General features: G+C 66.3%; 52 protein-coding genes and 3 tRNA genes (2 of these 55 running past the window's edge). 11 read left to right on the plus strand and 44 right to left on the minus strand.

All coding sequences use genetic code 11. The annotated features are described in order from the left end of the window. The 8 genes from C8J25_RS13860 to C8J25_RS13895 form a co-directional block, all read right to left on the minus strand. On the minus strand, positions 1–622 hold the 5' portion of the coding sequence (locus C8J25_RS13860; protein WP_244187101.1) for an XrtA system polysaccharide deacetylase. The gene continues 224 nt to the left of window position 1, outside the view; 622 of the gene's 846 nt are visible here — the first part of the coding sequence; the start codon lies at positions 620–622; its stop codon lies off the left edge, out of view. A 1-nt stretch (position 623) separates the two neighbouring features. After that, entirely contained in the window at positions 624–1697 is a 1074-nt protein-coding gene (locus C8J25_RS13865) for an ExeA family protein (RefSeq protein ID WP_107954928.1), read from the minus strand. Positions 1698–1710: 13 nt separating this feature from the next. Continuing rightward, a complete protein-coding gene (locus C8J25_RS13870; protein WP_107954929.1) occupies positions 1711–3363 on the minus strand; it encodes a TonB-dependent receptor in 1653 nt (550 codons plus the stop codon). A 23-nt stretch (positions 3364–3386) separates the two neighbouring features. Continuing rightward, entirely contained in the window at positions 3387–4481 is a 1095-nt protein-coding gene (locus C8J25_RS13875) for an AAA family ATPase (RefSeq protein ID WP_107954930.1), read from the minus strand. A gap of 4 nt (positions 4482–4485) precedes the next feature. Beyond that, positions 4486–6009 carry an XrtA system polysaccharide chain length determinant gene (locus C8J25_RS13880; RefSeq protein WP_056058096.1) on the minus strand — a complete coding sequence of 508 codons (1524 nt, stop codon included), beginning with the start codon at positions 6007–6009 and terminating at the stop codon, positions 4486–4488. 10 nt (positions 6010–6019) lie between these two features. Then, complete coding sequence (locus tag C8J25_RS13885; RefSeq protein WP_056058093.1) at positions 6020–6664, minus strand: XrtA/PEP-CTERM system exopolysaccharide export protein; 645 nt, start codon at positions 6662–6664, stop codon at positions 6020–6022. Between the two features lie 140 nt (positions 6665–6804). After that, positions 6805–8031, minus strand: a complete 1227-nt coding sequence (locus C8J25_RS13890; protein WP_107954931.1) for a pyridoxal-dependent decarboxylase, exosortase A system-associated — start codon at positions 8029–8031, stop codon at positions 6805–6807. Next, positions 8028–9668 (minus strand): acyl-CoA ligase (AMP-forming), exosortase A system-associated, encoded by a 1641-nt coding sequence (locus C8J25_RS13895; protein WP_208622607.1) that lies wholly within the window; start codon positions 9666–9668, stop codon positions 8028–8030. Before C8J25_RS13895 ends, C8J25_RS13890 begins: the two co-directional genes overlap by 4 nt. Before the next feature lie 77 nt (positions 9669–9745). Here C8J25_RS13895 and C8J25_RS13900 point away from each other — a divergent pair, with 77 nt between their 5' ends. From C8J25_RS13900 to C8J25_RS13910, 3 genes are read left to right on the plus strand one after another with little or no spacing between them, the layout of a single operon-like run. Then, a complete protein-coding gene (locus C8J25_RS13900; protein WP_093397165.1) occupies positions 9746–10024 on the plus strand; it encodes an acyl carrier protein in 279 nt (92 codons plus the stop codon). A 29-nt stretch (positions 10025–10053) separates the two neighbouring features. Continuing rightward, positions 10054–10731 (plus strand): alpha/beta hydrolase family protein, encoded by a 678-nt coding sequence (locus tag C8J25_RS13905; RefSeq protein WP_107954932.1) that lies wholly within the window; start codon positions 10054–10056, stop codon positions 10729–10731. Next, positions 10719–11495, plus strand: coding sequence for a hydrolase 1, exosortase A system-associated (locus tag C8J25_RS13910; protein WP_107954933.1), 777 nt, complete (start codon positions 10719–10721; stop codon positions 11493–11495). The genes C8J25_RS13905 and C8J25_RS13910 overlap by 13 nt, the downstream gene beginning before the upstream one ends. Before the next feature lie 106 nt (positions 11496–11601). Here C8J25_RS13910 and trxB read toward each other — a convergent pair whose 3' ends face one another. Further along, positions 11602–12570, minus strand: a complete 969-nt coding sequence (gene trxB / locus C8J25_RS13915) for a thioredoxin-disulfide reductase (protein WP_107954934.1) — start codon at positions 12568–12570, stop codon at positions 11602–11604. 126 nt (positions 12571–12696) lie between these two features. On the opposite strand from trxB, the gene C8J25_RS13920 reads away from it, so the two are divergent. The 3 genes from C8J25_RS13920 to fdhD are packed head-to-tail and all read left to right on the plus strand — an operon-like array spanning position 12697 to position 16285. Beyond that, on the plus strand, positions 12697–14985 hold the full coding sequence (locus C8J25_RS13920; RefSeq protein WP_107955042.1) for an FdhF/YdeP family oxidoreductase: 2289 nt from the start codon (positions 12697–12699) through the stop codon (positions 14983–14985). Positions 14986–15011: 26 nt separating this feature from the next. Then, complete coding sequence (gene mobA / locus C8J25_RS13925) at positions 15012–15497, plus strand: molybdenum cofactor guanylyltransferase (RefSeq protein WP_279628763.1); 486 nt, start codon at positions 15012–15014, stop codon at positions 15495–15497. Further along, positions 15494–16285: a formate dehydrogenase accessory sulfurtransferase FdhD gene (gene fdhD / locus C8J25_RS13930; protein ID WP_107954935.1), complete on the plus strand. Its 792-nt coding sequence runs from the start codon at positions 15494–15496 to the stop codon at positions 16283–16285. The genes mobA and fdhD overlap by 4 nt, the downstream gene beginning before the upstream one ends. 33 nt (positions 16286–16318) lie before the next feature. Here the strand turns inward: fdhD and C8J25_RS13935 are convergent, their stop codons facing one another. From C8J25_RS13935 to C8J25_RS13960, 6 genes are all read right to left on the minus strand, one after another. After that, entirely contained in the window at positions 16319–17107 is a 789-nt protein-coding gene (locus C8J25_RS13935; RefSeq protein ID WP_107954936.1) for a formate/nitrite transporter family protein, read from the minus strand. Further along, positions 17104–19473, minus strand: a complete 2370-nt coding sequence (locus tag C8J25_RS13940) for an FdhF/YdeP family oxidoreductase (protein ID WP_107954937.1) — start codon at positions 19471–19473, stop codon at positions 17104–17106. Before C8J25_RS13940 ends, C8J25_RS13935 begins: the two co-directional genes overlap by 4 nt. Positions 19474–19653: 180 nt before the next feature. Beyond that, positions 19654–19730: transfer RNA gene (locus C8J25_RS13945), tRNA-Met, on the minus strand. A 66-nt stretch (positions 19731–19796) separates the two neighbouring features. Continuing rightward, positions 19797–20315: a 2'-5' RNA ligase family protein gene (locus C8J25_RS13950; protein WP_107954938.1), complete on the minus strand. Its 519-nt coding sequence runs from the start codon at positions 20313–20315 to the stop codon at positions 19797–19799. Further along, positions 20315–22213, minus strand: a complete 1899-nt coding sequence (locus tag C8J25_RS13955; protein ID WP_425275467.1) for a potassium transporter Kup — start codon at positions 22211–22213, stop codon at positions 20315–20317. Before C8J25_RS13955 ends, C8J25_RS13950 begins: the two co-directional genes overlap by 1 nt. Positions 22214–22500: 287 nt before the next feature. Beyond that, on the minus strand, positions 22501–22941 hold the full coding sequence (locus C8J25_RS13960; RefSeq protein WP_060524452.1) for an Lrp/AsnC family transcriptional regulator: 441 nt from the start codon (positions 22939–22941) through the stop codon (positions 22501–22503). 127 nt (positions 22942–23068) lie between these two features. Between C8J25_RS13960 and ald the strand changes: the two genes are divergently transcribed. Both ald and C8J25_RS13970 read left to right on the plus strand, forming a co-directional pair. Continuing rightward, positions 23069–24175 carry an alanine dehydrogenase gene (ald, locus tag C8J25_RS13965; protein WP_060524450.1) on the plus strand — a complete coding sequence of 369 codons (1107 nt, stop codon included), beginning with the start codon at positions 23069–23071 and terminating at the stop codon, positions 24173–24175. Positions 24176–24226: 51 nt separating this feature from the next. Beyond that, entirely contained in the window at positions 24227–24445 is a 219-nt protein-coding gene (locus C8J25_RS13970) for a DUF3072 domain-containing protein (protein WP_056058060.1), read from the plus strand. 44 nt (positions 24446–24489) lie between these two features. Here the strand turns inward: C8J25_RS13970 and C8J25_RS13975 are convergent, their stop codons facing one another. The 20 genes from C8J25_RS13975 to C8J25_RS14070 all read right to left on the minus strand — a co-directional run bounded on the left by C8J25_RS13975 (position 24490) and on the right by C8J25_RS14070 (position 42165). After that, entirely contained in the window at positions 24490–25218 is a 729-nt protein-coding gene (locus tag C8J25_RS13975; RefSeq protein ID WP_244187104.1) for a tetratricopeptide repeat protein, read from the minus strand. Further along, a complete protein-coding gene (locus C8J25_RS13980; RefSeq protein ID WP_425275466.1) occupies positions 25134–25514 on the minus strand; it encodes a cytochrome c-type biogenesis protein in 381 nt (126 codons plus the stop codon). Before C8J25_RS13980 ends, C8J25_RS13975 begins: the two co-directional genes overlap by 85 nt. Positions 25515–25651: 137 nt before the next feature. Then, positions 25652–26179 (minus strand): DsbE family thiol:disulfide interchange protein, encoded by a 528-nt coding sequence (locus C8J25_RS13985; protein ID WP_107955050.1) that lies wholly within the window; start codon positions 26177–26179, stop codon positions 25652–25654. Further along, complete coding sequence (locus tag C8J25_RS13990) at positions 26176–28089, minus strand: heme lyase CcmF/NrfE family subunit (protein WP_107954940.1); 1914 nt, start codon at positions 28087–28089, stop codon at positions 26176–26178. The genes C8J25_RS13985 and C8J25_RS13990 overlap by 4 nt, the downstream gene beginning before the upstream one ends. Then, positions 28086–28532, minus strand: coding sequence for a cytochrome c maturation protein CcmE (gene ccmE / locus C8J25_RS13995; RefSeq protein WP_107954941.1), 447 nt, complete (start codon positions 28530–28532; stop codon positions 28086–28088). Before ccmE ends, C8J25_RS13990 begins: the two co-directional genes overlap by 4 nt. Positions 28533–28629: 97 nt before the next feature. After that, positions 28630–29355: a heme ABC transporter permease CcmC gene (gene ccmC, locus C8J25_RS14000; RefSeq protein ID WP_107954942.1), complete on the minus strand. Its 726-nt coding sequence runs from the start codon at positions 29353–29355 to the stop codon at positions 28630–28632. Positions 29356–29543: 188 nt separating this feature from the next. Beyond that, the gene (locus C8J25_RS14005) at positions 29544–30593 is read right to left on the minus strand and encodes a Leu/Phe/Val dehydrogenase (RefSeq protein ID WP_107954943.1); all 1050 of its coding nucleotides are present in this window, start codon (positions 30591–30593) and stop codon (positions 29544–29546) included. Positions 30594–30704: 111 nt separating this feature from the next. Then, a tRNA-His gene (locus tag C8J25_RS14010) sits at positions 30705–30781 on the minus strand. 66 nt (positions 30782–30847) lie between these two features. Beyond that, positions 30848–31573 carry a type II secretion system protein N gene (gspN, locus tag C8J25_RS14015; protein WP_107954944.1) on the minus strand — a complete coding sequence of 242 codons (726 nt, stop codon included), beginning with the start codon at positions 31571–31573 and terminating at the stop codon, positions 30848–30850. Continuing rightward, complete coding sequence (gspM, locus tag C8J25_RS14020; protein WP_107954945.1) at positions 31570–32046, minus strand: type II secretion system protein GspM; 477 nt, start codon at positions 32044–32046, stop codon at positions 31570–31572. Before gspM ends, gspN begins: the two co-directional genes overlap by 4 nt. Then, the gene (gene gspL / locus C8J25_RS14025) at positions 32043–33128 is read right to left on the minus strand and encodes a type II secretion system protein GspL (protein WP_107954946.1); all 1086 of its coding nucleotides are present in this window, start codon (positions 33126–33128) and stop codon (positions 32043–32045) included. The genes gspM and gspL overlap by 4 nt, the downstream gene beginning before the upstream one ends. After that, complete coding sequence (gspK, locus tag C8J25_RS14030; protein WP_244187106.1) at positions 33125–34123, minus strand: type II secretion system minor pseudopilin GspK; 999 nt, start codon at positions 34121–34123, stop codon at positions 33125–33127. The genes gspL and gspK overlap by 4 nt, the downstream gene beginning before the upstream one ends. Continuing rightward, entirely contained in the window at positions 34110–34796 is a 687-nt protein-coding gene (gene gspJ / locus C8J25_RS14035) for a type II secretion system minor pseudopilin GspJ (RefSeq protein WP_244187108.1), read from the minus strand. Before gspJ ends, gspK begins: the two co-directional genes overlap by 14 nt. After that, the gene (gene gspI / locus C8J25_RS14040) at positions 34793–35197 is read right to left on the minus strand and encodes a type II secretion system minor pseudopilin GspI (protein WP_107954948.1); all 405 of its coding nucleotides are present in this window, start codon (positions 35195–35197) and stop codon (positions 34793–34795) included. Before gspI ends, gspJ begins: the two co-directional genes overlap by 4 nt. Beyond that, complete coding sequence (locus tag C8J25_RS14045; protein WP_279628762.1) at positions 35187–35672, minus strand: GspH/FimT family pseudopilin; 486 nt, start codon at positions 35670–35672, stop codon at positions 35187–35189. Before C8J25_RS14045 ends, gspI begins: the two co-directional genes overlap by 11 nt. Before the next feature lie 4 nt (positions 35673–35676). Further along, positions 35677–36117, minus strand: coding sequence for a type II secretion system major pseudopilin GspG (gspG, locus tag C8J25_RS14050; RefSeq protein WP_082444053.1), 441 nt, complete (start codon positions 36115–36117; stop codon positions 35677–35679). Positions 36118–36125: 8 nt separating this feature from the next. Continuing rightward, positions 36126–37352: a type II secretion system inner membrane protein GspF gene (gspF, locus tag C8J25_RS14055; RefSeq protein ID WP_107955053.1), complete on the minus strand. Its 1227-nt coding sequence runs from the start codon at positions 37350–37352 to the stop codon at positions 36126–36128. A 171-nt stretch (positions 37353–37523) separates the two neighbouring features. Next, the gene (locus tag C8J25_RS14060) at positions 37524–39065 is read right to left on the minus strand and encodes a GspE/PulE family protein (protein ID WP_483009882.1); all 1542 of its coding nucleotides are present in this window, start codon (positions 39063–39065) and stop codon (positions 37524–37526) included. A 107-nt stretch (positions 39066–39172) separates the two neighbouring features. Further along, complete coding sequence (gspD, locus tag C8J25_RS14065) at positions 39173–41386, minus strand: type II secretion system secretin GspD (RefSeq protein WP_107954951.1); 2214 nt, start codon at positions 41384–41386, stop codon at positions 39173–39175. After that, positions 41383–42165, minus strand: coding sequence for a type II secretion system protein N (locus tag C8J25_RS14070; RefSeq protein ID WP_341871538.1), 783 nt, complete (start codon positions 42163–42165; stop codon positions 41383–41385). The genes gspD and C8J25_RS14070 overlap by 4 nt, the downstream gene beginning before the upstream one ends. 182 nt (positions 42166–42347) lie before the next feature. Here C8J25_RS14070 and C8J25_RS14075 point away from each other — a divergent pair, with 182 nt between their 5' ends. Beyond that, on the plus strand, positions 42348–43004 hold the full coding sequence (locus C8J25_RS14075; protein WP_107955055.1) for a prolyl hydroxylase family protein: 657 nt from the start codon (positions 42348–42350) through the stop codon (positions 43002–43004). Positions 43005–43272: 268 nt separating this feature from the next. On the opposite strand, the gene C8J25_RS14080 is transcribed toward C8J25_RS14075, so the two are convergent. Next, on the minus strand, positions 43273–46065 hold the full coding sequence (locus tag C8J25_RS14080) for a TonB-dependent receptor domain-containing protein (RefSeq protein ID WP_107954953.1): 2793 nt from the start codon (positions 46063–46065) through the stop codon (positions 43273–43275). A 108-nt stretch (positions 46066–46173) separates the two neighbouring features. Next, positions 46174–47802, minus strand: coding sequence for a hypothetical protein (locus tag C8J25_RS14085; RefSeq protein ID WP_107954954.1), 1629 nt, complete (start codon positions 47800–47802; stop codon positions 46174–46176). Positions 47803–48111: 309 nt separating this feature from the next. Between C8J25_RS14085 and C8J25_RS14090 the strand changes: the two genes are divergently transcribed. Further along, positions 48112–48447, plus strand: coding sequence for a DUF6481 family protein (locus C8J25_RS14090; RefSeq protein ID WP_056058003.1), 336 nt, complete (start codon positions 48112–48114; stop codon positions 48445–48447). 306 nt (positions 48448–48753) lie between these two features. Here C8J25_RS14090 and C8J25_RS14095 read toward each other — a convergent pair whose 3' ends face one another. The 7 genes from C8J25_RS14095 to lon form a co-directional block, all read right to left on the minus strand. Then, positions 48754–50217, minus strand: coding sequence for an efflux transporter outer membrane subunit (locus C8J25_RS14095; RefSeq protein ID WP_107954955.1), 1464 nt, complete (start codon positions 50215–50217; stop codon positions 48754–48756). Continuing rightward, positions 50217–51833, minus strand: a complete 1617-nt coding sequence (locus C8J25_RS14100) for a DHA2 family efflux MFS transporter permease subunit (protein ID WP_107954956.1) — start codon at positions 51831–51833, stop codon at positions 50217–50219. Before C8J25_RS14100 ends, C8J25_RS14095 begins: the two co-directional genes overlap by 1 nt. A gap of 1 nt (position 51834) precedes the next feature. Beyond that, complete coding sequence (locus tag C8J25_RS14105) at positions 51835–53013, minus strand: HlyD family secretion protein (protein ID WP_107954957.1); 1179 nt, start codon at positions 53011–53013, stop codon at positions 51835–51837. An 8-nt stretch (positions 53014–53021) separates the two neighbouring features. Next, positions 53022–53645 carry a CerR family C-terminal domain-containing protein gene (locus tag C8J25_RS14110; RefSeq protein WP_107954958.1) on the minus strand — a complete coding sequence of 208 codons (624 nt, stop codon included), beginning with the start codon at positions 53643–53645 and terminating at the stop codon, positions 53022–53024. A gap of 262 nt (positions 53646–53907) precedes the next feature. After that, positions 53908–53982 (minus strand) — tRNA-Val (locus C8J25_RS14115). Between the two features lie 67 nt (positions 53983–54049). Beyond that, complete coding sequence (locus C8J25_RS14120) at positions 54050–54322, minus strand: HU family DNA-binding protein (protein ID WP_056048186.1); 273 nt, start codon at positions 54320–54322, stop codon at positions 54050–54052. Positions 54323–54449: 127 nt separating this feature from the next. Then, entirely contained in the window at positions 54450–56843 is a 2394-nt protein-coding gene (gene lon, locus C8J25_RS14125; RefSeq protein ID WP_107955057.1) for an endopeptidase La, read from the minus strand. 250 nt (positions 56844–57093) lie between these two features. Between lon and C8J25_RS14130 the strand changes: the two genes are divergently transcribed. Beyond that, positions 57094–57671: the 5' portion of a M1 family metallopeptidase gene (locus C8J25_RS14130; RefSeq protein ID WP_107954959.1), read on the plus strand. The gene runs 1147 nt beyond the window's last position; only the first 578 of its 1725 coding nucleotides appear in the window; its start codon is at positions 57094–57096; the stop codon falls past the right edge of the window.

Here is a 57671-nt window from a genome sequence, read left to right on the forward strand (position 1 = left end):
CGAGATCGGTGATCGCCGCCGGGAGCAGCCGGAAGAACCCCCCGCCGGTCGCCAGCTTGCGCTCGCCGAACTTGGCCACCGTCACCGGGACTTCGATCAGCGCGCTGTCGGGCAGCGGCTTGAACCCGTAGCGTGGCGCATCAAGCCAGCCGTAATGATCGTGCTTCACCGGCGCAACGCTGGAGGAATAGGCATAGCCCGACTCGGCCAGTTCGACATGCGCCCAAGGCGTACGCTGGTCGATCGAGAAGCTCGGCGCGCGATACCCGGTAACCTTCGTCCCCGCCGCATCCTCGATCGCCGTCCGAGCGCGCAAAAGATCGGCGCGGAAAAACTCGGGCGTCATCGTGAAGACGCGTTGGTGGTCCCAGCCGTGACTGGCAACCTCATGTCCGGCGTTGACGATGCGGCGGATCAGGGCGGGGTAGCGGTGGGCTACCCAGCCTAAAGTGAAGAAGGTTGCCTTCGTGTCGCGCTCGGCGAACAGGGCCATGACCGCGTCGGTGTTGGCCTCGACGCGCGGCTGGAGCGAGTCCCAGTCGGCCTTGTCGATCACCTTCTCGAACGCGCCGACCTGGAACCAGTCCTCAACATCGACCGACATGCCATTGAGAACAGGCATTTCAGGCAGCATCGTGCCAGGCGGCCACACCGCGGATGGGTGCGTATTCCGGCTTGGTATCGTCGCCCTCGACCCAGTCGACCAGCAGCGTCAGCACGCGACGTAACGCCTTGTCCTGCATGTCCACCCGCGCCTCTAGTTCAGCGAGCCGCTCCTCGACCGCAGGATCGGTGATCGGCGTGTCGACACGCGGCGTGGACACGGGTTCGCGCGGTTCGTACGCGTTATGCGCACCTTTTCCGCGATCCTGCGCAATCATTGGCAGGTCGCCCTCAAGGTCACGTTGCACCGCCCGTACCGTATCGCCGTCGATCACCGTGAGGTCGTCGATCGCCGCGTGCAGCATCACCCGCCCGGCAAGCTGGTTCAGACGACGCGGCACGCCAGCCGACCCGGTGAAGAACGCCGCGAACGCATCCTCGGTAAAATCGGGGTTACCCGTCCAGCCGACCACCGTCAGGCGGTGCGCGAGATAATCCGAGACCTCATGCTCCTCCATCGGATCGAGATGGTGGATCGCGATCACGCGCTGGCGGAGCTGTTCGAGACGCTCCGAGCCGTGGAGCCGGTCGCGGAACTCGGGCTGTCCGAGCAGGACGATCTGCAGCAGAGCATGGCCGCCAGCCTGGAAGTTCGACAGCATCCGCAGTTCTTCGAGTGCATCGACGGGCAAGGCCTGCGCCTCATCGACGATCAGCAGCGTCCGCTTGCCGGTGCGCGCGACCGCGTGCAGCCCGCGCTCGATCGCGGTGAGAAGCTCGGCCTTGCTCAGCCCGGCGGGATCGACCTGCAGATCGGTAGCGACGATCCGGAGCAGGTCGTCAGCCTCAATCGCAGTCGAGACGAGCTTGATCGCGTTCAGGCGCTGCAGGTCGATCGTGTCCATCAGGTGACCGACCAGCGTCGTCTTGCCCGCGCCGATATCGCCGGTGATGACGATGAAGCCCTCGCCCTGCGCCAGACCATAGCCGAGATACGCCATCGCCTTGCGGTGGGTGGCGGTCTCGAACCAGAATTTGGGATCGGGGGTGAGCTGGAAAGGCCGACCCGTCAGTCCATAATGTTGATCGTACATAAGCTGCTCGCCTTCAGAACTGGTACCGCGCACCGATCAGCGCCTGCGCCGACCAGTCGCTGTCGAGGTCGCCGACCTTGAAGCTGTAAAGCCCGAGCGACGCGGTGGTGCCGAGACGCCCGAAATTGTGAAAATATGTCCCCGTCCCGCCGTAAGACCACACGCCGGTATCGCCGGTGATGTCGTCGACGCCGCTGTCGTAATAATTGACGAACAGGTCGGCGTTGACGCCGGAAACCGGGGTCAGCCTGCGCGTGTAGAAGAGCTGGCCGTAATAGCTTTCGTCATCGAGACCCGCGACGACCAAGCCGGGCGCGAGCCGCGGCGCGTAAAGCTTGCGATTGGCATAGCCGATGCCCGCGCCCCAGGTGGAGCGCCCGCGCGTCGCCGAGATCACGCCGTCGATCCCGCGTGCACGGTAGCTGGCGGTCGAGATCGACTGGAACACGTCGTTGAGGCAACCGCCGGGTTGCGCACCGGTGGAGCCGAACACGCAGCCGTTGAACTGCTGGCCGAAACCCTGCTGGTTGCCGCTCAGGAAGCTGGTCGGCAAATTGCCGATACCGGTCCTGAGCTGACGGCCGAAGGTCTGCACGCCGTCATACACGTTGACCGCGAGGCCGACGGAGTCCGATGCCTGATAGGTCGCGGTGCCGGTGTAGCTGAGCGATCCGTAGCGGCGCCCGACATGCCCCTCCACCGAGGTCCGGCGATTGGGCCGCCAGACGACGCCGGCGTCGTAATAGATGCCGTCGGTGCGATAGGCGACGCGGCGCGGCGATGCCTCGTTGGTGACGAAGCGACCGTCGCGATCGAGCACGGGCGTGCCGGTCGCGTCGACGACCGGATCCTTCTGGCTCGTCTCGATCTTCTCGTAACCGACGCCGGCGGTGAGCGCGACATAGGGCGAGATCGGCTGGAGTATGTCGCCGCGACCGTAATAGCCCTCGTAACGCTGCTTCAACTGGCTGGCGGTCTCGCGGTCGTAAGCGCCGCTGACCGTGAGCCCGAACGGAGCGATCGCACCGGGGCGCACCGAGGCGCTAGCGGTCACGGTGTTGCCGATCGAATCGTCGTAGTAGTCGAGCCGTTGTCCACCCAGGCCCGCATCGCCGAACGTCGGCGTATCGACCTTGGTATACCCGAGCCGGTAGTTCGCGATCAGCGCCACCGGGCCGGCGTTGCTGGTGAAGCTGGGGCCGGCATAGACCGAATAGATCTGGCTGACGTTGCTGACATTGCCGACGAGAACGCCCGGCGCCGCGCCGCGGATATCGGAACGCGACCGGGTGGCGATACCGGCGGCCTCCAGCGTGAGGTTCGGCGTGACGCGCGCATCGACGCGCGCGAGGCCCGAATGGATATCGTCGTCGCCGAGACGATCGCCCCAGCCGAAACGATGCTCGTACCGATAGCTGACTTGGCCCGAGATACGCTGGGTCTGGACCGCCGCGTCGACGCCGGCGGCGAGGCTGGTATAGGTCAGCACGTCGCCGCCGTTGAGATCGGCGGACAACGTCTGGTTTGCCTCGACATACGGATTGATCGTGATGCGGCGCGACGATTGCGCGGGTTGCGTCGGCAGATCGGTCTGCGCGACGACCGGCGTGGCAGGCAGTGCCGCGAGCACGCAACCGCCGGCAATCGACGCCAGCTTCCGGGCCATACGCCTAGTGTGCAGCGTCCGCATCACGACGCGTGCCCGTAATAGCTGCCGAACCGCGCACCGCCCTGGACGAACGACACCGCATTCAGCACGAGCTGGATATGCTCGCATCCGTCGAGCAGGTTCACCGCGGCCCGCAGTTCGTTCTCGGGGGTGTGGTCGGCGCGGACGACGAGCATCACCTGCCCTACCCGCATCGCCAGCACCGATGCCGGCGACGCCGCGAGCGCAGGGGGTGAATCGAAGATCACGACGCGGCGCGGATTGGCCTCAAGCAGGCGCGCGATCACCGACTTGGTCCGCGCGCTGGCGAGGAGTTCGGTATCCATGCTGGTCTTGGACCCGGCAGGCAGGATCGAGAGATGCGGCACGTCGGTCTGGATGACGAGATCCTCGACGTCGATCCGGGTATCGCCCAGCGCATCGAGCAGTCCGGGGCCATCGGTGAGGCCGAGCTGCGCGACGACGTCGGGCTTGGCGACGTCGGCATCGACCAGCAGCACTTCGGTGTCACGCTCGGCGGCGATCGAGAGCGCGAGGTTGATCGCGCAGAACGTCTTGCCGTCGCCGGGGCGCGCCGAGCAGACCAGGATCATGCGCGCCTTGTCGGCGCTGCCGCTCTCCGCGATCCGCGCGCCGGTGATCAGCAACTGCCGCTTGATCAGGCGGAACTCCTCGGCAAGCGGGCCGACCGGCGCACCGGGGACGATCATGCCGTTCGCGGCCAGCATCCCGCGATCGATCCGCACGGTGTCGGATGCTTCGTCGGGCAGGTAGAATTCGTCGGGAAGCTCGTCGCCGACCGGTGCGCGCAGTTCTTCCGGGATCGCTAGGAAGGTGGGGTCGACGAATTCGTGCGACGGCTCGGCCTCGGATACCGGCGCAGACGTCGCAGCAGGCGTCTCTTCGACCGGCGTTTCGAGCTTCGGCGACTCTGTCTCCCGCACCTCGACGACGGGCGGGACCACGCGCGCGACCGCGGGCGCAACCAAGGGCGTCTCAACCTGCGGCGGAGTCGGCACGACGGTACCGCGCAGCCGGGCGTGCGCGTTGAAATCATACACCTTGGCCGCTCGTTCGAGCAGCGAGGGTTCGCGATCAGGCTTCGTCACGGTCATCCCCCTATGCCGCCAGCCCGCGCTGGAGGATCTCTACCCCCAGCAACAGGACATAGGCGACGCCCAGTGCGGCCGTACCGCCCAGGAACATCTTCAACTTGTGCCGACGCTGGCCGGATTGCACGCGCGTCACCACTTCGCCAATCGACCCGATCACCGGCATGCCTGCCGCCTTTTCGAGCCGCGCGGTCGTCGCGAACGTGGATCGCAGCTGCCCCATCGCGAAGGCCGCGCCGATTCCCGCCGCGAGTCCCGCGATCAGAACCCCCGTGAGTAGCAGCAATCTGTTCGGCGCGCTCGGCTTGCTCGGCATCGTCGGGGGATCGATCACGCTGAACTTCACGTGATCGCTCTGCGATTGCGCCTGGCCGACGATCGCGGTCTGTTCGCGCTGTTTGAGCAGCGCGTCGTACTGGTCTTTCAGCACCTGATAATCGCGATCGATCGAGCCCTGTTCGGCGGCGACTTCCGGATCGCCCGACAGCTTCGAATTGAGCAGGTCGAGGTCGCCCTGCAACTGGCTGCGCCGCATCCGCAGCGAGGCGACCGTGGCGGTGCGATCCGCGACCATCGACTGGAGCGACGCGTAGAGCGGGTTCTGCGCGCTGCCCCCTGCACTGCCGCCCGCCAGCGGCTCGCTGCGCGCGGCCGCAGTGGCCGATGCGAGCTGGCTTTTCAGCGCGATCACGTCGGGATGGTTCTCGGTATAGCCGCGCGCGCGGGCATCGGCGAGCTGACCCTGGATCGCCTGGAGCCGTGCGCGCGCCGGCCCGGCCGCGCCTGCGACGCCGCCCGTCCCCGCGACCGTCGCCGGCGTCCCGGCCATCTGGCCCTGGACCGCGGCAAGGCTCGACTGCGCGGCGGCGAGATCGCCGTCGACCTGCGACATCTGCGACCGCGCGGCGCTGATCCGGTCGCTGACCGAACCCGTGCCGGGGAGAGCGCCAAGATAGCGATTCTGGAAGTCGGCGCGCTTGGCCTCGGCGTCGGCGAGCTGCTTCTGGCGCGAGGCGAGCTGCTGGTCGAGGAAGGTCAGGCTCTGCGTCGTCTTCGAGCGATCGCCGGCGAGGTTCTGCTCGACGAACAGGTCGATCAACTTTTGCGTGATCTGGCGTGCGAGCTTCGGGGTCGCGGCGCTCGTCGTGATCTGGAACAGATTATCCTGTTGCGACACGATCTTGATGTTCGGGGCCAGCGCCGCGACGCGGTCGGCGACGTCGCGGTCGCTCGACACGGTGTTCGCGAGATCGGTGCCGCGCACGACCTTTTCGAGGTTCACCGCCGAGATGAGCGTCGTGCGGATCGTGTCGACCGTCATCGGCGCGACCTGTGGCACGCCGTCCATGCCCGAGGGCAGGATCGTCTGCATCTGCACGAACACGCGCGCGGTCGAATCGTAGCGGCTCGGGATCTGCGACACGACCAGCCAGCCGAGCACGCACACGCCCCATGCCACCGCCAGCGCGAGCCAGCGCCGCGTCCAGATCGCATGGAGCGCGATCCGTACCTCGTCGTAGATCCCGTTCATCCCGATCGCCTCAGAACATCGATTCGGGGATGATGATCACGTCGCCCGGCGCGAGCCGGACGTTGGCCGACGAATCGCCCTTCTTCAGCAGGTTGTTGATCTGCAACCCGAACTCGGTCTGCTTGCCGGTCGCGCGATCGTAGCGCACCAGCCGCGCCTTGTTGCCCGCCGCATACTGGCTGAGCCCACCGACCGCGATCATCGCATCGAGCAAGGTCATGTTGGCGCGGTACGGGATCGACGCGGGCTTCTCGGTCGCGCCGACGATGCGGACCTGCTGGCTGTAGGTGCCGCTGAAATTCTCGACGATCACCGAGACGATCGGGTCCTTGATATAGGCCCCCAGCGCCTTCTTGATGTCGTCGCTGAGCATCGCGGGCGTCTTGCCGACCGCAGGCAGGTCGTTGATCAGCGGCGTGGTGATCCGGCCGTCGGGACGCACCTGGACCTTCGACGACAGCTCTGGATTGCGCCAGACGAAGATGTTGAGCTGATCGAGCGGGCCGATGACATATTCCTCGCCCGGCAATTCCTGCTTCGCGACGAACGAGGCGGGCGGCAGTGCGGGCGGCGTGCTGCCGGTCGTGCACGCGCCGAGCGTGGTCGCGGCGAGGCCTAGGGTCAGCAGGGATTTCGATACAGATCCGGAACGCATGGGTAACTTTCTCCTGGCGCCGCACCGTCCATCGGTTGCCCGACGGGCGGCTAACTCAGCCTTCGCTATGCAAGTAACAGGTGAAGATAGCGTTAGGAGCGCCCCGTAACCATGCCCCGCCAAGGCACTGCAACTGCGCCTTATATACCAGTAACGATCTCGGACGCCGGTGGATGCCCGAGAAACGCGGTCGGGCTGGCGCTCGCCCCGTAGGCGCCCGCGATGAAGATCGCGATCAGGTCGCCGACGTGGACGGGGGGAAGCGCGACCTTGTCGCCGAGCCGGTCGAGCGGGGTGCAGAGCGGACCGACGACGGAGACGGTTTCGATCGGCGCGTGGCCCATCCGCGCGGCGACCGCGATCGGGTAGTTGCGGCGAACGACGGTGCCGAAATTGCCGCTGGCGGCGAGCTGGTGGTTGAGGCCGCCGTCGACGACGACGAAGGTCTCGCCCTGGCTTTGCTTTATGTCGATGACGCGGGTGAGGTAGACGCCTGCTTCGGCCACGAGCCAGCGGCCGAGTTCGATCGCGAATCGGGTTTCGGCGAGGATCGCGGGGCGGGATGCGAGCGCTTCGGCCAGCGCCTCGCCGACGCGTTCGACGTCGAGCGGCATGTCGCCCGCGAAATACGGGACGCCGAAGCCGCCGCCGAGGTTGACGAGCGGGGGGGCGACGCTCGCCTCCTCTGCCAATCGCGCCGCGAGTGCGATCGTCGCGGCCTGCGTCTCGATGATCGCTCCGGCATCGAGCGCTTGGCTGCCGGCGTAGATATGGAACCCGCGCCAGTCCGCGCCCGCTGCGACGATCGCTTTCACGAGCGCGGCCGCCCGCATTGCATCGACCCCGAAGGGCGACGCGCGACCGCCCATTCGCATGCCCGAGCCGCGGAGCTCGATGTCGGGGTTTACGCGGACCGCCATGCGCGGTGTGTGGCCGAGCCGCTCGCCGATCGCGAACGCCCGCGCCGCCTCGCCTTCCGATTCGACGTTGAGCGTGGCGCCGGCGGTGATCGCGGCGGCGAGTTCGTCGTCGCGCTTGCCTGGCCCGGCGAAACTGATCGACGCGGCCGGTTTCACGACGAGTGCCTTCGCGAGTTCACCCGACGAGGCGACGTCGAGCCCGTCTACCAGCGGCGCGATCGCGGCCAGCAGGCCGGCGTGTGGATTGGCCTTGATGGCGTAATGAAGGTCGATCGCCGGCATTGCCGCACGAAACCGCCCGATGCGGGCGGCGACGATCTCCATATCGTAGACGAACAGCGGTGTGTCGCCGGCCTCTACCGCCCAACCATCGGCAGTCCGTCCGCCGATCTCCAGCGGACCATCCTGCTGTGCGAACTCGGGAGGAAGGGCACCCATCGGTTTCATGACGCGCTCCCGTCCGTGTTCCCCCGCGAAGGCGGGGGCCCAGTCTGGACCCCCGCCTCCGCGGGGGAACAAGCTCTTACCTCTATCGCAATCGCAGACCTATCCAGCTTCCCGTTGGCATTACGCGGCAATTCGTCCCGCCAGAGATACGCACCCGGCTGCATGAAGCTCGGCAGAGCAGTCCGCAATCGCGCCCGCAACGCCACCTCCCCGTCCGCATCCCCGGCCAGCATCACAATAATCGCCTGCCCCAACCGTTCGTCCGGCACCCCCACCGCGACCGCCTCGCGCGCCTCCCCACCCGCCAGCACGGCCTCCTCGACCTCGAGCGGACTGATCCGGTTGCCTGCGCTCTTGATCATCTCGTCATCGCGCCCGACGAATCGGAGCAAGCCGTCCTTGCCCTCGACGACGGTATCCCCCGACCAGACCGCCGTGCCGTTGCCACCGGGGGCCGGGCGGAACCGCTGCGCCGTCCGCGCTTCGTCCTGCCAATAGCCTTGGGCGACGAGCGGGCCGGCATGCACGAGCTCCCCCGCCGCCCCCGGCGCAGCGCGCGTGCCATCGGGCTTCACCACTGAGACCTCGGCAAACGGAATAGCCCGCCCCATCGCATCGGGGTGCGTATCGATCAGTGCCGGGTCGAGATAGGTCGACCGGAACGCCTCGGTCAGCCCGTACATGGCGTACACTTCCGCCGCCGGGAACCGATGGCGCAGGCCCCGCACGAGTCGTGGCGTCAGTGCGCCGCCCGAGTTGGTCAGGCGTTTCAGCCGCGCGGCGGTTTCCACCGGCCACTCCGCTTCCAGTAGCTGAACCCACAAGGGCGGCACACCTGCCAGCGTCGTGGCTTCGACCCGCTCGACAGCCTTCACCACGTCGCGGGCGACGAGGTAGTCGAGCGGCGCTACCGACGCGCCGGCTGCCCAGGTGGAGAACAGCTGATTCTGGCCGTAGTCGAACGACAAGGGCAGGACGCCGAGCACGCGGTCTTCAGGCTTCAGCTTCAGATAGTGCGCGACGGAGATCGCTCCGAGCCACAGGTTTGCGTGGCTCAGCATCACGCCTTTCGGCCGGCCGGTGGAGCCGGACGTGTAGAGGATTGCGGCCAGGGTATCGGGGTCGGCGTCGGAGGGACCCATCATTCCGCTCCCCTGCGGAGGCGAGGGGGTGGGAATAACGGGCGTTGCGCTTTGCAATCCTGGCCCCCCGCGTTCGCGAGGGAACAGAGAAAGAAGATCGGCCTCGTCCACGGTCGCGCAGCCATCCGGTACGTCGCCATCGTCTAGCGTGCCGGCTCGCGCACTCTGAGTCACCAGCAACCGAGCGCCGCTATCTGAGAGAATATGCGCCACCTGCGCTCGGCGGAGCAGTGGGTTGACCGGGACATGCGCCAGCCCCGCTCGCGCCACCGCGAGCGGCATCAGGCAGGCGACGCGCGTCTTCGGCAGCCACGTCGCGACGCGGTCGCCGGCCGAAAGCCCCCGGTCAGCGAGCCACCACGCCAACGCACCGACCCCTGCCTCGAGCTCGGTAAACGTCATCGCGCCCGCTTTGTCGACCAGCGCAACGGCATCTAGCGCACTACGCAGCGCGATGTGGTCGATGGGGTACGGAACAGGGTCGAGCGCGATCATGCGACCCTAATAGCGCCAAGCCGTTGCCGAATTCACCCCCACACGCTAGCGGGGCCGGGTTCGTAACCGTTCAGGCGATGCTCGTGATCTTCGAAGGCACTTCCCAAGTCGAAACGACGGTACGCGCCGTCCTCGCCGATATCCTGGGTCTTAGCGCGGACCGCGTCGCTGCGTTCACCGCCGACACACCGCTGTTCGGCGCGCTGCCCGAACTCGATTCGATGGCGGTGGCAAGCGTGCTGACCGAACTCGAAGACCGGCTCGGCATCCTGATCGAGGACGACGAGATCGACGGCGAGATGCTCGAGACGTTCGGCGCACTCGTACAGTTTGCCGCGAGCAAGGCACTGGTCTAGCCTTAACGGGCGGTCTAGCCTCACCCGGGATGACCGCCCTGCGCTTCGATACCTATGACTGGAGCGGCGGCCGCGAAGCGATGCTGCGGTTCGGCCGCGATGCCGGCCCGATCGTCATCGCCGCCCTCCCGCTGTTCGCAGAAGCGAACCGGACGCGCCAGTTCCTCGTCACGATTTTACGCGAACTTGCGGATCATGGGATTGGCAGCGTGCTCCCCGATCTCCCTGGCACCGGCGAGAGCATCGTCGTCACCGGCGAAACGCGACTCCGCGACCAGCGGACAGCCTATACCGAGCTGGCTCAGCAACTTGGCCGGAACATTTACGGCCTTTCGATAAGAAGCGGCGCGCTTTTCGATACCGACGCCGCCCTCGCCGGCCGGTGGCAGCTATCCGCGCAAACCGGCGAAGACGTGTTGCGTGAGTTGGACCGCGCGCGAGTGGCGTCCCGCTCCGCTCGAGCTAGCGACACCGACTATGCGGGCAACACGCTGTCCCGCGAAATGCTGGCCGACCTCCGCCACGCCACACCCTATGCGGGAACGGGCCCTTTGCGAGGTGCTAGGCTCGAATCCGATCCGCGCGACGCAGACGTGAAATATGCTGCCTCACCGCTGTGGCGTCGGTCAGAGCCGGACAATGATACTGTTCTAGCTCAGATACTTGCCAATGACGTCTCACACTGGATTGCATCGTGCGAAAGCTGATCGCGTTCGCTTGCGAAGGCGAAAGCCTTGCCGCGACGCTGGATGAGGCAGACGGGTCTATAGGACTGCTCATCGTGTCCGGCGGCAATGAAATCCGCAGCGGCGCACATCGCGGCATGGCGATGCTGGCGCATCGACTGGCCGCCGCTGGCATACCCGTGTTCCGTTACGACCGCCGCGGCGTGGGCGACTCGACGGGCGACAATAAGGGCTTCCTCAGCGCCGAACCTGACCTGATCGCAGCCGTCGCCGCGTTCCGCCGCGCGGCACCGGGGGTCAGCCGGTTGGTCGGTTTCGGCAATTGCGACGCCGCCAGCACGCTCGCGCTGTTCGGACGATCGGCGGGGATCGACCGGATCATCGTCGCGAATCCCTGGGTCGTTCAACCGGTCGACGACCTCCCCCCTGCCGCCGCGATCCGGGCTCGCTATCACAGCGCGCTACGCGACCCCGCAACCTGGCGACGCGCGCTGACGGGACGGGTCAGTATTGCCAAGCTTCTCAGAGGCTTGAAAAGAGTTGTGACCGCCAAGACTGAAGAGCGTGCTTCACTAGCGACCAACGTCTTGACCGCACTTGACGGCTGGCACAACGACGCCGCCATCGTCCTTGCGACGGGCGACGCGACCGCGATGGCCTTTGCGGCACGGTATCGCGGTGGCGCGAAGGTGAAGCGGTTCGATACGGCGTCCCATAGCTTTGCCGGGGCGGAGAACGCCGCCGCGCTCCACGCCGCGATCGTCGACGGGATGGCGCAGGAGTAGCTGCCCGTCATCCTGACAAACGGGAGCGCCAAGGCCATGAACGCTATCGTTTGGAACCCTGGGTCCCGACTTTCGTCAGGATGACGATGGACGAAGGCCGCGAGCGTTATTCCGCGGCTTCGGCCAGTTCCGCAAACTCGGCCGCCGCGAGGAACCGCTCGGCGTCCAGCGCCGCCATGCAGCCCGTCCCCGCCGCCGTCACCGCCTGCCGGTACACCTTGTCCGCGACATCGCCGCACGCGAACACGCCCTCGACGCTAGTCCGGGTCGACCCGGTCTCGACCGAGATGTACCCGTCCGAATCGAGATCGATATGGCCGCGGAACAGCTCCGTCGCCGGATGATGCCCGATCGCCACGAACCCGCCATCGACCGCAAGCCGCGAGCGCTCGCCGGTGACCGTGTCCTCGAGCTCCAGCGCGACCAGCCCTGCATTGCCGCCGCCATCGACGAACTCGCGCACCTCCTTGTTCCAGAGCACCGTCACGCCCTTGTGCGCGAACAGGCGTTCCTGGAGTATCTTCTCCGAGCGCAGCGAATCGCGGCGGTGGATCAGCGTCACGTCGGGCGAATGGTTGGTGAGGTACAGCGCCTCCTCGACCGCGGTGTTGCCGCCGCCGATGACGGCGACCTTCTTGCCGCGGTAGAAGAACCCGTCGCAGGTCGCGCAGGCGCTGACGCCCTTGCCCTTCATCGGCTCCTCGCTGTCGATGCCGAGCCATTTCGCCTGCGCGCCGGTCGCGATCACCAGCGTATCGCCCTCGTACACGTCGCCGCTATCGCCGATCAGGCGGAACGGGCGGCTGGTCAGGTCGACCTGGACGATCGTGTCCCACATCATCCGCGTACCGACATGCTCGGCCTGTCCTTGCATCTGCTCCATCAGCCACGGGCCCTGGATCACGTCCTTGAAGCCGGGATAGTTCTCGACGTCGGTGGTCGTGGTCAGCTGGCCGCCGGGCTGGATGCCCTGCACGACGATCGGCGCCATCCCGGCACGCGCGCCATAGATCGCGGCGGAGAGCCCGGCGGGGCCCGAGCCGAGGATAAGCATGCGGGTCGTGTGCGTCGTCATCGGAGTTCCTTGGAGATTCGAGATCTCATCTAGGGGATGCGCGCCAGGATTTGAACCGCCGGTAAATCTGTCGCGCCTGCATCGAAAGCTTTGCCGCTTCGTTGAAGGGCAAAAGCGGAGATGAGCATGAGCGACGACCGGACCGTAGAGATCGAGGACTACACGGCACCAGCAGGCGGCTGGGGCTCGATGAAGTCCCTCGTCGAGATTTCCGCACGGGAAAAGGTCGGGCCTGAGATCGTCCGCGAACTGGCGCGCCAGAACAAGCCGGATGGCTTTGCATGCGTCAGCTGCGCCTGGGGCAAGCCGGCGCATCCGCACGTCGCGGAATTCTGCGAGAACGGGGCGAAGGCGACCGCGTGGGAGCTGACTTCGTTCCGCGTGACGCCGGCATTCTTTGAGCAGCATACGGTCAGCGAGTTGATCGGCTGGAAGGACTACGATCTCGAACAGGCCGGGCGGCTTACGCACCCACTGAAGTATGATGCCGCGACCGACAAGTATGCCGCGTGCAGCTGGGACGAGGCGTTCGCGGGCATAGGCGCCAAGCTGAAGACCTATGACCCGACCAAAGTCATCTTCTACGCCTCGGGCCGCGCCAGCCTCGAGACTTCGTACATGTATAGCTTGCTCGCGCGGATGTATGGCAGCCAGAACCTGCCCGACAGCTCGAATATGTGCCACGAGACGACCTCGGTCGGGCTGAAGTCGGCGATCGGTTCGGCGGTTGGCACGATCCACCTGTCGGACTATGAAAAATGCGACGCGATCTTCTACTTCGGGCAGAACCCAGGTGTGAACAGCCCGCGGTTCCTGCATCCGCTGCGGGATTGTGCAAAGCGCGGCGTCGAGATCGTCGTGTTCAACCCGCTCAAGGAGCGCGGGCTGGAGAAATTCCAGGACCCACAGAACCCGATCGAGATGGTGACGGGCAAGTCGACGCCGATCGCCTCGCAATATCATCAGCTGAAGACCGGCGGCGACGTCGGCGCGATCATGGGGATGTGCAAATACCTGATCGAGGCCGACGACAACGCCAAGCGGATCAACGGCCTGCCCGTACTCGATCACGCTTTCCTCGCTGAACACACGACCGGGTTCGAGGCGTTCGCCGATGTCGCACGCGCGACCGAATGGGCGACGATCGAGCATGAGAGCGGCCTGCCCCGGACCGAGATCGAGGCGGCGGCGAAGGTCTATGCCAAGTCGAAGGCCGTCATCGCGGTCTACGGCATGGGGCTGACGCAGCATGTCGGCGGGATCGACAATGTCCACATGGTCGTCAATTTGATGCTGCTCCGTGGCAACATCGGCAAGCCCGGTGCGGGCATGGGTCCGGTTCGTGGTCACTCGAACGTGCAGGGCCAGCGCACCGTCGGGATCACCGAGAAGCCCGAACTCGCCCCGCTCGACAAGCTCGCCGAGCAATATGGCTTCGAGCCGCCGCGCGAGAAGGGTTGGGATACGGTCGAGGCGTGCGAGGCGGTGCTCGATGGCAGCGCGCAGGCGTTCGTCGGGCTTGGTGGCAATTTCGTGCGGGCGATCCCCGATCATGCGCGGATGGAGCCGAAGTGGCGCGCGCTGGACCTGACGGTGCATATCGCGACCAAGCTCAACCGCTCGCACCTGCTGCCTGGCGAGACGTCGTATTTGCTCCCCTGCCTCGGCCGGATCGAGACCGACATGCAGGGCACCGGGCCGCAGAGCGTGTCGATTGAGGATTCGTTCAGCCAGATTTACGGCTCGAAGGGCAAGGCTACGCCAGCGTCCGAGACGTTGCTGTCCGAGCCAGCGATAGTCGCGGGAATCGCCAAAGCGACGCTCGCGCCCAATCCGAAGCTCGATTGGGATGCGTGGGTGCGTGATTACGCGCGCGTTCGCGATGCGATCGAGGTGACGTATCCGGACCTGTTCAAGAACTTCAACGACCAGATGTTCACGCCCGGTGGCTTCTGGAAGGGCGTGCCTGCGGCGCACCGCGAATGGAAGACGAAGAGCGGCAAGGCGGAGATCAACGTTCCGCAGGCGCTGAACGTGACCGGGTTCGAGGAGGCGGAGGGCCGCTTCCGGTTGATGACGCTGCGGTCGAACGACCAGTTCAACACGACCGTGTACGGCTATCACGACCGTTTCCGCGGCGTGAAGGGCACGCGCGACATCGTGTTCATGAACCGCAGCGACATGATCCGGATGGGGATCACCGACGGCGACGACGTCGATCTCGTCGGCGATGCCGGCGGCAATTCGGATCGTCGTCTGAACAAGCTGCGCGTGGTCGAATATGCGATCCCCGAGGGCTGCCTCGGCGCGTACTACCCCGAGTGCAATTTGCTCATGCCGGTTGCCCACCATGCCCGCGAAAGCCATGTTCCGGCAGCGAAATCCGTGCCGGTGCGGATCGAGAAGACGCGCTGACCGAGCAGCGCATTCTCGGCGTCGTACTGGCCGGAGGACGGTCGTCTCGCTTCGGGTCCGACAAGGCGATGGCGGTGTTGGACGGGCGTGCGTTGGCTGAGCATGCGCGGGCGTTGCTGTGGCCTCATGTCGAGACCGCGATGGTTGTCGGGCGCGATGGGGCGATCCCTGACCTGCCAAGTCCGGATATCGGGCCATTGGGGGGCATCGCCGGCGCGCTTGGGTATGCAGCCTCGCGCGGGTTCACGTCGGTGCTGACGATCGCGTGCGACATGCCGTGGTTGCCGGACGGGTTGCTGACGGCGCTGTCCCGACGTGCTTCCGCCTATTGCCCCGACGCTCCGGTGCTTGGGCATTGGGAGACGCGTTTGCTCGGCAATTTGCTGACCCATATCGAAACCGTACCGCGGCGATCGGTGCGCGGTTGGGCGGAAGCGATCGGGGCTATCCCAGTTCCGGCGGGTGCGCCTATCCCGAACGTCAACACGCCGCAGGACCTCGATACCTTATGACCACGTCGCGCAACCAGGCGATCAAGTTCCTGCGACCTGATTCGATTACCGCGGGAGAGCGCGCCATCGCGGTCGAAGTGCCCGTCTCGATCGAGATCGACGGGCTTGGTTATGCGGTGATGATGATGACGCCCGCCGACCTAGCCGAATTCACGACCGGCTTCCTGCTGACCGAGCGGCTCGCCGATAGCGCCGACGACGTGCGCGACATCGATATCTTCGAGGCGGAGGCGGGCTGGATCGTGCGCGTCGGACTGTCCGAACGCTGCAAGGGCCGCATCCACGACCGCGTCCGCCACCGCACCAGCGACACGAGTTGCGGGCTATGCGGGATCTCTGGGCTCGAACAGCTCCGCAAACCGGTCCCGAGGACGCCGCCAAAGCCCGATACGCCTGTCGACGCTCTGTTCACCGCGCTGGGCGGGCTACGCGCTCACCAGCCTCTGAACGCAGCTACGGGCGCGATCCATGCCGCGGCCGCGTGTGATCGCGAGGGTCGGATCGTTGCTGCGTATGAGGACGTCGGCCGTCACAATGCCCTCGACAAGCTCGTCGGCGGAACCGCGATCGCGAGGCAGCCGATCGACGGCTTCATCCTCGTTACCTCGCGGATCAGTTTCGAGATGGTTGACAAGGCGCTGATCGCCGGTGCGCCGATGCTGGTGGGGATATCCGCCCCGACCAGCCTGGCGATCGATCACGCGCGCGAGCACGGCCTGACGCTGCTCGCGCTCGCCCGCAGCGACGCGATCCTGGTCGTCAACGATCCGTGGGACGTGTTCGCGTAGCAGCAGGCCCGCTGCTGCTACGCGAACACGCCGTTACTTGGCGGCCTGTACCGCGTCCGTCTTCGACGCGACCAGATAGCCGCCAACGACGAAGACCAACGCACCGATCGTGTTGCCGACGGTGACGATCGCAAGATTGCGGATCATGCCGGCGAGGTCGATCGACGAGTTGGGCACCAGCAGGCCGAGCGTCAGCGCGGTCATGTTGGCGACCGAATGCTCGAACCCGGCGGCGACGAACGCGAGCAGAATCCAAGCCATCGCGATGCACTTGGCGGTGTCGCCGGTCATCCGCGCCGCGGTCCAGATCGCGAGGCAGACGAGCCAGTTGCACAGGATCGCGCGGGCCATCAGCGCGGTCGCGTCGACCGACACCTTGTGCACGACGTACGCGTGAAACATCGTATCGGCGTTGGCAAAGATCGCACCGCCGCCGCCTGCCGCGAACACCACCGACAGCACCACGCCGCCGACGAGGTTGCCGATCCACACGACGACGGCGAGCTTGAGTGCGTCTCCGATCGTGATGGTCCGGCGTGCGAGGCCGAAGCCGAGATACATCACATAGCCGGTGAACAGTTCAGCCCCGGCGAACACGGTCAGGATCAGCCCGAGCCCGAAGGTCGCGCCCATTACCAGTGGTCGCACACCGGGTTCGAGCCCCGAGCCCGTGCTGAGCGCGAGGATCATCGCGATGCCGATATACGTGCCCGCGAGGATCGCGCCCGCGAAGAACCCCGCGGGAGAGCGCCGCAACGCCTCCGCCTTGGTCGCCGCTAGGGTCGCGTAGGTGTCGATCGTCGACGAATAGCCGGTGCTCATGCGTGTACTTTACTCTCGTGCCCGACGATCCCCGCGCGCACCACGCCGCGATCCGAACCCATGTCGGCGGCGGCGGGACGAACGGTCACGGGGATGGATTTGTAGGACGGGGTGAAGCTCTGCGGATCGTGATCCTCGAGCGCGATCAGCGGCTGCGTCTCGGGATAGTAGGAGGCGACGCAGCCATCGGGCAGCGCGTAGCGGACCAGCATCAGCTTCTGCACGACACGATCGGGCCGCGCGAACTGAAGCGCGGTCGCGATGTCGACGACGTCGCCTTCCTTGTGCCCGAGCCGTGCCATGTCGCGCTCGTTCATGAACAGGATGTCGCGGCGCCCGAACACACCGCGATAGCGATCGTCGAGGCTGTAGACGGTGGTGTTGTACTGATCGTGCGCGCGCAGCGTTGTGAGCCGCAGCACGGTCGGATCGCCCGCGCTCTCGTCCTCCTCGACACCCTTGGCGACGATGAAGTTCGCCTTGCCGCTGTCCGTCTTCCACTCGCGCATCGCTGCCGAGTTCGGCAGGTGGAAGCCGCCCGGCTTGCGGATACGTGCGTTGTAGTCGGCGAACGCGGGGAAGACCGCCTCGATCTTGTCGCGGATCAGGCTGTAGTCGCCGACATAGGCATCCCAGTCGATCTCGACCGGCGATCCCCTGACTGCCAGCGTCGCCTTGGCGATCTCGCCGACGATCCAGATCTCCGACTTCACGTTGTCGCCCGGCGGCATCAGGAAGCCGCGCGAGGCATGGACCATCGACATCGAATCCTCGACCGTGACCGATTGCTGGCCGGTGGCCTGCATGTCGAGTTCGGTCCGACCGAGGCACGGCAGGACGTAGGTCGCCTTCGCCATCAGCAACTGCGTGCGGTTGAGCTTGGTGGTGATGTGGACCGCGAGATCCAGGTTGCGGAACCCTTCCGCGCAAGCCTGCGGATCGGACGAGGCGATCGCAAGGTTGCCGCCGAGGCAGACGATCGCCTTGGCATGGCCGTCGCGCATCGCCGCGATGCTCTCGACGACCGAATGGCCGTGCTCGCGGGGCGGCTCGAACCCGAACACGTCGCGCATGTTGTCGAGCAGCAGGGGCATCGGGCGCTCGGTGATGCCGACGGTGCGGTCGCCCTGGACATTGCTGTGGCCCCGCAGGGGGCAGATGCCAGCGCCGGGGCGGCCCATGTTGCCGCGGAGCAGAAGGAGGTTCGCGATCTGCTGAACGTTGGTGGTACCGGTGCGGTGCTGGGTGACGCCCATGCCGTAGCAGCAGATCGTCGACTTCGACTTCGCATAGGCGAGCGCGACTTCCTCAAGATCACTGCGGGAGAGGCCGCTGGAGCGCTCGATATCCGCCCATTCGGTCGTCGCGAGATCGGCGATATAGTCGTCGAGGCCCGCGGTATGCTCGGCGATGAACGCGTGATCGAGCGCGGGTTCGCCACCCGACACCTTGGCCGCCTCGTCGAGCGCGACCAGAGCCTTGGCGATGCCCTTCAGCGCGGCTGCGTCGCCGCCGACCTTCACCTGATAATAGCTGCTGGCGATCGGGGTGGCCGACATCGTCGCCATCTCGACCACCGACTGCGGCGATTCGAAGCGTTCGAGCGAGCGTTCCTTGAGCGGGTTGAAGACGATGATCTTGCCGCCGCGCTTCGACACTTCGCGCAACGTCGCCATCATCCGCGGATGGTTGGTGCCGGGGTTGTGGCCGATCGACAGGATCAGGTCGGCGTGGTCGAAATCCTCGAGGCTGACGGTGCCCTTGCCGATGCCGATCGACTTCGGCAGGCCGACCGAGGTCGCCTCGTGGCACATGTTCGAACAGTCGGGGAAGTTGTTGGTGCCGTACAGCCGCACGAACAGCTGGAACAGGAACGCCGCCTCGTTCGAGCAGCGGCCCGAGGTGTAGAACTCGGCCTGGTTGGGATCGGGAACGGCGGCGAGGCCTGCACCGATCTCGCGCATCGCGTCCGCCCAGCTCACGACGTCATAATGATCGGTGGCGGCGTTGTAGCGGAGCGGCTCGGTGACGCGGCCCTGGTCCTCGATCCAGTGATCGCTCTGCTTCCAGATGTCGGACACGCTGTGCGCGGCGAAGAAGTCGGCGCCGATCGTCTTGGCGGTCGATTCCCACGCGACGGCCTTCGCACCGTTCTCGCAGAATTCGAACGAGGAGGTATGTTTCGGGTCGGGCCATGCGCAGCTCGGGCAATCGAAGCCGTCGGGCTGGTTCGACTTGAGCAGCGTCTGGCCGCCGCGGACGACGATCTGCTGCGCCTTGAGCGAGACGGCGACCGCTTTCAGCGCACCCCAGCCACCAGCCGGACCCGTATAATCGGCGATCCCATCAGGGCGTTTGTCGCGCATGCTCGTCTCTCCCGTAAGGCCGAACCGACGCGAACACCGAATACGCAGCGCGACGCCCGACCATTAACCCAAGGCAATAGAACGGCATTTTACGATTGCGAAGACGAGTTTCCCGCACTTGGTGATCGCTTGCGTATGTCGCGGGAGCTGGACCACGAGCGCCGTGCGCCAGGTCTGAAATGGTAGCGAAGGAGGGACTTGAACCCCCGACCCCAGGATTATGATTCCCGTGCTCTAACCAACTGAGCTACTTCGCCGTACCGTCCGTCAGGGAAGCGTTCTTCCCTGCGAGGCGCGGCCTATAGGAAGCGGTTTCGAGGCGGTCAAGCGAACATGTGCCGGGAAATCGCTTCCCACGGTCCGCCGCGATACCACCACGCGCCCAGACCGGCGATTTCGACGTCCTTCGGGGTGAAATCGCGCTGCAGATTGCCGAGCAGAAGCTTGGCGACTTGCGGGCTGACCTTGTTCTGGATCGTGACGTGCGGACGCCAGCCGCCGGCGTCCTGAGGGGTGAGCATGCCGGTGAACGCGTCGGCGAGGCGCGCACGGATGCCGACCAGCTCGGGAGACTCGATCCGGTAGGCGACACCCCGCCCTAGCGACATCAGCCCACCCACACGCGCCTGTGGGGCACGGATACCCCGTGTTTCCTGATTGAGCCGGTGCTTGAGCTCGTCGAGGCCCGAGGGCGGCAGGTGGTGGAACAGCGTCAGGTGCGCATCGAGCTGGTTGCGCTCGGGCGGGAAATGCTCGCGGCGCATAGAGTCGAAGAACGCGGTGTCCTGGCGGCCGAACAGGGCCGTGACGATGATCGGGGCTGGTCCCGTATCGCTGATCATCAAATCTCGACCTGGCTACCCAGTTCGACGACGCGATTCGTCGGCAGGCGGAAGAACTCCATCGCGCTTTCCGCGTTGCGCAGCATCCACGCGAACAGCTTTTCCCTCCAGATCATCATGCCGGGCTTGTCCGACGCGAGCAGCGTCTGGCGCGACAGGAAGAAGCTGGTGTCCATCATCTTGAAGTCCGCACCGCAATTATGGACCTGGCGCAGCGCCGCGGGCACGTCGGCGTCCTCCATGAAGCCGTAGCGCAGCACGAGGCGGTGGAAGCCGTCGCCAAGCTCCTCGCGCACCGCACGGTCGTTGGCGGGCCAGTAAGGCTGCCCGACGATCTTCACGGTAAGCAGGATGACGCGCTCGTGCAGTACCTTGTTGTGCTTGAGGTTGTGGAGCAGCGCGTGCGGCACGCCGTCCGCAGTCGAGGTCATGAATACCGCGGTCCCCGGCACGCGCGACGCCGAACTCGCTGCCGAGCCGATGAACACCTTTATCGGCATCGCCGCCTCGTGCATCCGGTCGATCATCAGCTGCCGCCCCTTCGACCAGGTCGTCAGGAAGGTGAAGATGATGAAGCCGACCAGCAGCGGGAACCAGCCGCCCGCGGGGACCTTCGTAAGGTTCGCCGCGAAATAGGCGCCGTCGACGGTGAAGAAGATCGCCAGCAACGGGATCGCCGCGATCTTCGGCCAGTTCCAGAGCCGGAACAGCACGACGCCGAGCAGGCACGTGTCGATGAACATCGCCCCGGTCACCGCGATCCCGTACGCGCTCGTCAGGTTCGACGAGGTGCGGAAGAACAGCACGAGCAGGATCACCATCACCATCAGCGCGCCGTTGACGAGCGGGATGTAGATCTGGCCCGCGGTCGAGGCGCTGGTGTGCTCGATGCGAAGGCGCGGAATGAAGCCGAGCTGGATCGCCTGCTGCGTTACCGAGAACGCGCCGGAGATCACCGCTTGCGAGGCGATCACGGCGGCCATGGTCGCTAGGATGACGAGCGGGAGCTGGAGGCTTTCGGGAGCGAGGTTGTAGAACGGGCTGACTAGCGCCTCGCGACCGTCGCGGAACAGCAGAGCGCCCTGCCCCATGTAATTGAGGATCAGCGCGGGGAGCACGAAGAACAGCCATGAAAGGCCGATCGGCTTGCGACCGAAATGGCCCATGTCCGCGTACAGCGCTTCCGCGCCAGTGACCGCAAGGACGACCGATCCGAGTGCCAGGAAGGCTCGCTCGGGGTCGATGATGAAGAACTCGACCGCATAATGCGGCGACAGCGCCCAGAGCACCTCGGGAGTTTGAATGATGCTGAGGATACCGAGCACCGCGATGACGCTGAAATACACCAGCATGATCGGCCCGAACACGAGCCCGATCCGCGCGGTGCCACTCTTCTGCACCCAGAACAGCGCGATCAGGATGACGATCACGATCGGCAGCACCAGGCCGCCAAAAGCGGGCGCGGCGACGGCGAGGCCTTCGACTGCGGACAGCACCGAGACGGCGGGCGTGATCATGCTGTCGCCGTAGAACAGCGCCGTCGCGAAGACGCCGAGCAGGATGATGCCCTTGCTCCAGCGCTTCGTCTTGGTCTTGCCGGAGACGAGCGCGAGCAGCGCGAGGCTGCCACCCTCGCCCTTGTTGTCGGCGCGCATGATGATGATGACGTACTTTACCGTCACGACGATCATCATCGACCAGAACATCAGGCTGATGACGCCCATGATGTGCGCCGCGTCGAGCGCGAGCTTGTGGTGGCCGGCGAAGGTCTCGCGGAAGGCGTAGAGCGGGCTGGTGCCGATATCGCCGAAGACGATGCCGATCGCACCGAAGGCGAGCTTCAGCATGCCGTCGGAGTTGTGATGCCCCGTCTCGAGATCGAGATTGGCGGGTGGCACGGTCGAAGCCGCGGCGGTCTGGTCGACGCTCACTGGACGGTGAATCGGCCCGGAAGTGCAGCAATCTTCATCGAATTTCCGATTTCACCCTGTGCCCCAAGCGCGCGCATTTAGCATGCGGGGTAGAGGGCGGCAACGGCGAGGCGGGCAATGTGGATTAACTGAGGCTGATCCGACCGACGAGTAAGGACATAACGCTACCGCTTCCGTTCTCCTGCGAACGCAGGAGTCCAGGATCACGGGCGCCGTCTTTCCTGGCCCTGGATTCCTGCGTTCGCAGGAAAACGCTAGCGCCTGATCACCTCGCGGATGACGAAGTGCGACGCCAACCGCGTTACCCCCGGCAGTTGCGACAAGGTCTCGCGGTGGATGCGTTCGAACGTCTCGCCGTGGCGGATCTCGACGTGGAGCATGTAGTCCGCCTCCCCGCTCATCAGGAAGCATTGCACGACCTGCGGGCACTCGACGATCTCTGCCTCGAACGCCGCCATCGTCTCCTTACGCTGATCCCGCAGCGTGACGTTGACGAGCACGATGCTAGGATCGCCGCGCGCTGCCTGCGACAACACCGCACGATACCCCGTGATCGCGCCACTCTCCCGTAGCTGCGCGACCCGGCGATGCGCCGCGCTCGCCGAAAGGCCGACAGCGTCGCCGAGCTCGGCGCTGGTCAGGTCGGAATTGGCGGCGAGCAGGTCTAGGATCCTGCGTTCGATCGTGATGCTCAAGATTATCCCGTTTCGGCGGCAACAGATGCAATCATCTTGCAGATGCGGTATCGCACCGCGACCAGTTTGCGAACCCTTCCCGTCCAAGGCGCGCTACTATCGCGCAAACGATAATGGAGCGGAAACAATGCGCGTCGGTGTCCCCAAGGAAATCAAGAACCACGAATATCGCGTCGGCCTGACCCCGCCGTCGGTCGCCGAACTGGTCGCCGCCGGTCACGAGGTCGTCGTCGAGACGCAGGCCGGCTCGGGCATCGATTTCGAGGACCAGGATTACATCGACGCGGGCGCGACGATCCTGCCGACCGCCGCCGCGGTGTTCGCCGGCGCGGACATGATCGTGAAGGTCAAGGAGCCGCAGCCGAGCGAGATCGCGATGCTCGAGCCGCGCCACTTGCTGTTCACCTACCTCCACCTCGCCGCCGACAAGCCGCAGGCCGAGGGGCTGATGAAGTCCGGCGCGACCTGCATCGCGTACGAGACCGTTACCGACAACCGTCGCGGCCTGCCGTTGCTCAAGCCGATGTCCGAGGTCGCAGGCCGCATGTCGGTGCAGGTCGGGGCGCATTATCTCGAGAAGGAGCAGGGCGGACGTGGCGTCCTGCTCGGCGGCGTCCCCGGTGTTGCGCCGGCCAAGGTCGCGATCCTCGGTGGCGGCGTCTCGGGCGTCAACGCCGCGCAGATGGCGGTCGGCATGCGCGCCGACGTGACGATCTACGACATCTCGAACGATCGCCTCGCCGAACTGGACATGTTCTTCTCCAGCCAGATCAAGACCGCCTACGCCTCGAAGGCCGCGATCGCGGCGGCGGTGAAGAACGCGCATCTGGTGATCGGTGCGGTGCTGGTGCCGGGGGCCGCAGCGCCGAAGCTCGTCACGCGCGAGATGCTGAAGACGATGAAGCGCGGCTCGGTGCTGGTCGACATCGCCATCGATCAGGGCGGATGCTTCGAGACGTCGCACGCCACCACGCATGAGGACCCCGTGTTCGAGGTCGACGGCGTGATCCATTACTGTGTCGCCAACATGCCCGGCGCGGTCGCGCGCACCTCGGCGTTCGCGCTGAACAATGCGACGCTGCCGTTTGCGCTGAAGCTCGCCAATCTCGGCGCCGAGGCCGCGATGAAGGCCGACCCGCACCTCGCCAACGGGCTGAACGTCTACAAGGGCAAGATCGCCTACAAGGCGGTCGCCGATGATTTAGGTTTACCTTACGAAGCATGGGCTGGCTGACTCGGGAACGGATACGGAACACGGGTGTTGGACAGAGGAAAGGAATTTCCAATGTCCGACACCCCGAACCCCAAGTCCGAGCCATTCTCGAACGCCGAGAAGGACCCGGACGACTGGACCACCGGCGACGAGAAGATGACCGGTGCGCAGGCAAGCTACCTCAAGACGCTGTCCGAGGAAGCGCATGAGGAATTCGACGAGACGCTGACCAAGGCGGATGCGTCGAAGAAGATCGATGAATTGCAGTCGAAGACCGGCCGCGGGCAGTAAGCCCCTTCATCCCGTCATCCTGGGTTTGACCCAGGGTGACGGGATTATTTTTGGCCGGCGTCCGGCGTATCCTGCATAGCCAGAAATCGATCCAGCAACGCGAGCCGAGTGGCGATCTCGCCCCGATACGAAATGTTGGCTGGCGTCAACGCGAGCGCCTTCGCCCAATATGGCCGGGCTGTCGCGAACTCTCCCGCACGCACGTACGCCAGTCCCAGAAAAAACGGCGGAGCAGGGTGCTTGGGCGCCAACCGCATTGCCTGCTGGAACGCGAAAAGCGCGGGAGGCGAGACTTGGTTGGCATCGTGCGCCGCGAGCGCGTTGGCGAGCCCTGTCCACATTACCACGCTCTTCGGAGCCATCCTGAGCCCTCCGAGCAACACCTGCACCGCCGCGCGACGGTCGCCGATTCGCGTCATCGCGTCTGCTGCAACCAAATACGCCGCCGCGCCCGTGTACCGCTCGAGCATCTGGTCGCGCAGTTCGAGCATCGCGCTGTCGTCCGGCGTTGCAGCAAGCCCAGGCGACGCTTCATGGCCGGCGAGCCCTGGCTGCCCCTGCCACGCATATCCCGCCGCACCGAGCATCAGCGCCGCGGCGACCATCGTCCACAGGACGCGGTTCACCTTCAATACCGCGAGCAGCGCAAACGCACCGGCTCCGATCGCGGCCAGCCAGAAATACCCCATCAGCGTGTCCTCCGCCGAAAGCTCGACCGTGCGATCCAGCCGCCGCTGCCAAGCAGCAGGATCGGCGCTAACCACAACGGCCACGTGAGCCCCGATAGCGGCGGATCGTATGTCACGTAGTCGCCGTACCGCGCGATCAGCCAGTCGCGGATCGAGGCAGGCTTTTCGCCACGCTCGATCCGCTCGCGGACGAGCGCGCGCATGTCGGCCGCCATGTCGGCATCGCTGTCGGCGATCGACTGGCCTTGGCAGACGAGGCAGCGCAGCGTTTCCATGAGTGCGCGGGCGGAAGCTTCCTTGGCCGGGTCGGCGAGTTGCACGTTGGCGTAACGCGCTGGTGGAGTGACCGGCTGGGCGAAGGCCGGCGAGATACAGAGCAACAGCGCGGCCAGAACCTCCCCTCCCGCTCGCGGGAGGGGTCGGGGGAGGGCATGAGACGCGCGCGCGGTTGGTGAGACACGAGAAGCCCCTCCCCTAACCCCTCCCGCAAGCGGGAGGGGAACTTGGTTGGCCCCCCTCACCGCGCGTCCTTCACGGCTTGCACGATATCGGCCACATTCTCAGGCCGGATATCGCCGATGATCTGCTTCACGACGATCCCGCGGCCATCGATCACGAACGTCTCCGGCACGCCCGACGAGCCCAGCGCCAATTGCACCTGGCTGGCCCGATCGCTGCCGATCCGCTCGTACGGATCGCCGTTGCGTCGGAGGAACCCGCCAATCGCAGGCGCGGTGTCGCGGATTGCGATCGCGTCGATCGGCACGCCCATCGCTTTCAGCCGCATCAGTTGCGGCGCCTCGGCGATGCACGGGATGCACCAGCTCGCGAACACGTTGAGCAACCGCGGCCTGCCCTGCCGGAACGACGCGCTGGTCAGACCCGGCTTGCCTGGGACCATCGCCGGCAGCGCGAAATCGGGGAGCGGCTTGCCGACCATCGCCGATCGCACCACCTTCTCCGCCGGCCGGAACAGCCCGCTCGCCACCACCGCAAACAGCAGCGCGAAGATCGCCAGCGGCGCCCAGAGTGCGAACCGCTTCATGTCCATTCAGCCCGTGTTGCCGCCCGTCGCTCGCGGAGCACCCGACCGAGCAGCGACAGCATGCCGCCCAGCGCGATCAGCACGCCGCCGAACCAGATCAGCGTCACGAACGGCTTCCACCAGAGGCGGAGCTGCCACCGCCCCTGCCCGTCCGGCTGGCCGAGCACGGTATAGAGCTGGCCGTCGAGCACTGTGAGGATGGCGGATTCATTCGTGCTCGTTGGCGGGTTGGCGAAGAAGCGGAGTTGCGGGCGCAGGATGTTCTCGCTGCCGCCGCGCGTCGCGGTCAGCCGCGCTTCCAGTGCCGACCAGTTCTCGCCGATCACCGGCGAAATGCCGTCGAGCTTCACCATGTACGGCCCTACCCGCGCCGGCTCACCCGCGCGTACCGCGACCAGCGTTTCCTTGGTGAAGGCGCTGTCCGACGCCATTCCGGCGAGGCTGACTGCGATGCCGAGATGCGCGATGACCATGCCGTAGGTGAAAAGCGGCGTGCGCTTCAGGTTGCGCTTCCACAACGGCGCGACACTGGCGACGGCGAGCCCTGCGGCGAGCGACAGCCCGGCCCAGGGAAGCACGCCCGGCCAGACGAACAGCAACGCGATTGCCGCGACCAGCGTCGCGCCGATCGGCAGCATCACGCGGCGCAGCACCGCCTTCGCATCGTCACGCCGCCAGCGCAGCAACGGCCCGACCGCCATAACCGCGACCAGCAGCAACGCGATCGGCCCCGCCGCCTTGTTGAAGAACGGCGGCCCGACCGACAACTGCACGCCGAAGCTCGCGGCAACGATCGGGTAGAGCGTGCCGATCAGGACGATGCCGAGGATCACCGACAGCAGCAGATTGTTCGTGACCAGCCCGCCCTCGCGGCTGACCGGATCGAAGGTCGTGCCCGCGCGGACGGTGCCGATGCGCGCTGCGAACAGCGCCAGCGCGCCGCCGATGTAGATCGCGAGCAACGCCAGGATGAACGCGCCACGCTCCGGGTCGACCGCGAAGGCATGCACGCTCGTCAGGATGCCGGACCGCACTAAAAAGGTGCCGATCATCGACATCGAGAACGCGACGACCGCCAGCATGATCGTCCAGGCTCGCAGGCCGTCGCGGGTTGCAAGCACAGTCACCGAATGGAGCAGCGCGGTGGCGGCGAGCCACGGCATCAGCGAGGCGTTCTCGACCGGGTCCCAGAACCACCACCCGCCCCAGCCAAGTTCGTAATACGCCCAATACGAGCCCGCGGTGATCCCGAGCGTGAGGAATATCCACGCGATCAGTACCCAGGGGCGCATCGCCTTGGCGAACGCCGGGCCGACATCGCGCGTGACGAGCGCACCGACCGCGAACGAAAACGCGACTGAGAGGCCGACATAGCCGGTATAAAGCGTCGGCGGATGGAACGCCAAGCCGGGGTCCTGCAACAGGGGGTTGAGCCCAAGACCGTCGGCCGCGGCGGGGTTCAGTCGCGCGAACGGGTTCGAGGAGAAGAGCAGGAACGCGTAGAAGCCGAGCGCGATCGTCGCCTGTGCGCCGAGCGTGGCGGTGAGCGTGCGTTCGGGCAGCGAGCGTTCGAAGATCGCCACCGCGCCACCGGCCAGCCCGAGGATCGTTACCCAGAGCAGCATCGAGCCTTCATGGTTTCCCCAGGCACCGGCGAACTTGTAGAGCCACGGCTTGGCGGAATGACTGTTCTCGACGACCAGCTTTACGGACATGTCCGAATCTAGAAACAGCTCGATCAGCAGCGCCATTGCGAGCACTGCGAGCAACCCCTGGACGATCGCCACCGGCCGCACCGCCGCCGCGACGTCGTCACGATCGCGCGCGATGCCGATCGCTGCCATCACGAGCTGCAACGCCGCGAGCGCGCCCGCGAACCAGAGCGCGGCGAGGCCTGCTTCGGCGATCACTGCTTGGCGTCCGGTTCGAGCGTCTTGGTCTCATGCATCTTGCCGGCCATCTGCGGCGGCATGTATTTCTCGTCGTGCTTGGCGAGCAAGTTCGACGCGACGAAGCTGCCGTTGGGCTGGAACTGGCCTTCGGCGACGACGCCCGATTTTTCGCGGAACAGGTTAGGGACGATGCCCGCGAAGACTACCGGCGTGGTAGCCTGTCCGTCGGTGACGACGAACTGCACGGTCACGCCGTCCGCGGCGCGCTTTAAGGACCCGCCCTCCACCATCCCGCCGAGCCGAACCGCACGGCCTAGCGGGAGGCCATCGCGACGCACGTCGGAGGGCGCATAGAAGAATGCGGCCTGATCCTTCAATGCGGACAGCGCGAGCAGCCCTGCGACAACGACGGCGCCAAGCGCAAGCAATGCCAGCGTCAGGCGTTGATGCTTGGCCTTCATTTCTCGGACCTACGCATCGCCAGATAGCTTAGCAACGCAATGATCGCGCCGCCTCCTAGCGTCACGACATACGCGGCAGTCACGAACGGCCAGGGGTTCATGCTCTCGCCATTCTGCGCATCCGCGCTTCGGATTTCGCAACAGCCAGCATCGTCCGCATTCGCATCAACACGATCCCGGCGAACACGAACGTGAACCCGGCCAGCATGATCGGCAGCGGCCAGAGGATCGAACCGTCGATCGTCGATTGCGTCAGACCGATGCTCGGTCCCTGGTGCAGCGTGTTCCACCATATCACCGAATAGCGGATGATCGGCAGCAGCACCGATCCGGCGATCCCGTAGAGTGCCGGCACGCGCCCGTCGCCGCCACGATCCGCATCGGCCTTCGCGAGCGCCATGTAGCCGAGATAGACGAAGAACAGCAGCAGCATCGAGGTCAGCCGGCCGTCCCATTGCCACCACGTCCCCCAGGTTGGCCGTCCCCAGATCGAGCCGGTCATGAGACATAGCGCCGCAAACACCGCACCCGGCAGCGCGATCGCGCGCGCGGCGACGCTGGCGAGCGGGTGGCGCCAGACGAGAAACACGATGCTGGAGACCGCGATCCCGCTCCACCCGCCCATGCCGAGCCACGCGGCGGGGACGTGGATGTAGAGGATGCGGACCGTCTCGCCCTGGAGGTAATCGGGCGGGGTCTGCGTAAGGCCTGCCCAGCAACCGAGCACGATCAGCGCGACGCCGGCCCAGAACAGCGCTGGCGTCAACGGCTTGGCGATCTTCAGGAAGCGCGCGGGGTTTGCGAAGGCGTGTAGAGTGGCCACTGGTGGTACCACTATGGCAACAGTACGAGGCTGTCACCTTGGACTTGAGCCCATCTCCCCATAGGGGAGAGGGAGGGGCCCGCCGCGCTTGCGGTGGGAGGGTGAGGGGCGTGAGGCTCGGGTCGTTTACCCCAACTCCCCTCATCCGGCACTGCGTGCCACCTTCTCCCCGGAGGGGAGAAGGACGCTTACCGGCCGATCAGGCGCTTTGCGATCGAGTCCGACACGTCCGACGCGGGCTGGCCAGTGCGGTCGCTCTCGTTCCACACCTCGATCAGGCGCTCCGGAATACGCGCGATCCGTGCCTTCACCTCGGCCTCGTCGCCGTGACCCAGATACTCCAGGCCAACGTTGATGATCCCGCCTGCGTTGATGACGTAGTCCGGCGCATACAGGATGCCGCGAGCGTGTAGCCGTGCGCCGTCCTCGCGGACGCTCAGCTGGTTGTTCGCACCGCCGGCGACGACCTTCGCCTTCAGTGCGGCGATCGACATCTCGGTCAGGATCGCACCCAGCGCGTTCGGGCTGAAGATGTCCGCCTCGGTCGTCAGGATCGCCTCGGCCGCCACCGCGGTCGCGCCGAGTTCGCCCGCCAGCTTCTGCGCACGGCCCTCGTCGACGTCCGCCAGCGTCAGCACCGCGCCGTCCTTGGCCAGCAACCGGGCAAGCCCGCCGCCGACCGAACCGACGCCCTGGATCGCGACACGCACGCCCTTCATGTCGGTCGCACCGAGGCCACGCTGCGCCGCCGCCTTCACGCCGAGATAGATGCCAAGCGCGGTGTACGGCCCCGGATCACCACCCGCAGCGCCGCTCGCGACCGGCAGGCCGGAGACGTAGCGCGTCTGGCTGGCGATTACCTTCATGCGCTCTTCGGACATGCCGACGTCCTCGGCCGTCACATAACGCCCGCCGAGCGAATCGACCGCGCGACCGAACGCCTCGAGCTGGGCGGTCGTGATGACGTCGCCGGGCTTGGCCGCGAGGACCACGCCCTTGCCGCCGCCGAGCTCCAGGCCCGCCATCGCGTTCTTGAAGCTCATGCCGCGCGACAGGCGCAGCGCGTCGGTCACCGCGCGGCCGTTGTCGGCATAGTGCCAGAAGCGTGCGCCGCCGGCTGCCGGCCCGAGCTTGGTCGAGTGCACCGCGATCACCGCGTGCAGGCCCGATTCGGGATCGGTGAAGGCATGAACGCCCTCGTGGTCGTCGAAATCGGGAAGGTCCCAAACCGCTGTCATCGCCGGCTCCTGAGGAGAATAAAATTACCGGGAGGCGAAATATTATTTTCCAGCCGGTTTTACCAGCCCAAAGCGCTCACGTTGGGGAGGCTCGGAAAAATAATGGGAAAATGGGGCGACCGACGGGACTTGAACCCGCAACATCCGGCATCACAAGCCGACGCTCTAACCAATTGAACTACGACCGCCGCGTAGGCATCGCCCCCTAGCGGGGGTCGCCGGGCGGCGTCAACCGTCGACTTGCCAAAAAGACGTCAAAAACGTCCTTCGATGGCGAGCTTGTATCCGTTCGGGCCGCTCACGAAGCCCGCCTGCTCGAGCTTCTGGACCGCCAGCGGATCGGACGGACGCAGCGACAGCTCGGCGCGGTAGGTCCCTGCCCCCTCGATCCGGAGCGCGATGCTCTCGGTCCCGGACTGGCTCGCCAGCGGCAACAGCAACGCCGTGCCATCACAGCGCGCAGTGCCGCTCACCGACTGCGGCAAGGTGATCCCGCCGACGTCACCCGCCAGCGTCGCGCGGACGCGGCCCTCGACGGCTTCGCACTGGCCATCGCGGAAGCGGACCGAGACGTCGTCGAGGTCGAGCGCGGAGACGGGCACCGGCGCGAACAGCCGACCGGTCGCGACCGTGGCGGTCATGTGGTAAACGCCGAAGCCGTGGCGACTGACGCTCGCCGACCCGCGCAAGGGCTTGGACGACACCGATTCGGGACCAGCGAAGACGATCGTCGCGCGGCCGACCAGCAGCGGCAACGGCGACAGCCGCGCGTGCAGATCGCCGAGCGCGAGATCGCCGAACCGCGCTTCGGTCAGCGTCGCGCCCCAGATCGTCCCCGACACGCGCCGCGCAACCAGCCCTTCGTCGCCGACGCCGACCCAGCCGAGCACCGCGCGCATCGGCAGGAAGACGATCAGCGCGATCAGCAGCATCGCGCCAAACAGCGCGGCGGGGCCGGTACGCAAACGGATCCGCCTCATGCCGCGCGTGCCTTCAACGTGAGCGCAACGCCGACGGTCTTGTCGCCCTTGTCGGTCATCGCCACCGAATCGACTAGGATGCCGAGCCGTTCGAGGCGCGCCAGCCACGCGACCAGCGCCGCGGGACGCGCCGACTGGATACTAACCCGCACCCGGCTCGCGCCATCCTGATCGAGCGAGGCGAGCGCGAAGCCGGCATGGTCCGCCTCGGCGCGCACCGCGTCGGCCAGCGTGCCGGTCAGCGGCGTGGCGCGAGTCCGCTGGATATCGCGCAACGTCGCGACTTGCGCGCGCGTTTCGCCGAGCCGGGTAACCGCGTCGGCGTGACGTTCGCGCGCGCTCGACAGGCCGTCGCCGACCGGGCGGATAACCAGCGCCCAGAGCAACGTCAGCACCGCGAGCCCCGCCATAACGAGCAACAGCCGCCGCTCCCTGAGCGAGCGTCCTTCGAACCACGTCTTCAGTCCGGTCATCGGCCGCTCTCCGGGCTGATCGTGAGTTCACCCGTCACGCGACCGGCTGCCGCCTGGAACACGCCCGCGCGGACCGAGAAGCCTGCGGATTCGAGCGCGCGCTTCAGGTCGGTCGCCAAGGCTTCGCGTTCGACGGCCACCGACAGGCGCAGGTCGCCGTTCGCCTGGAAATCGAGCGCGGTGACTTCGGTGCCGGGCGTCGCACGCACCGCCGCGAAGACCGCCGCGGTCGTGCTGGTGAACCCCAGCCCCGGTCCCCGCACGCGCGACAGGCGCTCGTCGAGCTGGCGGCTGGCGTCGACGACCGTCTCGCCGCGCGGCAAACCGGTGACCGCCACCGTATTGGCCTCCGCCTCCAACGCATCCGCGCCGAAGCTGTATTTGGCGATGCGAACGAGCGAGATCGCCAGCGTCACGGCCAGGATCGTCAGCGACAGCAGCGCAAGCCGTCGGATCAGCCCCCAGTCGATCGCGAACCTTCGCCGCCGCGCGAACGGCCCCTGTCGAAGATCCAGCGGGGGCGACGCGACGGCGGCGACGATCGCTGCCTCCAGCGTATCGCGGTCGATCGTCGCGGGCGCGGTGCCGCCGGTCACCAGCTCCGTCAGCCGCGCCTCATCAGCGAACCCGCTCGACGTACTGCGCACCACGCCGCTTCCGCCCAGTTCCGCCCGCGCGTACCCCTCTTCGGGTCGCGGAAGGAGCATCGGTGCCGGGATGAGCGCGACCGGATCGACGCCTGCCTCCGCCAGCATCAGCAGCCAGTCGCGCATCGTCGCGGCACCGACGACGCCGATCGGTCGGTCGCTCGCGCCTTCGTCCCCGACTGCGACATGGAGTTCGGCGAGCGGCGACGCGCTCGCCTCGCTCGCGAGGATTCGCGCGGCCGCCGTTGCCTGCGCCGCGGACCGCGACGGCAGTTCGGCCCAGTGCAGCGTCACCGCATCGGCGGGCGCCACTGCGATCGTCTCGTCGTCGATCGTATCGGGGATACCCTCCCCCTCCCCGACCACGCGCGCGTCCGCAACGCGCATCCAGCGATATCCGGTCTCGCCGGCGGGAAGGAACAGCAAAGTCGTCATGATGGCTCGCCCCATTGCCGCGATACGAGCTGCGCGGGAAGCCGGTTCGCGTCTATCAGCGCACGTTCCTGCATTTGTGTCGTGCCGAGCGTCACGTCGATATCGAGCGTGAACCATTTCGACAGCACCTGCGCGTCAACGCCAGGCGCGATATTGGCAGCGCCAAGCAACGACGCGCCCTTCTGCATTTCGTCGAAGCTGGCATAGCCCTGCACCGGTCGCCGCAGCAGCAATTGCTGCGCACCGCCGACCGACAGCGTATCCGGATACATCATTGCCAGCAGCACGCTCTGCTCGGGCAGCAGCGTGTTGACGTTGATCGGCGACGGCTTGGCGAATGGCAATGTGCAGATCCACGGGCGGATCTTCGTGTAGATCTCCGGCGTCATCCCCGCGATCGCGCGCAGTTCGCTCGGGTCGCTCATCAGCGTGCCGGCGGTGCGGTACGAAGGTACCCGACCGAGATACGCACCGTCCTCGGCGCCCATCGGTTGCTGGTCCTGATCGCTGTCGATCCAGTCGGTCGTGCCCGCCGCGACCTGTTCGGCGACCTGCACGGGTACGTCGAGCAGTCGCATCAGGCGGACGAACTGCGGCCGGACTTCGCCGCGCGCGACGTACACGCCGGGGGTCGTCATGGCGACCAGCGCGTTCAGGTTGAAGCAGTTCGCCCCGTCGCGGACGCGCGCGGTCGCGAAGCCTCCGGGTACCGGCAGGCCGAACGGGGTGTTGCTCCAGCCGCCGGCCAGCGTGACTCGGCTTGGCTTTGGCGCGAGCAGGTTGGAGACCCGAGTCAGCGCCATCGTCTCCGCCGCGAGTGCATAGGCGCGCGCCTGCTCGCCGGTCGCGGCGTTGCTCGCGAGGCGGGTCGACAGCCGGAGTTTCTCCAGCGCCGCGCCGGCCATCACCGCGATGATCGCGACGAGCATCAGCACGGTGAGCAACGCTGCCCCCCGTTCCTGTCCGCGTCGGGCGCCGAAATCAGGTGCGCGCACCGGGCGTCTCCTGTCCCGGAGGGGTGCCCGCGGGTGGCGTGGCGGCGGGACCCGTTCCATCGGATGGCGCGGGCACGTAGCTGGTGCCGACGAGGAACATCTGGCGGAACTGCGTACCGTCGTCGCGCTGAACGGTGAGTTCCATCGCGTCGGGCAACGGCCTGCCGCTCGCGCCATCCCAGCGATCGCTCCAGGCGCCCGCGATGCGATAGCGGAGTGCTACCTGCCGTACTTTCGTGAGCAACGCGGCAGGCGGCAACGGCTGCGCGCCGTCGACCATCGGATACGCGATCCGCTGAAGCGCGCCGCCGTCGACGCGGTAGGCGACCTTCTGCATGCTGGAACGCGCCGCACCGTCGATATTGCTCCAGCCGGCGCGGACGAGACGGAGCATCGGCGTGACGCCCGATCCGCTCTCGCCGATGAATGCGGGGACGCTGGTGCCGGCCTCGTCGCGGCTGGCGCGGTTCGACGCCTGGGCGAGATCGGCGGACAGGATCGACATCGTCCGCGTGAGCGCGCTGATGTCGTCGAGCTTGGCGCCCGTCGAACTCTGCGCCTTCACGCTGAACGACAGGATCGCAACGCCGGCCGCGGCGATCATGCCGAAGATCATGAGCGACACCATGACTTCGATGAGCGTGAAGCCGGCCTCGGTTTTCGGATGCGTCACATCACCATCCGCGGCGCTGGTCGCACCATCGTCAGGCGGCCGAGTTGCGTGCCGGTCCGGTCGGCGACCGCTACGTCGATCCGCAGCACGCTCGATCCGCCGAGCGCGCTGACCTGCCGCGTCCACGTCCAGGGCTGGCCGCCGTTTGTCTCGACGCCAGTGACGCGGCCTGCGGTCGGTGGCTGCGCACTGGTGACCGCGTCGATCGCGACGTTGCGCGCGACCATCTGCGCGACGAGCGTTTCGTCGAGGATCGATGCGCCGCGGATCGTCGCGCTTTCCAGACGCACGAGCGCCATCGCCGCAAGGCTGAACACTGCCAGCGCGACCATGATTTCGATCAACGTGAAGCCGTGTTCGGCGTAACGTCGACGAAGGGTGAAGCCGCGCTCAGCCCGCATCGGCTCTCACGCTGCCGTCTGCGTCGATGTGGACCGTCGCCGCAACGCCTCCGCGATCGAGGCGAATCTCCGCTGGACGATCGACGAGGCCGGTCGGGTCGAACGTCACGCGCAGGCGGCCGCTGGTGTCGCCGATGCTGGCCCTGGTACCTTCGTCCCAGCGCTCGACGCGCATGGGTTTCTCGGCGATCGGCGTCCAGCCGCCGGCGAGCCGACGGTCGAAGCCGTACCCGCCACCGCTGATCCAGACGCTCACCGGGCGTGCCTCGACGATCGCCGAATCGTGCGCCGCGCGGGTGCGCAGGGCGAAGCGCGTCGCCTCGTCGAGCACGCGGCCGCGCGGGTCCGGCATGACGAGCACGGCCACAGCGGAGGCCAGGCCGATGATCGTGACGACGACCATCAGCTCGACCAGCGTGAAGCCACTTTCGCGTCTCCGCGAAAGTGTCCCCGCGCAGGCGGGGACCCAGTCCAAGGACCTATTGCCAGCTGCCGATATCGGCATCGATCCCCTCGCCGCCTTCCTTGCCGTCGGCGCCGAAGGTCCAGACGTCGGCCTCGCCGTGCGCGCCGGGCGAAGCATAGAGATACGGGCGACCCCAGGGATCGTTCGGCAGCTTCTTGAGATACCCGCCACGCTGGTAGCGCGATGGATCGGCGAGACCCGCGGGTGCCGAGACGAGCGCGTTCAGCCCTTGCGTGGTGTTGGGGAAGGTCATGTTCTGGAGCTTGTAGAGCTCCAGCCCGCCCTCGATCTGGGCGATGTCGGCCTTCGCCTTCTGGATCCGCGCGGTGTCGCCCGAGGGCAGCACGTTGAGCGCGACGATCGTCGCCAACAGGCCGATGATGACGATCACGACCATCAGCTCGACGAGGGTAAAGCCGGCCTCGCGGCGCTTCTTTTTATCTTCGGGACGCATGAACAACCTCATTGTCCGGCCAGCGTGTTGAGCTGGAGGATCGGGAGCAGGATGGATAGCACGATCGTCGCGACGATGCCGCCCATCACGACGATGATCAGCGGTTCGAGCAGCGACAATGCGGTGGCGGTGAAACGGTCGAACTCGCGTTCGAGATAGTCGGCGGCGCGCTCCAGCATCTCGTCGAGACGACCTGCCGCCTCTCCGCTCGCCGCGAGATAGGTCAGCAGCGGCGGGAAGACGCCGGCGCGGCGCATCGCGGCGGAGAGCGAACCACCGCCGCGGATCGCGTCGACGATCTGGTCCGACGCCTGGCGGAGACGACGGTTGTGGATCGTGCTCGCGGTCAGGTTGAGCCCGTCGAGCAGAGGCAAGCGGCTCGCGACCATCGTGCCGAGCGTGCGCGCCATCCGTGCCGCGTGAAGATCGCGGATCAGGCGACCGAGCAGCGGGATGCGGAGCAGCCAGCCATCGAACGCGAGTCGCAAAGTCGGGTCCTTCAGCGCCCGCCACCCGGCGAGACCGCCACCGACGACGATCAGCAGCATCACCCACCAGTATCCGACGAGGAACGCCGAGAACGCCATCACCATCCGCGTGAGCAGCGGGAGTTGCTGGCCGACCGTGTCGAATTGCTCGACGACCTGCGGCACCACGAACATCATCAGCGCGGTGACAACGCCGAACGCGACGAGCGCGAGAATCGAGGGATAGGCGAGCGCGGTGATGAGCTTGCCGCGGATCTCGGCCTGGCGTTCGAGCAGCGCCGCGAGCCGGTCGAGAATGGTCGGGAGCGAGCCCGAGCTTTCACCCGCCGAGACCATCGCACGGTAGAGCGGCGGAAAGCTTTTCGGCTCACGCGCCATCGCGTCGGCGAGGCGACGGCCTTCGACCACGCCGGCGTGGACGTGCTGGACTATCGTGCGGACGCTGTCCTGTTCGGTCTGGCGCGTAATCGTACGGAGCGATTCCTCCAGCGGCGAGACGCGGTTGAGGGTGGCGAGCTGGCGGGTGAAGAGCGTGAGGTTCTTACCCGACATCTTCGGCGTGCCAAGCTGAAGGCCGAAGAGCGGGCGGCCTTTGGTCGCCTGCGGGGGTGCGCCGGGGGTGATCTTCACGACGTAGAATTTGCGTGCGTCGAGGGTGGCGCGGGCGACATCTATGTCGGCGGCAGCGATGTGACCGCGGCGTTCGGCGCCTTTGGTATCGATCGCGATATAGTCGAAGTCCGCCATCATCCTCCCCTGCAAGGGGAGGGGGACCGCCGCGCAGCGGTGGTGGAGGGGGCGTGCCGCGCACGTTGCGTTGCGCTGCTGGCGGCGTACGGCCGGTGGTGCGAGCGTGGTGAGCCCCCTCCACCAGCTTCGCTGGTCCCCCTCCCCGTTCCGGGGAGGATTTTTAGGACGCTAAACAACTGCTGTATCCTCGACGACTTCCGTGGTGTCGCGGCGGGATACTCGGACGGCTTCTTCGGCGGTGGTCTGGCCGGAGAGGACCAGGTCGCGGGCGGACTGCGCCAGGTTCGGGGACTTGGCGAACGCGTGTGCGGTTATTTCCGACTCATGCCCGTCGGTGTTGATCAGTCGGCGGATCGTGTCGTCGATGCGGACCGCTTCGAAGACGCCGATGCGGCCCTTGTAGCCGGTCTGGTTGCAGTCTTCGCAGCCTTGCGCGACGTAGACGACCGCGTCGGAGGCGATGCCGAGCAGCGGGGCGACCGTATCGGACGCGGGCACGGCCTTGCGGCACGTCGGGCATAGCCGCCGCACGAGGCGCTGGGCGATCACCGCACGCAACGTCGAGGCGAGCAGGAAGCTCTCGACCTTCATGTCGCGCATGCGCGTGATCGCGCCGATCGCGTCGTTGGTGTGGACCGTCGACAGCACGAGATGGCCGGTGAGCGACGCCTGCACCGCAATCTCGGCGGTTTCGCGGTCGCGGATTTCGCCGACCATCACGACGTCTGGATCCTGGCGGAGGATCGCGCGCAGGCCCGCCGCGAAGGTGAGACCGACCTTCGGGTTGACCTGAGTCTGACCGACACCGTCGACCGCATACTCGACCGGGTCCTCGACGGTGAGGATGTTACGGCTGCCGTCGTTGAGCAGGCGGAGCGCGGCGTAGAGCGACGTCGTCTTGCCCGATCCGGTCGGGCCGGTGACGAGGATGATGCCGTTGGGCTCGCTCAGCGCTTCGTTGAGCAGCGCGAACAGTGCGGGCGGCAGGCCGAGCGCTTCGAGATCGATGCCAGCGTTTTCCTTGTCGAGGATACGCAGCACCACGCGCTCGCCGGCGCGGCTCGGCAGCGTCGAAACGCGGACGTCGAGCAGCTTGCCCCCTAACGTCAGCCCCATGCGGCCGTCCTGCGGGACGCGGCGCTCGGCGATGTCGAGGCGCGCCATGACCTTGATGCGGCTGACGACGACCGGCGCGACGTTGGGCGGCATGCGCAGCGTTTCGCGCAGCACGCCGTCGATGCGCATGCGGACGACCAGACCGGACTCGTATGGCTCGATGTGGATGTCGGACACGCCGTTGCGCGCGGCGTCGGCGATGATGCCGTTGATCAGGCGGATCGCCGGCGCGTCGTCGGCGGTGTCGAGCAGGTCCTCCGCGGTCGGCATATCGCCGGCGAGCAGGTCGAGTTCGTCGCCCATGCCGACTGCGGCGAGCGCATTAGCCTGGCCGTCCATCGCGTAGACGTTCGACAGGAGGCGGTCGAACGCGACCTGTTCCACGAAGGTCACGTCGAACGGGCGCGCGAGGTAGCGGCGGAGTTCGAGCAGGACTTTGGGGTCTGCGCCGGCGCGCATGGCGATGGTGAGGTGGGAGTCCGTGTCGGTATGGTCGACCACGACGCCGAATTTTCGGGCGAAGGCGTAAGGGATGGTGATCTGGGGGAGGTCACTGCTCCCCTCCCGTAAACGGGAGGGGTTGGGGGAGGGAATGACATATCCCTCGATCGCGCCGTCCGTGAGTAAGGCAGCCCCTCCCCCGACCCCTCCCGCAAGCGGGAGGGGAGTAGCGGCGTCGATCTCGTGGCCTTCGCGGATGATCATTTTTTGGGCCGCACGACCATCGTCGAGGTGCGTACCGGGACAGCGATACGCGGGTCTTCGATACTGCCGGGGATCGGTGCGCTCGGGATCGGCGGGGCGGCGCCCATGTAGTCGCGGACGAGCTGGTCGATCGACGGCTCGGCGCCCGGCTCCTGCAAGCCCTGTTGCAGGCGGACATAGCCGTAGCGCTGCTCGGTCAGCTTGCGGCTATCCTCGGCGGTGCGCAGGATCGTCGGGCGGATGAAGATCATCAGGTTGGTCTTCGAGCGCTGCTTCGCCTTCGACGTGAACAGATGGCCGAGCACCGGGATGTCGCCGAGCAGCGGGATCTTCTCGATCGTGCGGCGCTCGTTATCGTCGAGCAGACCGCTGATCACCGCGATCTGCCCGTCGTCGACGGTGCGGACGGTTTCCACCTCGCGCTTGTTGAGGATCAGGTCGCTGTTGTCGCTCGACACCGGCCCGGCGATCGAGCTGACCTCCAAGCGCAGGTTGAGCTTCACGGTGCCGCTCGAGTTCACCTGAGGACGCACTGTCAGCTCGATGCCCACATTCTGGCGCTGCGTGGTGCGGAAGGCGTTGTCGAAATTGGTGCTGAGCGCCTGCCCCGTGGTGATCGGAATCTCCTGTCCGACGAGGCTGTGCGCCTCCTGGTTGTCGAGCGTGACGAGATGCGGGACCTGGAGCAGGTTCGAGGTCGTGTCGCTCTTCACCGCGTTGATGATCGCGCCGAAGAAGGTGCTGCCGATCTTGCCGCCGAACCCGCCAAAGCCGCCGGTAGCCGCGAGGATCGACGCGATCGCCGACTGCTGCAGCGCGTCCGCCGCGGCATTGGGGGTGTTCGTTTCGGTGCGCGTGCCATCGGGCGCGACGACCGTCGTGCCGTTGCCGCCGATCGAGCGCGCGCCGATCGCGCCGGCGATCTGGAGGATGTTGGGCGCGGAGTTCGAGAAGGTCGACGCGCCGAACGCGCCACCGCTCGGATCGCCGACGATGAACTGTGCGCCAAGCGTGCGTGCGGTCGAATCGGAGACTTCGGCGACGATCGCCTCGACCAGTACCTGTTCGCGGCGCGTATCGAGCTGGCGGACGACCTCGTTCAGCTGACGCTGGATCTCGGCGGGCGCGGCGATGACGATCGCGTTGGCGCCGGCAAAGCGCGTGACGACCACGGCCGACTTGCCAGCCGACGTGATCGCAGCCTGGCCGGAGCCGGACGTGCCGCCGGAGGTGGGGCCCGACTGCGGGATCTGCGGCTGCGAGAAGTTCGACTGGCCGCCGGACGCACCGTTGGTGCTGCTCGATCCGAAGTTCGAGCGCGACAGTGCCGTCTGCACGGGCTGCGTCGGAGTCTGGCCGACGAGTTCCTGCAACACCGGCAGCAACTGTTCGGCATCGGCATTCTCGAGGAAGACCACCTTGATCTCGGTACCGTTGCGCGCCTTCTGGTCGAGGTCGGCGGCGACCTGTGCGAGACGGGCGACGGTCGTCGGATCGCCGCGCAACGCGACCGCGTTCGAGCCTTCCACTGCGACCACGGATGCGCTCGGGCCGGCGGCGGCGCCACCGCCCTGCCCGCCTTGACCGCCGCCGGTACCGGCACCGATCAGACCCTGGAGCGCGGTGGCGATTTCCTTCGCGCTTGCATTCTTCAGCGCGACGACGCGCGTGGAGGACGTGTCGGTGTCGATCCGGCGGAGGACTTCGCGGATGCGACGGATGTTGTCGGCGAAATCGACCACGACGAGGCTGTTGCCGCCACGGTTCGCGCTGACCGAGCCCTGCGCGCTGACCAGCGGGCGAACGGTCTCGACCGCGGACTGTGCGTCGATCGCGCGGAGGCGGATGATCTCGGTGACGTAGCTGTTGCGTGCGGCACCCGCCACTCCGATCCGGCTCGGCTGCGATGCGGCATTGTCCAGCGGCTGGACGCGGAACGCACCACCTGAGGTCGGCACCGCGACGAGGCCGTTGGCGCGCAGGGTCGAGAGGAAGATCTCGAAATATTCGGAGCGCGACAGCGGGCGATCGGTGACCACGGTCACCTTGCCGGCGACGCGGTTGTCGATGATGAACGTGCGCCCGGTGACCTTGGCGGCATCGGCGATGAACGCGCGGATATCGGCGTCGCGGACGTTCAGCGTGGTCTGCGCGTGGACGCCTGCCGCCAGCGCCAGGGCTACGACGGGGCCGAGAAACAGTTTTTTCATTGGGTGGGCGCGATCGTGATGGCGAGCGGCAGGGTATCCTGGCCGCGTTCTACGGTGATGGGGACGTTGCCGCCGCCCGCGAAATCCTTGACGATGCGGTCGAGATCGCCCGGGCCGGAAACGGGACGCCCGCCGATCGAGGTGACGATGTCGCCGTCCTTGAGCCCAGCGGAACGGAACGCGTTGCCCGAGCCTTGCGACCGGACCGTGAGCCCGCTGATGCGGCCGCCGTCGATGCGGGGGATGAAGCCGATCTCGCTCCGCAACTGCGCGACGGGGATGCCAACGACGGGGGCAACGGCACCGGGCGCACCCGCTGGCGCCGCGCCGGGGACGACCGACGTGACAGCGCCCGACTGGTCGAGGAACAGGTCCTCGTCGGCACCGCCGCGGTCGATCGTGACGTGATCGAACGCGACCGCCTTGAGACGCACGCCGGGCTGGATCTCGTCGCCGACCGCGACGCTCTGCTGGACACCGTCGGGACCGGCGATGATCGCGGAGCTGCGGCCCATCGCTTCATCCATCCGCGTGCCGAACAGGGTCAGCTGGAGTGACGTTACCGTAGCGGGTGCGCCGGCCGCGCCACCGAGGCGGAAAAACGGATCGAAACCGCGCAGGATATCGGCGGGCGAACCCACCACCATCGGCGCGGCCGGGCGCCAGTCGCCGAGCGGCGTGATCGGTGTCACGATCGTCCACGCCAGCCGCGCGCACTGCACCGCCAGCCCGGCCAGGAGCGCGAGTTCGACGACACTATAGACATTCACGACCGGCATACGCCGCAAGATACGGCGCGCCCGCGCGTCCAGCTTCAATCGCATCCGCGACCCACCCCAATTTCCCGCTCTCTTCGTCGCGTAGGCATGCCATGTTACAATTCCGCGTCAATGGCTTGCGCGTTGGTTGCTTCGATTCTGATGGGGTAGCGCTTCGCGTCGGCGATGGGCAGAAGACGCTTATGTCCGATCCTGTCCCGTCCAGCAGCTCCGGCCTGCCCCCCGAAGCGATCATCGCCCGGCTGTCCGTGCCCGGTGTCCAACGCGTTCCGAGTCCGAAGCTCGACCTGTTCGTGCGGCGCGACTTCCTGCCGCCGGACCTGTGCTCGACGCTGATCGAGCGGATCGACGCGGTGCGGCGGCCGTCGACGATCTCCGATTCGAACGGCGACGCGAACTATCGGACGAGCGAGACGGGCGATCTTTCTCCGCTCGATCCGGTCGCGATCGAGGTCGAGCGCAGGATCGCCGCGCTGACCGGACTCGACCCGGTGTACGGCGAACCGCTCCAGGGGCAGCGCTATGCGGTAGGGCAGGAGTTCAAGGGACATACCGATTATTTCGAGCCGAACGGCGTCGATTATCAGCGGTATTGCGGGGTCGCGGGCAATCGGACGTGGACCGTCATGATCTACCTCAATCAGCCGGAAGCCGGCGGCGCGACGCGGTTCAAGGCGATCGACAAGATCGTGCAGCCGGAAACGGGCAAGCTGCTCGCGTGGAACAACCGGCGGGCCGATGGAAGCATGAACCCGGCGACGCTGCATCACGGGATGAAGGTGCGCGCGGGGGTGAAGTATGTGATCACCAAATGGTTTCGCGAGAAGCCGTGGGGTTAGGCTTGGCCTGGGGTCATGATTAGTGAGGCGAGAACGGACGGATTGGCGCAGCGGCGACTTCTGCGCCTCAGCACCTAGCACTCTCAAAGCACCTCCCCGGTGAAGGCCGAGGTCCAGTTGGGCAACGTTGCTGACGGAGGACGGCGCTACGTTACACCGACCTTTCCAACTGGGCCCCGGCCTTCGCCGGGGAGGTGCTCTTCGTGGGAGGTCGGTCGCTCCGACTGCGCTCGCCACTGGAGCGCAACCCGAACGACCGCCCCCTTCCTCAGAACGTCGTGCTGATGCCCAGCGTGAACACCTGACCCAGATTATACCGGTTGATGTAAACCTTGTTGCCGTTCTCGAACGTCTGACCCTCGGTGAAGCGCGTCTTGGTGAGGTTGCGTGCCTCGGCCTTCACCTCGAACTTGGCGCCGCGCAGTTCGACACCCTGGCGGGCGACGAGGTCGAGGCGGATGCCGGGCTTCTCGATGATGTCGGGCAGGAAGCCCGTGCCGCCGAGGTTCGATGGGCCGCGATTGGTTACGCGGTCGCTGGCGTAGTTGAACAACAACGTGATCTGCGACAGCCGCTTGGTGTCCTCCAGCCCGAGCTGGACGTTGACGAGGTGGTCCGACTGGCCGGTGAGCGGCGCGCCGTCGCGGAAGTTACCCGTGGCCGGCGCGAACCCGGTCTGGCAGCCCGCAACCTTGGTCGTCTGGTCCACCACGTTCGGGACGCAGCTGCCGTCCACCGTGATCGACGACTGCGTATAGGTGTAGTTGGCGATGAACAGCAGGCGGCGCGTCGCGAAGAAATCGCTGCCGAGCGTGTCGAGCGGCACGTATTTCTGGAACTCGACCTCGCCGCCGTACAGCTTGGCCTTGGGCAGGTTTGTAAAGCCCGTCTGGAGACGATCGTCGGCACCGGTGTAGAAACCGACCTGTTCGATCGGCTTGTCGATCCGCTTGTAGAACGCGCCGAGCGTAAAGCGCTGGTCACGCGCGAAGAACCATTCGTAGCGCGCATCGAGATTGTAGAGCTTGGTATCCTGCAACAGCGGGTTACCGAAGAACAGGCGATCCGATTCGGGATCGCGGAACTGCTGTGGTGCAAGCTCGCGGAACTGTGGGCGCGAGATCGTCTTCGACGCGCTGGCGCGAAGCTGCATGTCGGGCGCGAAGTTCCAGGTCAGCGTCGAGGCCGGCAGGAAGTAATCGTTCTTCAGACGAGTCGTGGTCGCACCGATCGGGGTAACCCGCTCGTCCGCCGTCTCGTAGCGCACACCGATCGTCGCACGGACGCCGTCGGTCGCTTCGGCCTCGGCCTGGACGTAGCCCGCATGAATCCGCAGCGACGCGTCATATTGATACGCGCCGAGCGGGGTATTGAACTGCAATTCGAGCGAGTTGAGCGGATCGTTGGTATCGATCGCCAGCAGGTAATCCGGACGGAGCAGATTATACGGATAGCCCGGCGCGGTGCCACCGCCGCGCGGCGTCTGGTAGTTGAATTGGAGACGCGACGACGTGCGCTTCGTATCCGAGTAGAAATAGCCGGTCGACAGCGTCATCGGCCGATCGGTCGAGAGCTTGTACGCGGCATCCGCCTGCCCGCTGTAGAGGTCTTCCTTCAGTTCGCTGAAGATGATCGACGCGAACGGCGAGAAGCGCTGAGTCACCTGATACGCGCCATTGCACTGCGCGCCGCCGGTCCCGTTCGGATCCTGCACCGTGATCGGCTGGCCGGTCGTGGTGGTGTTCGAGCAGAGATAGTCGAACTGCCGCTCATACGGCGCATTGCGCTTCGAATTGGCATAGGCGCCGCGGACATCGAGCGTCAGCGCGTCGACGGGCTTGAACGCGCCGACCAGCTGGCTCTCGAACAGCTGGCGTTCGAACCAGTTGGTGTTCTGCTGGAAACGCAGGCCGCTCGAGTTGTTGTAGGTGGTCGCCGCCGACCCACGCGCCTGCTTCAGCGTGTCGTGGATATAGACGTTGGTCAGCTTGATGCTGTTCTCGCCGAACTCGTAGCCGACGCCGATCAGCGCGTTGGCGACGATCCGGTTATCGGTCAGCAGGGTTTGGAAATCGTTGCGGAGCAGGCCTTCGTTGGTGACCGAATCCTGCTGCGTGATGCTGCGGGTGCGGAAGGTGTTGCTCGCGCTGACCGACGCAATTACGCCGAGCCGGCCCGAACCAATGTCGAACACCGAGCCGCCGCTGATCTCGCCCGAGAAATTGGCGGGAAGCTGGTTGTTGCGCTGGAGCAGCGAGGTCGAGGCGTTGCTGAGCGTCGCGGCCTGCGCCGCTGAGATGTTGCCGGTGCCGCTAGGGGCGTTCTTGATGAAGCTCGGCACCTTGCGCGTGCCGTCGTCGAAGCCGATCCAGTCGGCATCGCCGCCATAATAGGTGTAGCCGAGTTCGCTGGTGGTCGCGGTGTCGGCCGAGACCGAGCCGCCGAACGACAGGAAGTTCTTGTCCGGGATCGCCTTGGTCGTGAGGTTGATCACGCCGCCGCCGAATTCACCGGGATAGTTCACCGAATAGGTCTTCTGGACCAGCGCGGAGCCGACGATCGTGGTCGGGAAGATGTCGAGCGGGACCGAACGGCGCAGCGGCTCGGGGCTCGGCAATGGCGAGCCGTTGAGCAGCGACGACGAGTAACGATCGCCAAGACCGCGGACGTAGACGAAGCCGTTGCCGACGATGCTAAGACCGGTGACGCGCGACAGCGCGCCGGCGATGTCGCCTTCGCCGGTGCGCGCGATGTCCTCGGTCGACAGGATCGAGACGACCTGCGGGGTCGCGCGGACGAAATTCGGGATGTTGCGGCCGACGACGACGATGTCCTCGCCGCCATTGGGATCATAGCCCGGCGTCGACACTTCGGCCTCTGCTCCGGCTGCTTGTGGCGCAGACACGTCCACCGGCGTCGAGGTCGGACCGGTCTGCGTCGTCGAGGCGGGTGGCAAGGCGGCTGGAGCGGGTGCGGCGCCGCCGGTCTGGGCGAGCACGGCCGGCGCGACCAGCTGCGAGGTCAGGAGAAGTAAGGTGGCATAGCCGAAGCGCGTTTGCATGGCCGAATATCCAGATCAGGGGGTCTATGGGCGAATGCCGGGGTGGTCTTTGGAACCACCCCGGCATCGCTGCTCACATCATCGACTGCGGAGAGCCGACCGGAGGCGTTACCGGCCGTTGCAGTTGAAGTAGACCGAGGTGAAGATCGGCGGACCCTGGTCCTGCTTCGAGGCATCCGCCGCGCGGATCGTCGAGCGATCGGCCTGGCTGGTTTCCTGCGCGATCAGGTTGAGGCAGGCGACGGTCGCCGGCGTCTTCACGATCCCGTTGATGAAGCGCATGTCCGAACCACCGCGCTGGCGGATCGCGGCCGGTGCGAGCGCGGTCTGCACGAACGTGAAGTTCGAATACTGGCCGAAGGTACGGGGCAGCAGGTCCTCGGCACCGTTCGAGTCGATCTCGGTCGAGAACGAGTCGGCGGTCGCACCCAGCAGGCGCTGTGCGGCGATGATGAACTGCATGAAGCCGCGATAGCCGTTGTCGATATCGTAGCCGTCGTCGTCTGCGCCGGTGACCGCGAAATACTTGATGTTCGTGGTGCCGCCGAAGATCTCGATGCCGTCATCGGCCGAGTTGTGGCTCTGGACGTGATCGATCGTCGTCCCCGAACCGGTGCCGCCGAGCGTCAGGCCCTGGAGCTCGTTGCCGTCGCTGATCGCGATGCCGCTGTAGCGGATCTGGACATACTGCATCGTGCCGCTGTTGTCGGCTGCCGTCGGGCCACCGTAGAAGCGCCCGGTGACGCCTTCGATCGCCTGCTGGCAGGTCGTGCTCGTGCCGCCGGCGTTGTTCGGGCCGGTACCCGTGGCGCAGACCGCGACGGGCGCGCGGCCGAGCAGGATGATCCCGCCCCACTGGCCCTGCGTCGCATCGCTGACGCCGTTGGCGGTCAGGTTCTGCTGCGACGTGAAGATGATCGGCGCGTCGCGCGTACCGACGGCGCTGATCTTCGACCCGCGGTTGACGAGCAGGAGATCGGCGGTGACTTCGGTCGAGTCCGCCGCGATCACAACGCCCGGTGCGATCGTCAGCGTCACGCCGGTATCGGCACCGGTCGTGCCAGCATCGGCGCCGACTTCGGTCTGACCACGCAGGCGGTAGAACACGCCGGCGATCTTCGGCAGCGTCAAACTGGTCGTTATATTCGTCGGCAGGCGGCAGGCGCGGAACGTCTGGACCAGGCCGTCATCGATCGTGCCGGTCGGGCACGCTGCGGCCGAACCGCCGGCGCCGACGGCAGGAACCGCGGTGCAGCGCGCGGTCGTGCTGCCGCCGAACTCGGCCGACGTGGAGGCGCAGGTCCAGCCCTGGAACGCGGTGTCGGTCGGGCCGTTGAGCGCGCCGACGAAGTTGGTGCTGGCGAAGAACGGGTTGATCGACGACGGGTCGGTCGCGGTCGTGGCGGACGTAGCGGCGGTCGGGTACACGCCGGTCAGGACGTTGGTGCCGCTGACGTTGTTGTTGGTGCCGGCGTTGACGATCGCAAGCTGCTCGTCGGCGCTGATCGTGATCGTGCCGTCCGAGCGGCCGCCCGAGGTCGAGGCGAACTGAGCGGCCGTGATCGCCGATGGGGTCGGCGTCGGCGTGGACGGCGTCGGGGTCGGCGTGGCTGGCGGGGTGATGATCACCGTGCCTGCGCCCGGCGAAGCGACGTCGTCGGCACCGCCGCAAGCGGTGAGTGCGAGGCAGGCCGTGCCGGTCAGCAGGATCGTGCCGAGGCGAGTAAAGCTGGTCATGCGAAGGACTCCCGAGTCGTACCGTTGATTGTTCGGATCGACCCAGGCTCCCCCCTGCCGACCGTGACATGGCGGTTAGGCTGGCCAGATGACGCCGCGATGCGATTTCGGTTACGCTTGCGTGACTATGATATGACGGTTCAATGACTGTCGATTGGGGCGCTGCAGGCCCATGGGGTTGAAAACCGCGCTATCGAACACATCTCTTCCGATCCGGCGCGCGATGATTTACAGGCGCTGCCAGAGTCACTGCCCACGCATTCCTGCGTGCGGACGGTCAGACCGATATTACAGGATTATTCTACGACAATGGCCTCTTTCAAGGACCCCAGCTTCCAGGACCGTACGAGCAGCGCAGCCGCCGCCAAGCAGAAGGCGCTCGAAGCGCTGCGTGCCAAGCCGCCGATCGACGAAGCGGTCGTCGCCGAGCGCCTTGCGGCGCGCGAGGCCAAGGAATTGGCAGAGCGCGAGAAGCGTGCTGCCAAGCGTGCTGCAGAGGACGAGGCCAAGGCTGCGAAGAAGGCTGAGGCCGAGGCTGCTGCTGCCAAGAAGCGCGAGGCCGAGGCTAAGGTCGAACTGACCGACGCCGAGAAGAAGGCGATTCGTGATGCGAAGTATGCGGCGCGGAAGAACAAGAAGAAGTGATTTTGGGCGGTCGTTTGGCCGCCCATTTTGATTGAACGACTGCTCGCTTGGAGCAACCGTCTCAAAAAAGACCCGCCACCCCGGCGAAGGCCGGGGCCCAGTTGGCAAGGTTGAGGTAACTAAGCGCAGTCCACCGTTGGCAACTTCCCCCAACTGGGCCCCGGCCTTCGCCGGGGTGGTGCTTCTGAAACGGGCGCAACCCACTAACTAGCTTGTTCTCCCGCGAAGGCGGGAGCCCAGACTGGGCTCCCGCCTTCGCGGGAGAACAAGTAGGTTCGGGTGACGGGCGTGTTGAAGCGCGCGCGCCTACTCCGCCTGCTCCCAACCGCCCCCCAGCGCCTTGAACAACGCGACCGTCAGCTGCCGCAACTGCGCGTCGCTCGACACGAGCTGTTCGCGCGCGGTCAGGACGTCCGTCTCCGCATTCAGCAGCGTCGTCTGCGCCACGAAGCCGGTCCGGTACTGTGACTCCGCCGCCTTCGCGCTGCTCTGCGCATCGACCACGGCCCTCTGCAAAGCCGCATTCCGCCTCCGCTCGGCGGCGATCTGCGCGAGCGGGTCCTCGACGCCGCGCAACGCCTGCAACACCGTCGAGCGATAGCGGAGATACGCCTGCTCGCGGTCCTCCTCGCGCGACTTCACGGTCGACTTGCGCCGGCCCCAGTCGAGCAAGGGGAACTGCGCCGCGCCCGATGCGGTCAGCTGGAGACTGTCACCCGAGAACAGATTGCCGAGTGCGGTCGAGATCAGCTGGCTCATGCCGGTCAGGCTGAACTTCGGATACATGTCCGCGACCGCCACGCCGATGTCCGCGGTGGAGGCCGCAAGATCGCGTTCGGCCGCGCGCACGTCGGGGCGCCGACGCAACAGCTCCGACGGCAACCCGGCCGGGATCGTCGGCACGCCGAGCGGTGCGGTCGAAGGCGTGGCGAGTTCGGATATCAGCGTCGCGGGCGGCTCGCCAAGCAGAATCGCGAGCGCGTGCATCCGGACATCGACATCGGCACGGACCGGTTCGGCGCGCGCTTCCGTGGATGTGATCGAGGCGCGCTGGCGGGTGACGTCGATCGGCGGAACGAGGCCCACCCTGGCGGTATTACCCGCGATTTCGAGCGCACGACGCTGGCGGACGATCTCGCCCTCGATCGTCGCAAGCTGCGCCTGGTCGAGCCGGAGCGCAAAGTACGCCTGCGCGACTTCGGCGGCGAGCGTCACCGCAGCGTCGCGCTTCGACCAGACCGCCGCTTCCGTCCGCGCCCGCGCGCCCTCGGTGCTGCGCCGGACGCCGCCGAACAGGTCGAGCTCCCAGCTCGCGTCGAACCCGACGGAATAGGTCGTGATCCCGCTGCCGGGCAGCGCGATGCCGCCGGTCGAGCCGGTGCCCCCTGCCCCCGTGCCGCCGCTGAACGCGCGCGCGATCGACGAGAGGCCGGCATTCTTACTGAACTCGATATGGCTCGGGCTGGCGCTCGCATTGACGCTCGGCAACCCCTGCGAGCGTGCGACGATCTCCTGCAACCGCGCCTGACGCACGCGCGAGGCGGCGATCGCAATATCGGGATTGCCCTTGAGCGCGCGCTCGACGAGGCTGTCGAGTTGCGGATCGCCGAACGCCGACCACCAGCGTGCCGGATCGACGGTCGCACCCACTGTGGCTTGCGGACCGACGAACGCCGGCGGCACCGCCATCTCGGGAGCGACGTAATTCGGGCCGACGGTGCACCCCGCGAGCAGGGCCGCAACCGCAACCACCATGAACCGCGCACGCATCAATGCATCCCTCCCGAGGGGGCGCCGCCGGTCTTGCCGGAGCGCATGAATAGAACCAGTGGCGCGACGACCAGCACGACCACCATCATCGCGCGGAACACGTCAAGGAACGCGAGCATCGTCGCCTGCCGCTGCATCTGGCTGTAGAGAACGGCCAACGGCGTCGTCGCATCGCCCTGCCCGCCGAACACGCTCGTCGCCTTCTGCATCCAGTCGTTATAGTTCGGATCGAGCGGGTTGAGCGTCTGCGTCAGCTCCGACTGATGCCGCTGCAACCCGCCCGCGAGCTGCGTCTGCGCGAAACAGATGCCAATCGTGCCGCCGAGATTGCGCGAGACGTTGAGCAGGCTCGACGCCTGCGCGGTCTGCGTCTGCTTGAGCCCGACATAGGCGATCGCGTTGATCGGCACGAACAGGAACGGCAGCGCCATCGCCTGGAACAGCCGCGCGAACGCCGCGTCGGAGAACGCGATGTCGGCGGTCAGGTGGCTCATGTTCCACAGCGCGAACGCCTGCACCAGCAACGCCGGGAACAGGAGGAAGCGGACATCGACCAGCCCGCTCAGTCGCCCCGCGAACGGCACCATGACGAGCGTCGCGAGACCGCCGGCGGTCAGCGCGAGCCCGGCGTCGAGCGAACTGTAGCCGAGCACCTGTTGCAGCATCTGCGGAATGAGCTGCGTGGTGCCGAACAGGATCATGCCGGTGACGCCCATCACGCCGATCGTCAGCGCGAAGTTGCGATTCTTCAGCAGCTTGAGGTCGATCACCGGGTCCTTGTGGTTCAGCTCCCAGACGACGAGCGTCACCAGCGACACCGCGGCGATAATCGCCGACATGACGATGAAGCCGCTCGAAAACCAATCCTCGCGCTCGCCGCGATCGAAGGTGAGTTCGAGGAAGCCGAGCCCGAGCGCGACCAGCGCGACGCCGACATAGTCGATCGTCAGGCCGTTCTTGAACCGCTCGTTACGGTCCTTCTTCACTTGGGGCGGCTCGTCGACGAACGTCTCGACCAAGAACCACGCGGCGATGCCGACGGGGACGTTGATCAGGAACACCCAGTGCCAGCTCGAATATTCGACGATGTAGCCGCCGAGCGTGGGCCCGAGCACGGGGCCGACGACGACGACGATCGCGAAGGCGGCGAACGCCATCCCGCGTTGTTTCGGCGGGAAGGTGTCGGCGAGGATCGACTGCTCGACCGGCGCCAGTCCACCGCCGCCGATGCCTTGCAATACGCGGGCGACGACGAGCGTAGCGATATTGGGCGCAAGGCCGCACATCAGCGAAGCAAGCGTGAACAGGGCGATCGAGAGGAGGAAATAGCGCTTTCGGCCGATCGCGTCGCTGAGCCAGCCTGAGATCGGGATGACGATCGCGTTGGCGACGAGGTAGCTGGTCAGCACCCAGGTCGCCTGATCGGTGGTGATCGACAGCCCGCCCGAGATATGATCGAGCGCGACGTTGGCGATCGAGGTGTCCAGCACCTCCATGAAGGTCGGGATCGAAATGATCGCGACGATCAGCCACGGGCTATACTTGCCCGCCGCCGACCGGCTTGGCGACCAGGTATGACCGCCCCCCGCATCGGCTTTTGCAGGAGCTTTCGCCACCTCAGCGGACCTTGACGGTCGGCACCACCGACATGCCGGGGCCGATCGGATAGCGCTTCGGATCGGGGCCGTTCTTCGCGTCGAACACGATACGGACGGGGACGCGCTGGACCACCTTCACGTAGTTGCCGGTCGCGTTCTGCGGGGGCAGCAAGGCGAACGCTTGGCCGGCGCCGCGCTGGATCGAGTCGACATGACCCTTGAAATCGACGCCGGGATACGCGTCGACATGGATGTCGACGGGCTGGCCGATCTTCATCAGCGTGAGCTGCGTTTCCTTGAAGTTGGCCGTCACCCACATTGTGTCGGGGACGATCGCCATCAGCTGCGTGCCGGGCCCGACATAGGAGCCGACGTTGACCGAGCGGTTGACGACCTGCCCCGCGACCGGCGCGGTCAGGCGGAGATCACCGATCGTGACGTTGGCTTGGTCGACCTGCGCGCGACGGGCGTCGATCACCGACTTCGCTGCGCCGACCTGCTTCCGGGCGACGCTGATCTGCGCGGTGGCGGTGTCGATCTGCTCGCGGGCGGCGGCGGCATCGGCTGCGGTCTGGCGAGCGGTGGCGCGCGCCTGATCGAGCTGTTGGCCGGCAACCGCGCTCGGATCGAGCCGCAGCAACGCCTCGTAGCGCGCGAGATCCTGCTGCGCCTTCACCGCGGCGGCCATCGGGACGCGTGCTTGGGCGGCAGCCTGCTGGCGTTGCGCCTCGGCGGCGGTGACCTGCGCTTGTGCCTGTGCGAACTGTGCGCGCGCCTGCGATTCGTTCGCCTGCGCCTCGGCGACCTGCGCGTCGCGGCCGGATGCCTTGATGACCGCAAGCAGGCGGCCCGCTTCGACATGGCGGTTGTCGATGTCCGCGACCTGAACCAGCGTGCCCGCAACCTGTGGCGCGAGACGGACGATGTGCGTGTCGACGAACGCGTCGTCGGTCGACTCGAACTGCCGCGCATGAAGCCAGTAGAGCACGCCGCCGATGATCGACCCGCCGACGACGATGACGAGGATGATCCAGAAGAGCGGCTTCTTGAAGACCGACGGCTTCTTGTCGTCGCCCCCGGCCTTGTCGTCGTCAGACTCGTCCTGCTGGTCGGTATCGGACTGCTGATCCTCGCCGTTCGGATCGTCCTTGCGATCCTCGTCGTGGTCGGTGTCGGAATGAGTGTTCTGGTCGGTCATGCCTGGCCCTATTCTTCAGCACGCATCGAATCGAGAATGGCGTCGATATTGGCGTCGATACGCGCCTTGATATCGTGGATGTCGTCGGCCCCGAGCGCATCGCGCCCGAGCAGTTTGAGGAAAGTGGCGCGGCTCGATCGCAGCGCGAGGACCTGCCCCATCAACGTGATCGTCGTGATCCGCGCGACGCGCGCGCTGGTACAGCCGGTCGCGGTGGCGACGAGATCGGCAAGCGTCTCGATCATCTGCCCCATCACGCCGCCATAAATCCGCTCGAACGCCGCACCGGGTTTCATCTGCTCGCGCAGGACGAACAGCGTCCAGTCGGCGTTCTCGTCGCTCGCCATCTTGTCCGCGAGCCGCGCGAATATCCGGTGGATCCGGGTGCGGGCTGCGGCGGCATCCTCGACGACCCCGGCGGGTACGTCGAACGGCTCGGTCATCATCGCGGACATGCGCTCGGCGATCCGATCCGCCGCGGCGAGATACAGCCCGTCCTTACCGCCGTAATGATAGGTGATCGACGACATCGCCGTGCCCGCCGCCGCAGCGATCGCGCGCGTGCTTGCCCCCTCCAGCCCCTTGCTGCCGAATTCGCTGATCGCGATGTCTAGGAGTCGTGACTGGACCACGGGCGACGCTTAGTTCGATCGAACGAACCAACCTAATGAAGAAGCCGTCATGTTTGGGTTTGCCACCCGATACAACCTGAATTCCCCCCTCCCTGGAAGGGAGGGGTTGGGGGGTGGGTAGGCCCGCTCGCGCCGCGACTGTTCGGCGATACGGAAACCGACCCACCCCCGGCCCCTCCCTTCCAGGGAGGGGGGAGAAGATCGGAGTGCACGCCAGAAACAGCAACGCCGGCCCCTTCGTATGAAGGAACCGGCGTAAATCTGGTGGGCGCGGCTGGGATTGAACCAGCGACCCCACCCGTGTGAAGGGTGTGCTCTACCACTGAGCTACGCGCCCGAAACTCGTTCGGAAGCGGGCCTTTAGGCAGACCCCGTCCACCTGTCCAGCCCTATCGACACCGGTCCTAGTTGACCGCGTCCTTCAGGCCCTTGCCGGCCTTGAACTTCGGCTGTGTCGAGGCCTTGATCGTCATCGGCTCGCCGGTCCGGGGATTGCGGCCGGTCGACGCCTTGCGCTTCGAGATCGAGAACGTGCCGAAACCGACCAGGCGAACCTCGTCGCCCTTCTTCAACGATGCCTCGATCGCGTCGAACACCGCCTCGACGGCCTTGACCGCGTCGGCCTTCACCAGCCCGGACGTGTCGGCAACCGTCGCGATCAGTTCCTGCTTGTTCATATAGTCCCCCGGAAAGTCTCAAGTCGGCCGCGATAGAATCACGGCCGCAGTCAGCGCGCAATAATGCGGCGGCCCCGTCTGCTGTCAAACGAAACCGCCGCGTCATCGCTTACGATCCAAACATGGATCAGTGGTGAAGCCCCCCCCCGACCGGTGCGATCGGTGCCGGTGGCAATGCCGCCAGCTCGTCCGCATCGGTCCACTCGATCGCTTCGAGCGACTCGGTCAGCGCCAGACGCAGCACCTCGTCGACATGCGAAACGGGGATGATCTTCAACCCCGCCTTGATGTTCGCCGGGATCTCCGCGAGGTCCTTCTCGTTCTCGGCCGGGATCAGCACCGTCTCGATCCCGCCACGAAGCGCGGCGAGCAGCTTCTCCTTGAGGCCGCCGATCGGAAGCACGCGACCTCGCAGCGTCACCTCGCCGGTCATCGCCACCTCGCGCCGGATCGGCACGCCGGTCAGCGTCGAGACGATCGACGTGACCATGCCGATACCCGCCGACGGACCATCCTTCGGCACCGCACCCTCGGGCAGATGGATGTGGATATCCTTCCGCGCGAACAGGCTCGGCTTGATCCCGTAGCTCGGCGCGCGGGCCTTCACATAGCTGAACGCGGTCTCGATCGACTCCTTCATCACGTCGCCGAGCGTACCGGTGAGCTTGGCCTGCCCCTTGCCCGCGACCGTCACGCTCTCGATCGTCAGCAGCTCGCCGCCGACCTCGGTCCAGGCCAGCCCGGTGACCGCACCGATCTGGTTCTCGGTCTCGCCGAGCCCATGGCGATACTTCTGCACGCCGGCATACTCACCGATGTTCTCAGGCGTGATCGTGACGCTGGTCGTCTTGTTCTCGAGGATCTGGCGCAGCGCCTTGCGGCACAGCTTGGCGATCTCGCGCTCCAGCGTACGTACGCCGGCCTCGCGCGTGTATTGCTGGATGAGCGTGCGAAGTCCCTCCTGCGTCAGCGTGAATTCGCCCGGCTTCAGTCCGTGCGCCTCGATCTGCTTCTCGACCAGATGACGCTCGGCGATCTCGACCTTCTCGTCCTCGGTATACCCCTCCAGACGGATGATCTCCATGCGATCGAGCAACGCCTGCGGCAGGTTCAGCGAGTTGGCCGTGCAGACGAACATCACGTCCGATAGGTCGATATCGACCTCCAGATAATGGTCCTGGAACTTGCCGTTCTGCTCCGGATCGAGGACCTCCAGCAGCGCCGACGCCGGATCGCCACGGAAATCCTGGCCGAGCTTGTCGATCTCGTCGAGCAGGAACAGCGGGTTCGACGTGCCGGCCTTTTTGAGGTTCGTCACGATCTTGCCCGGCAGCGAACCGATATAGGTGCGGCGATGCCCACGGATCTCGGCTTCGTCACGCACGCCGCCAAGCGACTGGCGGATGAACTCGCGCCCGGTCGCCTTGGCGATCGACTTGCCGAGCGAGGTCTTGCCGACGCCCGGAGGCCCGACGAGGCACAGGATCGGCCCCTTCAGCTTGTTGGTACGCGCCTGCACCGCGAGATACTCGACGATCCGGTCCTTGACCTTCTCGAGCGCGTAGTGATCCTCGTCCAGCGTCACCTGTGCGGCGGCGATGTCCTTCTTGATCTTCGACTTCTTGCCCCAGGGGAGCCCGAGCAGGACGTCGAGATAGTTGCGCACGACGGTCGCCTCGGCGCTCATCGGCGCCATCGTCTTGAGCTTCTTCAGCTCCGACGTCGCCTTGCCGCGCGCCTCCTTGCTCATCTTGAGCGTCGCGATCTTCTGCGTCAGTTCGGCGATCTCGTCGCCTTCGCCCTCGCCGTCCTCGTTGCCGAGTTCGCGCTGGATCGCCTTCAACTGCTCGTTGAGGTAATATTCGCGCTGCGTCTTCTCCATCTGGCGCTTGACGCGGCTCTTGATCTTCTTCTCGACCTGAAGGACGCCCAGCTCGCCCTCCATCGCCGCGAACGCCATTTCGAGGCGCTTCGACGGGTTGGTTTCGAGCAGGATCGCCTGCTTCTCCGCAACCTTGATCTGGACGTTCGCGATCACCGCGTCGGACAGCTTCGACGCGTCCTCGATCTCCGACAGTTGCACCGACGTTTCCGACGAGAGCTTGCGGTTGAGCTTGGCGTAGTTCTCGAACTGGTCGACCACCGAACGCATCAGCGCGATGAGTTCCGGTCCTTCGACCTCGGCATCGGCGACCGGCTCGACCGTTGCGGTGAGGAAGTCGCCACTTTCGTCGAGCGTTTCGAGAGTTGCACGGCCCTTGCCCTCGACGAGCACGCGGACGGTGCCGTCGGGGAGCTTCAGCAGCTGCAATACGGTCGCGGTGACGCCCATCGAATACAGGTCGTCGCGCGAGGGATCGTCCTCCGCCGGGTCGACCTGCGCGACGAGATAGATCTCCTTGTCCGCCGCCATCGCCGCTTCGAGCGCGGCAACGGACTTATCGCGGCCGACGAACAGCGGCACGATCATGTGCGGGAACACGACGATGTCGCGAAGGGGAAGGACGGGGTACTGGGTCATGAACGCTCCGGTGGGTGCCTGCATGGGGGCATAATCTACAGCTTATATGGTGAGGATGAACCGTCCATCAATTGGTTGGCGGTGGTTAGGGGTTTTGGCGCGTTGCCCGAAGCCCACCCGTTCTCCTGCGAACGCGGGAGTCCAGGGTAACGGGCAGCGGTTTTAGTGATCCTGGGCTCCTGCGTTCGCAGGAGAACGGGCGGTGGCGGATCGCACTTGTGCGCGAGCCGCCCAGGCGCGAGAACGCGGCATGTTTTCGCGCTTATTACTCGCCGCCAGCGCCACAGCGCTTCTCGCCGCCACCCCGCTCCCGAAGAAGGGCGAGCCCGCCATCACCGCGCAGACGCAGCGGTCTGGTGGCGTACTGACGCCCGAGCAGACCGCGCTTCGGTTCGACAGCGCGGACCTGGCGTTCGAAGTGCTGCCCGAGACCGAGAGCCTGAACGGCGTGGCAACGCTCACTTTTACGGCGAAGGCCCCCCTCACCCGCCTGCCGATCGACCTCGACCGCAATTTGCCGGTCAGCGCGATCGCGATCGACGGCGTCCCGCTCGCGCCCTCGGCTTGGAGCAATCCCGAGGGTCGGCTGACGATCACGCTGCTCAAGCCGGTCGCGGCGGGCGGGAAGGTCACCGCGAAGATCAGCTATGGCGGTACGCCGCACGTCGCGGTGAAGGCGCCGTGGGACGACGGCATGGTCTGGTCGAAGACGCCCGACGGCCGCACCTGGTTCGCGACGACCGCGGAGGGCTATGGCTGCGACCTGTTCTGGCCGTGCCTCGATTTCCCGACCGGCGAGCCCGCGCTCGTGACGCTACACATCACCGT

Source organism: Sphingomonas faeni (assembly GCF_003053745.1).
GTDB classification, from domain to species: domain Bacteria; phylum Pseudomonadota; class Alphaproteobacteria; order Sphingomonadales; family Sphingomonadaceae; genus Sphingomonas; species Sphingomonas faeni.

Excerpts from the sequence above, each read along its gene's own strand:
- C8J25_RS13895 (WP_208622607.1), bottom strand. The coding sequence starts at position 9,668 with ATGATCGCGCTCGACCCTGTTCCGTACCCCATCGACCACATCGCGCTG.
- ald (WP_060524450.1), top strand. The coding sequence starts at position 23,069 with ATGCGCGTCGGTGTCCCCAAGGAAATCAAGAACCACGAATATCGCGTC.
- ccmE (WP_107954941.1), bottom strand. The coding sequence starts at position 28,532 with ATGAAGGCCAAGCATCAACGCCTGACGCTGGCATTGCTTGCGCTTGGC.
- C8J25_RS14090 (WP_056058003.1), top strand. The coding sequence starts at position 48,112 with ATGGCCTCTTTCAAGGACCCCAGCTTCCAGGACCGTACGAGCAGCGCA.
- C8J25_RS13935 (WP_107954936.1), bottom strand. The coding sequence starts at position 17,107 with ATGAGCACCGGCTATTCGTCGACGATCGACACCTACGCGACCCTAGCG.
- C8J25_RS13970 (WP_056058060.1), top strand. The coding sequence starts at position 24,227 with ATGTCCGACACCCCGAACCCCAAGTCCGAGCCATTCTCGAACGCCGAG.
- C8J25_RS13940 (WP_107954937.1), bottom strand. The coding sequence starts at position 19,473 with ATGCGCGACAAACGCCCTGATGGGATCGCCGATTATACGGGTCCGGCT.
- C8J25_RS13890 (WP_107954931.1), bottom strand. The coding sequence starts at position 8,031 with ATGAAACCGATGGGTGCCCTTCCTCCCGAGTTCGCACAGCAGGATGGT.
- gspL (WP_107954946.1), bottom strand. The coding sequence starts at position 33,128 with ATGACGACTTTGCTGTTCCTTCCCGCCGGCGAGACCGGATATCGCTGG.
- C8J25_RS13880 (WP_056058096.1), bottom strand. The coding sequence starts at position 6,009 with ATGAACGGGATCTACGACGAGGTACGGATCGCGCTCCATGCGATCTGG.
- gspG (WP_082444053.1), bottom strand. The coding sequence starts at position 36,117 with ATGCGTCCCGAAGATAAAAAGAAGCGCCGCGAGGCCGGCTTTACCCTC.
- C8J25_RS13885 (WP_056058093.1), bottom strand. The coding sequence starts at position 6,664 with ATGCGTTCCGGATCTGTATCGAAATCCCTGCTGACCCTAGGCCTCGCC.
- C8J25_RS13905 (WP_107954932.1), top strand. The coding sequence starts at position 10,054 with ATGACCGCCCTGCGCTTCGATACCTATGACTGGAGCGGCGGCCGCGAA.
- gspM (WP_107954945.1), bottom strand. The coding sequence starts at position 32,046 with ATGACCGGACTGAAGACGTGGTTCGAAGGACGCTCGCTCAGGGAGCGG.
- C8J25_RS13900 (WP_093397165.1), top strand. The coding sequence starts at position 9,746 with ATGCTCGTGATCTTCGAAGGCACTTCCCAAGTCGAAACGACGGTACGC.
- C8J25_RS14105 (WP_107954957.1), bottom strand. The coding sequence starts at position 53,013 with ATGACCGACCAGAACACTCATTCCGACACCGACCACGACGAGGATCGC.
- C8J25_RS14075 (WP_107955055.1), top strand. The coding sequence starts at position 42,348 with ATGTCCGATCCTGTCCCGTCCAGCAGCTCCGGCCTGCCCCCCGAAGCG.
- C8J25_RS13875 (WP_107954930.1), bottom strand. The coding sequence starts at position 4,481 with ATGACCGTGACGAAGCCTGATCGCGAACCCTCGCTGCTCGAACGAGCG.
- C8J25_RS14070 (WP_341871538.1), bottom strand. The coding sequence starts at position 42,165 with ATGCCGGTCGTGAATGTCTATAGTGTCGTCGAACTCGCGCTCCTGGCC.
- gspF (WP_107955053.1), bottom strand. The coding sequence starts at position 37,352 with ATGGCGGACTTCGACTATATCGCGATCGATACCAAAGGCGCCGAACGC.
- gspN (WP_107954944.1), bottom strand. The coding sequence starts at position 31,573 with ATGAGGCGGATCCGTTTGCGTACCGGCCCCGCCGCGCTGTTTGGCGCG.
- C8J25_RS14120 (WP_056048186.1), bottom strand. The coding sequence starts at position 54,322 with ATGAACAAGCAGGAACTGATCGCGACGGTTGCCGACACGTCCGGGCTG.
- fdhD (WP_107954935.1), top strand. The coding sequence starts at position 15,494 with ATGACCACGTCGCGCAACCAGGCGATCAAGTTCCTGCGACCTGATTCG.
- C8J25_RS14085 (WP_107954954.1), bottom strand. The coding sequence starts at position 47,802 with ATGACCAGCTTTACTCGCCTCGGCACGATCCTGCTGACCGGCACGGCC.
- trxB (WP_107954934.1), bottom strand. The coding sequence starts at position 12,570 with ATGACGACGCACACGACCCGCATGCTTATCCTCGGCTCGGGCCCCGCC.
- gspI (WP_107954948.1), bottom strand. The coding sequence starts at position 35,197 with ATGCGGGCTGAGCGCGGCTTCACCCTTCGTCGACGTTACGCCGAACAC.
- lon (WP_107955057.1), bottom strand. The coding sequence starts at position 56,843 with ATGACCCAGTACCCCGTCCTTCCCCTTCGCGACATCGTCGTGTTCCCG.
- C8J25_RS13950 (WP_107954938.1), bottom strand. The coding sequence starts at position 20,315 with ATGATCAGCGATACGGGACCAGCCCCGATCATCGTCACGGCCCTGTTC.
- gspD (WP_107954951.1), bottom strand. The coding sequence starts at position 41,386 with ATGAAAAAACTGTTTCTCGGCCCCGTCGTAGCCCTGGCGCTGGCGGCA.
- C8J25_RS13870 (WP_107954929.1), bottom strand. The coding sequence starts at position 3,363 with ATGGCCCGGAAGCTGGCGTCGATTGCCGGCGGTTGCGTGCTCGCGGCA.
- C8J25_RS13985 (WP_107955050.1), bottom strand. The coding sequence starts at position 26,179 with ATGAAGCGGTTCGCACTCTGGGCGCCGCTGGCGATCTTCGCGCTGCTG.
- C8J25_RS14005 (WP_107954943.1), bottom strand. The coding sequence starts at position 30,593 with ATGACAGCGGTTTGGGACCTTCCCGATTTCGACGACCACGAGGGCGTT.
- C8J25_RS14080 (WP_107954953.1), bottom strand. The coding sequence starts at position 46,065 with ATGCAAACGCGCTTCGGCTATGCCACCTTACTTCTCCTGACCTCGCAG.
- C8J25_RS14095 (WP_107954955.1), bottom strand. The coding sequence starts at position 50,217 with ATGCGTGCGCGGTTCATGGTGGTTGCGGTTGCGGCCCTGCTCGCGGGG.
- C8J25_RS13920 (WP_107955042.1), top strand. The coding sequence starts at position 12,697 with ATGAGCGACGACCGGACCGTAGAGATCGAGGACTACACGGCACCAGCA.
- C8J25_RS13865 (WP_107954928.1), bottom strand. The coding sequence starts at position 1,697 with ATGTACGATCAACATTATGGACTGACGGGTCGGCCTTTCCAGCTCACC.